A 57,671-nucleotide genomic window follows, 5' to 3' on the forward strand; every position below is an offset into this window, starting at 1 on the left:
TCTTCCAACCAATAAGTCGAAGAAAATTTTTTGCTACGCGTTCTCCAGCTTCCCCAGATTTTTTTTCTTTTTCACCCATGACTGCAACTCCTTATTTATGATTCTTTATTAAAGAAAATTTTATAGTAATGCATATTTTTTTCTTGATCAAAACCTTTTTCAATATTCTCGCTATTTGATTTTTTTGAATTTTTAACTTTGATTTTTATCTCAATGTGATCATCCAATTTAATGGTTTCATTTAATCTTTTTATTTCTCTTTTCAATGAGGCCGGTTCTATAGAAAATTCCTTTGTTAAAAGTTGATGATTATTAGAATAATTATTTTCAACTAAACTTTCAAATGAAGTAATAGACTTCTTATCTTCAAAAACTTTAGAGGTGAATTCTTCCAACTGAAATTTGGTGTTGTCTTCCAAATATTCTATAGCTTTATTAAGGAAATTTACTTTTTTTAATATTGGTTGATTTTCTTCTATCTCGGTGTAAGTTTTTGAATATTCCTTGCAAATATTCAAAAACTTCTGAGTGTAATAAGAATCGTTTGTGATGTCTGTAGCCCCTAAAAAATTTTCTTTCCAATATTTCGATTCATCAATTTTTTTATTTGATGTATCAACAAGGAACACTTGATAACCATTATCTTTTTCAATATTTAAAATTAGTGCACCTTTATCTAACTTTTTTGTATGTATTCCTTTTTCAAAATTCAAGATGATTTTTTTATCAGAAGGTTCAACTTGTAAAAATATATCTTTGTTTTCGGACTTAAAAATACCTATCGCATCAATTAATTTCCCATTGATTACACAAGAGGATAAGTATGCTATATAAAGTTCTCCAGATTTAATATTTGGATGGTCGGACTGATTGTAAAGATGCTTTAGAATGTTAATTGATTCATCTGTGAAATTATTATTCTTATCTGCAAAAATGTTGTTACAGTATGTGTATACTTCATTAAATTTCAGATCATTTGTATGAGAAAATTGAAACGTTTTATCATAATTGAATGATTTTAAAAAGTAATTCATTAAAGTTTCCTGCGCATTTATTCCTTCTTGTTCGTTTAATATGGGAGGTGAATTAGAAGCTAAATAACCTTCTTGTTTTAATTTATTTCCAACTTTATGTATAACCAAGAAATCAAGTGACGCGTTTGTAAAGTCAACCATATTAATCCCTCCTGAAAAACAAATTATAACATATGATGGGTTTAATTTGAATAAATGGTCAAACATAGGAGATTATTGTCGTTTTTATTGGATATATGTGGGGATATCCAGAAGGATCAAGTGCTTATTTGGGTTATAATAATTAATAAGTGTTTTTATAAACTATGAATATCGTTGTCCTTTTCTGTAACAAGTGCCATTCTACATGAACTAATCCTATATCATAAATGACTAACTCATTTGAAGGAATTTTCCTTAATTCTTCATCTACTTTAAATGTACATCGCTTCGTAAATGAGATTAAAGAAACGACTGATAAGATATCAATCAAATTTTTTGCGCAGTGCTTGATGGCTTGGATGTGCCCATAATTTTGAGCGAGTGGACTCATAAACGGAAATTTTCCGTTTACCAGCCAAGTCTTGCGCTTTTTACCACCGTAAATTGTACCTTGATAGTTCTTCGTTTCAATTATGAACAAGGCATGCGGCGAGATGACGATATGGTCAATTTGAGAGTAACCCGTTGAAGACGAATGATTTTCTATCATTACATCATTCAAAAAAGAAAATCTTTTGGCAATTGCGAGAGTTGAATATCTATTTTGTACACACCAAGTGCCCCTTTTCGTTCGGTTTTTTTTGTTGGACAGCTTGCTGTACAACGGGTTTAGTTGTTTTTTCCTTTTTAAATAAAAAGTCTAAGCAGATTGTTGACAAAGGGCTAAAATGATTTTTATTTTAGCTCTTTGTCTTCTTTTCAGCGTGATAGAAAACCTTTGCAGTCTAGGAAGGACGAGCACTGGCGCGGAGCGAATTTGACATTCGTGAGCACCGGCACGCAGGCCTGACACCGAATGCGAGGGTTTGTCTACACGCTGTAAGAACATTTGTCTCCTCGATTCTGCATTCATTTCTTCTGTATATATCTTATCGTCTCTTTGTCATACTTTTGAATGAAATTGACTCAATAGAATTGACGAAAGAACCATGAATAGGTGAAGATGAAATAAACTGTAAGATAAAGGGAGACGAATAATGATACATATCATATTTGGGGCGGCAGCTGCCGGTAGTTTAAAACAAGCAATACGTGAAATGAAGCAAGATCAAATAGATGATATCATCGCTTTTGATGATATTTATTCGATTGGACCACTTCTACATTTACACGAAGATGAAGGACAAGCGAACCGTATAGAATGGCTGCGTAACGTGATGTCAAACGAATTTGGCTATTTTGACGACATGGTTAACGATCAGCACAGAATGCTTCAGCAAATAAGAGAAATAAAAGCTGGCAGTCGTATTCTCATCTGGGCAGGCAGTAATGCCCATGAGCAAATTGGCTTGCGATATGCCGTCTATTTATTAAAAGAAAAAAGGGTTGAATTGTCTGTAATCAATATAACGACAGCATTTGATCAGCTGTTCAATACGAATACTAGAAGAATGATCCTTCGACATTCCGGCGAAATCATACCTGAAAAATTTAAAATTTTGTACGAGAGTAAAGAGCATATTCACCCAGTGACAAAAGAAGAGAGAGAAAGATTACAAAATGAATGGCTTTCACTTGCTAAAGAAAATCATACGCTGCGGATATGGAAAAAAGGACAAGTGATCAGCGTACCAGAAGATGAATTTGATGCTTATTTAGTGAAAATGGCTAAGCGGCTTCATCAGTCCGCGCCAGAAGAGGAGTACATCGTCACTCCACGTCTAATAGGAGAAGTCATTGGTCATTTAGATCAGTATATCGGCGATGATTTTATTGAATATCGACTGAAGACATTAATTGATCAAGGCATTTTTGACATGAAAGGAAAACGAACTTCCATGCGTTATTACTCAATTAAACTGACAGAGTTCGGTCAGAACTTCAAAAAATGGGTATGCTGTCGAGAGTTTGTAGATCATCCTTTTGTGAAAATTGAAGGAGATTACGGTGAACCTTTTCAGTGTGGGTATTGCGAATGTCATTTAGAAAGAGATGATGTACCAATGAGTGATACACTTTTCTCAAAGATCTGGAATTGGAACATACAGTATGGCCGCTGGTTTGACGAAGAGACCGATGATTTGCGGCCAAATGGCGTAGACATGGAAAAGAAGTTCAATCAAGAAGGAGAGCGTATCACGAAAGAAATGAAACGTGAATTATCTCCTGCGTATCAAATAGAGTATAGCCCAAGTGAATTGACGAGATATTTTATTTAAAACAGTAGAATTAATTAAGTATATGTAGGTTTTTCTAAGAATTAGACATTCGTTGAACTGATGGGAAGTGAATGTTTAATTCTTTTTTTATTTATGAAAGATTTTAAGATCCGCAGAAAAATGGAATCTGCAACGAAGGGGAAAATATTGAAACATTTCTTTGTTAAAACCGTAATAAAGATAGAGCGTTCAACACAAACATTTAAAACGGAGAGGAGTACTACATGGAACAAGCTGCACTGAAAAAGATGAGGTCAAAACAAATCATCGTCTCTAATTTAATAGTTGGCATCATGATCGTCACTTTTTTTATCTTGATTCAATTGTCTGACATTCGATTTACACATTTCTTTCTTTGTTTAGGAATTATCATGCTCTTTCTAAGTATTTATGGTTTTATTAAAAAAGGATCAACCAAGTCTTTCATTCCTATTTTCGAGCAGATAGCCATTTATGAAAGAGAAAAATTGGGGAAAGAGTGGGAGAAAGAAAAGAGATCAGAAAATATTTCGAGAGCGGTATTGAGTGGTCTGATGTTCCTTCAGTCATTTAGCTTCCAAGATGTAACGATTCCATTCTTAAGCATACAGCCTATACTTTTACTTTTCTTATTATTTGTAACTCTAGCCCTTATTAATATAAGCATGCTTTATCGCTTTAGAAAAATCGACCGGTCGACTGAAGGTGAATTAAAAGGCTTTACAAAAGAATCAAACATGATGTCAATGGTTTTAGGAGTATTATCAGCGATCATCATATTCAGCTTTATTGTCACCTTTGTTCTTCCATAAAACATCATCATTTTGAGGTGAAACAAATGAATGCAAACATTCAACAACTGATCGATCAAACAAAGGCGAAATTTGGTTTAGATTTTTACTATTTAAAAAGACACAGTTTTCATCGCTACGTCAATATGTTCAATGAAACGGTGTATACATTGAATATGGAATGGTTTCCTTCTCATGAAGCTGAACCCGAGGACGATGATCTAAACCCGGACGGCACAGCCGTCATTGAAGTGAATTTGAATACAGGCCAGATTGAAACGGTTATTTTTGTCATGGATAAAACCTTCGCAAAGAATGGTGTCACATTTAAGAGGCCTTATCCAGCTCATGTCATTCAATGGATCGAACAAGAAACAGGCTTGGTCTATGGCGAGCATTTTCATATGCATCAAAAGGAGAAAGGGGAACTTTTTTTCGAAGAAGCAATAGATGGTGTGAAAGTGACGCCTTCAGGCAGAATCGAAGTGAAATGGGATGAACATGGGCAGCTCATTCACTATATACATCGAGGGCCATTTATGGCAAAAAAACGACTAAAAACTGAAGAATATACGCTTTCTATTGATAGGATCGAGAATTTAGCCCAGCAGCAAGTGCAGCGGTTTGATTGGCCTGCCTTTGAGCAGAATCGAATCCGCCCTATATATGCGTTAGAAGAAATTTATGTCAAGAACGATGGAACAGGAACGATACCGTTTGAAATTGGGCGTGAAGAAAGACATTATTTACACGTGAATCAGGTCATGGAGTGGAATGAACCGTTAAACAAAGTCTTTGAAAAAAAGGAAATCAATATAAATGAGGACATTACTGCTGAACAAGCCTTCTCACTGGAGCCTTCACCGGATACATTCCCGATCTCAAAAGAAGAGCAGGCTGCGTGTATCAAAGCGGTTCGAACCTTTTTGGCGCAAAAATATTCAAAGGATACAGGGAAGTGGGTGCTAAAAACACTCCACCGCGATCATGGCTGCATCCATGCGATATTAAAAACAAATGAGCAAGAAGGCTGTGGATTTATGGATAAGATCATGGTTTTCATTGATGCCGAATCTTTTGAAGCCATTAATTACATAGATAAAAAAGAGATGTTTCAAGTGTGCGGGATACTCAATCCATCTCAAACAGCTAGTGAAATCACCATATCTCAGAAAGAAGCCTTTGAAACATTGAGAGAACGCCTCGAACTTACACCCATCTATGTCTATGACGATGTGCAAAAACAATATGTTTTATGCGGAAAGCTTGACTGTCATGATGGCGTTGATGCAGTGAGCGGTGAAGTGTTCTCTTTGACAGACCTTTCATAACTTCTAAAAGAACAGTGAGCAGCTGTTCTTTTTTGTCCCGTTTCCCTCTTTTTAGAATAAAAATGGAATTTTGTAGAAGGAAGTAGTCGTTTCATCACGAAAGAAACAGATAAGAATATGATCATAGGTCCATCGGTTGGAATTCGTATTTCATATAGTAAACGTCATACATATTAAAAACCATTGCAGTAAAGTTGATCGACAAAATGACATCGTGTCTCTAGTAGTAAGCGAAACTAGGCGGACTGAGATCATAGGATGAGTTGAACATGTTTGTTTTTAGGTAAGCTTAAAGACATAAATAGAAGAAAGTGAGGATATCTACCTTGAGTACATTGGAAGTGTTTCGTCAGTTTTTGGTTGACCATTATCCTGCGTTACAAGATGAGCTTTGGCTGAAAGATGTTGATACCCTTCGAATCTCTCCTATTCTTCATCCTTTTCTGAAAAGCAAGCTGCCAGAAGGAATCGAAAAATTTACTTGTGTTCTATTCACGCAGCAGACAGATCAAACCGCTGCACCGCTCAAAGTCTACCTTCTATTAGATGAACATGAGCAATCGCTTTACGCCATTGATTTGATGAATGAACAAATAGCGCTTCATTAATACAGAAGCAAAAAAGCTGCTTGAGAGCTCCTCAGCAGCTTTTCTTGTGAATATTAGTTTGTCATATCAACCAATCTTGAGTGCAAGTTGTCCAATTCTTTCTTTGTTGGAAAAGAGCTGATCAGCAGCGTAGACCGTCCTAATTGATTAGGAAGTTCAGTATCGGTCACAATCATATCAATCCCAAGTCGATCCATTGTCAGTTCATTTAATGTATTTTCTGGACTTGTGAAAATATGAATGAGAGGAGGCAATCTTAATTTAATTAAATCCGCAATCAACAAACTATGATTATAACCTAATGTTGAAATGACAAAAATGTTCAACACGTTTCTCCGATCCATTTCCAAATGAACAAGCCCCCTCCAGTTAGAAGTAATGATACGAATCAATTCTCGTTCATTTTTCACAAAAGAAGCAAGTATATCGTCTGTTTTTAACTCTTGGATGATATGAGTAATCCTCGAATAGAAGTGAGGAAGCTGTTTTTTTACCTCTGATAAATACCTCGATTTCTTTTTGAAAAGAAATCCATCTCTTACGGTAATTTCCCTAGAATACACATAATATTGGAGAAGAATCAGTGTCATCACCTTGCGATTAGCCACCTCTTGATGAAAAATCAACTCCAATTGATTGATAAAGGAATGAATGGCTTCGAAGAGGTGTGGTGTATGCGATTGAAAGAACATCAATTTTTCTTCGACAGTTTCAATTGATTTATAATGGCCAATAGCTGGTTCAATCAATAGTAAAAAGACAAATTCGTGACGATCCAACGTAACACCAAAAGTGTCCTTTGTCATTTGGCAAACGTGTTCTTCCAAGTTTTTGATTTGGTTATAGATACCTTTAGCTGTAGATGTTTGTTTTTCCTTATCCATTGAGTACGTATAATTGCGTCGTATGGTAAAATTTTTCCTCACTCGGTGTATGGAAACGGCGAGCCATAGGCAAAATTTATCTATAGCCACATCAGGTAAATTGACTTCGAGCATCTGAAATAGCTTTTGTAAAAAATCAACTGCATCTTGCTTTTGAATATCATCGAATGGCCAAAGCCTGCTTCCATACACTTCAAACAAAAATTCCACAAAAAATTGACGAATCTCCTTCTCATTTCCATGGAACTGCATACTATCTGGTCGTAACTCAATGTCATACGAGATAAGAAGCGAATTGATTTTATGAATGGTGTTATACAATGTGGATCTACTGATATTCAGCGTGTCCATCCATTCATAGAAAGACCTGTTTTGTTCAAAGAAAACGCCGTCAATCAATCGAATCTCAATCGTATCTTTTAGAATTTCTTTGATGTAGTAATCCACTCGAATCGTCTGTGTATAACAAATCGATATGCCTTGTCTTGGCTTTATGTGGATTAACGGCTCTCCGTTCTCTGTTTGGAACGACTTCATTTGTTCTAAATCGCTTTGAATCGCACGAACTGAGCCGATATTTTCATTTGATATCTCTTGAAGGCTCCACCACTTATTTTTTGAAACAAGCAGTTTTAAAATGTTTATCCATCTCTTTGATTTATTATCAATGAGCTCCATTAAACAACTAACTCCTTCCCTTGGCTTGCCTCGATAAGATGAAGTTCACTTAAAAAACATTTGATTTTCTAAATAGGCATAAAATGATTTTAATGTTTAGGCAAAATCGTTTTGTCTTCACTTTTCATGATAAAAGAGAAAAAAATTAGACGGAAACAAATGTTATGCCCTGATTCTCCATATATTTCTTTTAAAAGGTGATAAGTAAGCCATGAATCCTATAAAAATGGATCATTTTAGATATTTAAGTTTATTTTTTTGCTGTTGAAACGGTAAATGTAAGAATAAAATACAGCAGCTTTTTGATTACCATATGAAAGGGAGTAGAAAGGAATGCGGTCTATATGATGCTGAACTGTCTAACCATACATACCATGTGATACATGCTTGTTTCATATGAACAAACCATATGTGAGTACATGCTTATATATGCATGTATTTATAATTTATTCCAGTATAAATAGAAACATTCTTCATGATCTCTTTCACTATTCCCCACTTCTATAGACCCCTAACCAGTCATTATACCCAGTACTCATGAGTCCCTTCAAATTCATGATTGATCAACTCATTTTATTCATAGGGTCTTAAGGTGCAATTTTTTAGAAAATATTTGATCAGAAGCGGAGTGATTGATCAGACAGTATACAAATGATTTTTTTATCGGTGTTGAAATTCATTTTAGAAAAGGGTGGATGTATTGAAAAGAATATTGGCGCTGGCACTTATTACCGTGTTAGTCATTCAGTCTAGTATATTAGGAGTTTTGCCTTTGGCAGGGGCACAAGCAAAAGACATTCAAGAAAACATTTATGGGGATATTGAGTTTGCTGATAGCGAAGGCAACAAGTTATCAAACATGGAAGATCAGCAAGTAAGAAAGGCCACTGTGCATTGGTCTATAAAAGGAATTGATCTAAAAAAGCAATATCCGTATGTACTCTCTCTTCCTTCAGCCATCCAGGTAGAGAAGGAGCAGAAGGAACCCATTACTGTGGGTGACATAGTTGTTGGCGAGTATACCGTTTCAAAACAAAATGAAGTGACGGTGGAATTTAAAGAAGATGTTGAGATCGATCCAAATTTAGAAGGATCAATAGACATCGATGTCACCAGTATAGCTGAGCAAGAAGAGAAAACAAAGCAAAATGAGGGTGAAGAAAGCCATCCAAAAGATGACTCAACTTCATCTGAGAAAGACAAAGCTTCTAACAATCAAGAAGCTGCTCAAACGAAACAAAACGATGAGGATGAATTACTAAAAAACAAAGTGAGCGTGTCTAAGCGTGCAGGTCTGCAAAGTGTTTCAAAACAAATGCTGATACAAGAAAATCTCCTCACTGATGCGAAATTAATATTTGAAGATCAGGAAGGAAATCCAGTTGAAAAGCCTGACATCAACTCGCTTATTTCCATTAACTATGAGTGGGCCATCCCGAATGGACATAGTTATAATGGCGGGGATGAATTCCATTTCAAAGTTCCAGAGGAATTGGTGATTTACGAAAAAATCGATCGTCTCGAGATGAAATTTAATCAGGCAACCATTGGTTATTTTTCTGTAGATGAGAGCGGGAATGCCTCCATCAAGTTCACCGATTTTATCAAACAATATTCAAATATCCATGGAACACTTCAAGTGTGGACGCAATTAGATCAAAAAACAGTCATCACTGAAGAAAAAGAAGTGGTCATTACCCCGATTGAAGGAAAGGATAAAATATCAATCCCGATTCAATACATTCCAAATGGCCCAAACGTCTCTAAAAAGGGAGAACCAAATCGATCTTACAATGCTGAAACCATTCAATGGACAGTAGATTTTAATATGGATTTAGAAGATGTGAAACAAGCGAAACTGTTAGATCCGATTCAAGAAGGTCAGGCGTTGAAAAAAGATTCAATTAAGCTTTATCGTATTGATACAAAACTAAATGGTGAAACATCGATTGGTCAGCTGCTTGACGAAAACCACTACACAATTGGCCAAACAGCAGATGGTCAAGATTTCACGATTGAATTTAAAGATGACGTGCATCTAGCTTACCGTTTAATGTATGAAACGGATATTACGAATCAGGATCAATCTGCATTTCGTAATAAAGCGTCCCTTGTTTCTGGTGATAAAGTGATCAGTTCAGCAGAAGGCACAGTGAATGTGACAAGAGGCAGTCCTTTAAATAAAAAAGCCGCCCACTACGATCCAGTCACACAAACGATTACTTGGGAAATTCGGTATAACTATAACGAAAAAACGCTGGCTCAAAAAGACGCTTTGTTAGAAGACTTCTTTAACGGCACACAGGCGCTGATATCTGATTCCATTCAAGTCAAAGAAGTCACAATTGATCAAAATGGCAACGAAGCAGGAACAAAAGCGTTTGAAAATTATGTGGTTCAACCGCAAAAAAAGGATGAACAAAACGGGTTTACCTTGCAATTCAATCAAGATATTCAATCAGCTTATCTCATCACCTATCAAACGAAAGCAACCGAGCGGATTTTTGAAGCTGAAGAGATTATCAATACGGTAACAGCTGGCAAAGAGAGCAAACAAGGGAAGCAAAGAATTGACCAGCAAATCCTCACGAAAAATCATGGAACACCGAATTACAAGAACAAGACCATTCCATGGCGTATCACCTTCAACAAAGATCAACAAACGATGAACAATCTGATATTAAAAGATACGTTTACAAACGAAGGATTGACGCTGCAAAAAGATAGTTTAAAAGTGACGACAGGTAATACAGTGCTTGAAGAAGGCACAGAATATCAAATCGTTGAACATGCAAATGGATTTGATATTCAATTTACGAAAGAAATAAAGACAGAACATACCGTCACCTATACAACGTCTTTTGATTATGAAAAAAGAGCAGATAAAAATCAAAAGAACCTGCGTAATCATGTAAAGCTTGAATGGGTAAATGAAGATGGCAAGGATTTGACGAAGGAAAATCAGTCTGTCTTCACGCCTGACACATACACGCAGTCAAATGGTTTCAAGAACGGAACATATGATGCAAAGAAAAAAGAGATCACATGGAATATCGGTGTGAACTATAATTTGAAACATCTAGAAGAGGCGAGAATTGAAGATTTCATTCAAGGAAATCAGCGTTTGCTTAAAGATTCAATCACTATCTACTCGCTTGATTTACATGGCGGGGAAAATGGTACGGAAGAAAAAGACGTATTATCGAAAGAAAATTACGACATCAAATTCCTTGAAAATGAAAAGGGAGAACCAGGCTTCGAAGTGATTTTTAAAAAAGCCATTGATTCCCCATACAAAATCACGTATCAAACAAGTGTTGAAGGAATGGATTTAGTAGAAAAAACTTACGAGAACAAAGCGACTCTTTATGATGGACAGACAAAAGAATCTGATGTGAATGCTGTAGTATCCATTCCAAATGGGGGGAAATACACGAGCAAATCAGGAAATCAGCAAGGGAAAGTCATTGATTGGAAGCTGAATATCAACTTTGGTCAATCAACAGTCCAAGATGCGACGATTATAGACCATCCAAGCAGTAACCAAGCCATAATAGAAAACTCATTTCATCTCTATTCGACGACAATAGATGAAAAGGGGCAAGTGACAAAAGGAGAAGTGCTGGAAAAAGGGAAGGATTTTGAGCTAGACCTTGAATTTGATCCAGATTCTTTTCAAATTAAATTTAAAGAAGAAATCACGAGACCATATATTTTAGAATATCAATCTCTCATTTTAGATAAAGTGGGAAGTACACTTCAAAACGAAGTAACGTTTAGAGGTGAAAATGTAAAAGAAATCAAAAAGGAATCTGAAGCCTCAATTGTGGTGAAACGCACCGCTGGCATGGGAGATGGCACAGGATCGATTGGTGCTTTAACCGTTAAAAAGGTAGATGCGAGTAGTGGAAAAGCGCTAAAAGGAGCAAGCTTCTCTCTGACAGATGCTGCGAGTGGTATCGTCATTGGAACAAAGACAACAGATGAAGAAGGAGCTCTTCGATTTGATCGTCTTCTGTATGGTGACTATATCGTGACAGAAGAGAAAGCACCAGATGGTTATATTAAGACGAAGGAACCGATCCATGTCACAATTGATCAGCCTTACGAATCAGGAGATCAAGCGAAAACAGGAAATAGCATGACGGTGCAGAACCAAGAAATCCGCCAGCATGTTAAGCTCACGAAAAAAGACAAAGAGACAGGTGCGGCATTAGAGAATGCAGAATTTGAACTGAAAAATGAATCTGGAGAGACCGTCCAAACTCATTTGAAAACGGACGAAAAAGGAGAAATTCTTTTCAAACATCTTGAGCCAGGTTCCTATTATTTTGTGGAGACAAACGCACCGAAAGGCTATCAGTTAAATCAGCAAAAATGGCCGTTTACCATTAAAGAAAATCAAACAGAAACAACAATTTTAACTGCAGTAAATGACATCATCAAAGGCTCAGCAGAATTGAGCAAAATAGGTGAAGGCGGAGAGAGACTAGAAGGTGCACAATTCAAGCTTTTAGATCAAGATGGGCAAGAGCTGCAAAAGTCGCTTGTCACAGGAGAAAATGGCAAGATCACGATAAACGAACTAAGGCCGGGTACGTATCAGCTCATTGAAACAAAAGCACCTGATGGTTATGTATTAGATGAAACGCCAATCAAATTTGAAGTACCACTTGATCCAAAGGAACCAGTCGTCATTTCGCAAAAGAACCTATATGAAACAAGTGCATTAGAAGTGATGAAAGAAGGGGAAGATGGCAAGAAACTTCAAGGTGTTCGATTTGAAGTCTTGGATCAAAATGACGAAGTTGTGCGTAAAGATTTGACAACAGATGAAGATGGGAAGCTTTTGGTCGACAATCTCAAACCGGGCAAATATCAGCTCGTGGAGACAGAGAGTGTTGATGGTTACCAAAAGAATAATAAACCTTATCCTTTTACTATCGAAATCGCACAAAAAACACCGGCAGAAATCAAAGTGATCAATGATCTCAAAACTGGATCTGTCCAGCTCACGAAGCTCGGTGAAAAGGATGATGTGCTTGAAGGAGCAGAATTTAAGCTTGTAGATGCAAATGGAAAAGAGATAAAAACAGGTCTCGTCACTGATCAGAACGGGAAAATCATCGTCAACGATCTGAAGCCTGGAACCTATCAGTTTGTTGAAACGAAGGCTCCATTCGGTCATGAGCTCGACGAAACACCTGTCACTTTTGCTATTCCATTTAACCCTGAGAAGTTGGTCAGTGTGACAAAAGAAAATAGCCGCAAAACAGGCGGAGTGCTGCTGCACAAAAAAGGCGAAGATGGGAAATCATTAGAAGGGGTTGTCTTTGATCTATCTGATGATAAAGGAAAGATAGTGGCAGGAGGAGAAGGAATCACAACCAATCAGGATGGAAAGATCACCTTCACAGGGCTAAAACCTGGAACCTATCAATTTGTTGAAAGAAAGAGTCTTGAAGGCTATGAATTGAGTGCGAAACCACTTGTCTTTGAAGTTGAATTAGGTCAAAAAGAGTTGATTCAAGTGGAGGCAATCAATCAGCTTAAGAAAGGTTCTGTTGAACTCACAAAAATAGGAGAAGAAAAAGAAAGATTGAAAGGCGCAGAATTTACCCTTTTCAATGACGATGGTAAAGAATTGATGTCAGGTTTAACAACCAACGAGAAAGGCATCATCACTGTCAACGATTTGAAACCAGGCGCTTACCAATTGGTTGAAACGAAGGCTCCTTTTGGACATAAACTAGATGCAGAACCAGTAGACTTTAAGATTGATTTCAATCCAAAACAACTGGTGAAAGTGACAAAAGAAAATATTCGGACGACAAGTGCTGTGCAGCTTCAGAAAAAAGGAGAAGATGGTCAGTTACTCAATGGAGTGACCTTCGATCTGCTTGATGAGCACGATCAACGTATAAAGAAAGACTTAAAGACAGACAAAAATGGTCAACTAACAGTCGATCAACTGAAGCCAGGCACCTATCAATTTGTCGAAACAGCAAGCATTGCCGGCTATGAACTGGATCAGACACCTGTCTCATTTAGGATTCGTTTAGGTCAAGACAAACCAGCAAAAGTAGAAATGATTAACAAGCTGACGCCGGGAGCAGTGGAACTGACCAAAGTGGATGATGAGGGACATACGCTGGAAAATGCAGAGTTTGCTCTTCTGAGTAAAGAAGGGAAAACGTTGAAGAAATCACTTGTAACGGATCAAAAAGGAAAGCTTCTCATCAATGATTTAAAACCGGGACAATATCAATTCGTTGAAACGAAAGCACCTCATGGCTATCAATTGGATGATAAGCCGATCCTGTTCACAATTGAGAAAAATCAGCAGAAGCCGCTTCAATTAACAGCGAAGAATCACTTGATCTTAGGAAGTCTGCGTATCATAAAGGTAGACCAGCAGACAGATAGAACCTTAAAAGGGGCATCCTTTGACATTCGTACAAAAGCCGGGAAAACCATAAAATCTGTGACAACAGGAAAAGACGGAGAAGCCATTGTCAAAGGGCTTAAACCTGGAGAGTATCTACTCACAGAGACGAAAGCTCCAGATGGTTATGTAGCTTTAAAGAAGCCGCTCGCTTTTACAATTCAAATGGGCGAAGTGGAGATCAAGACAATGATTGTGAAAAATGCACCAGTGAAGAATGAAGAGGACCACACGAATCCTCCAGCCTCAGATAAAGGGGATCAGCATCCGCCTCATGACTCAAACGGTGAGCTGCCAAAGACTGGTGAAGAATGGCTGCGTTATTTGATGTATGCAGGGATTTTACTAGTAGCTTCTGGAACTGTTCTTCTTGTTGTCAGAAGAAGAACCATTCAGTAAAAGGAAGGAACGAGTGTATTGATGAAAAAAAGAACCTTATTAGGCAGCTTTTTGGTGGTCACGGGGCTGATGCTCATCTCCGTTCCTTTTCTATATGAGTGGCGAACTTCTCAAGAGACAGCAGCAATGGAACAGGCATTAAAGATGATTAAAGAAAATGACAGTGATGCCCTTTCTTCTATTCCACATTTAACTGTGTCAGAAGAAGACCTGCGAGATGTGATGGAGCTAGAGATCCCGTCAATTGATTTAAACGAAAAAGTGCTTCCTGTTACATCAAAAGAAAATTTAGGTATAGCACTGACTCAAATTAAATCTCATCAAATGCCAGGTGAAGGGAATTTCACGATTGCAGGGCATAGAGGGTATAGAGGCGATCGTCTTTTCCGTCAGCTGCCAGAGGTGCCTAAAGGAGAAAAAGTTGTCTTACATCATCAAGCTGAAACATACGAATATAAAATTGTCAGCTCAGCTACGATTGAACCGACGGATGTGGATGTACTAAAGGATCGTGGGAAAAATGAACTGACATTGATCACCTGTACACTTGATGGTCAGAAACGATTTGTCTTAAAAGGAATACGAATCAACGCTTCAAAGGGTGAGCAGCCATCGGATGTATAACACCAACATAATAAATGATGGATGCGATGGAAAAGCAGCGCTCACGACCGATATGTTACACCAATTGTTATCAGAGCATTATCCAACTTTAAAAAACGAACGTTGGGAAGTTGATGTAGATACAATTCGGGCTTCGCCTATTCTTCACCCTTTATTAAAAAGAAAGCTGCCAATGGGTATTGAAAAATTCACCTGTGTTTTGTTCACGCAGCAGACAGCAGCTTTTGGAGAGCCTTTGATTGTGTACTTTTTATTGGATGAGAAGGGCGAATCGATTTACGCAATGGATCTCTTGCTCGAGCAGCAAGACACCCATTAAACGAGAAATAAATTAGCGGGTTCGATTTTAAGGTGGAAAAATAAAATCAGTTATATCATGAGGACTCTAATTCGTATATGAATTAGAGTTCTTTTATTTGTATATATATAGACGTTTTACTAACTTTATTATCTACTAAGAAGTCCGCTGCCCAGCAGATAGTCTCCAATGTTTAGATGATAAAGATTTTATAAAATGGATTGAAAACAGAGGTCATAATCACGATTGGCGACCAAAGAAGATCATCTAGTTTTTATTCTTTCCTTGTTTCTTCAGAAGGAATATCAGAAAGTGCTAAAGATAATCATGTGTTGACTCCAAAATACTGATAAAATTTATTTAGATATTCCTTAATTATAGGTGTGGAGGTAAAAGCATGCGAAAAGAAGACCCCCAATATATTTTCCATCATGATAAACGACCAGAAGTTGTTCATGATTTAGGCGATGTAGATGAAAATTCCACTGAGTTGTTAATCACAGGAAAAACAAAAAGTATTGAAAGGTTGAAATCTTTTTCTAACCTGACGAAATTGTGGATTTACAAAGTGAACCAAAAGGAGTTCAATACGATCTTAAGCTTAGTTAATCCCAAAATGCTCTTTGTGCATGAACTGAGAGTAGAAGATTTATCAATCATCAGTTCTCTTAAAGATGTTGAGGTATTGGCACTTGAATGGAATACAAAGGCACAAAGTTTATGGGATTTATCAAAAAATACTTTTTTAAAATCTTTATCCATAACAGATTTTTCAAAGTTGAATGACATAGCCCCTTTGCAAAAAAACACTGGTTTAGAATTTCTACAATTGTCAGGCGGGATTTGGAATACATTAAATATAAATACTCTTCAACCTTTAAGATACCTCAAAAATTTAACATATCTGTGCTTATCAAATATAAAAGTGAAGGACGAGTCTTTGGAGCCGATATCGGAATTAGAGGGACTCAAAGAACTTGAAATTTCAAACCAATTCCCGACAGAAGAATATGCCAGGTTATCCGTAACTCTCCCAAATACGAAGTGTGATCGTTTTGCACCATACATCTTTTTATCAAGTCCTATTGTAGATAAAGATGTGATGGTGATTGGAAAGCGAAAACCGAAATTAAATTCAAAAGTTGATGGGGAAAAGTTGCAAAAATACGAAGAACAATTTAAAGCGTACCAAGAAAAGTTTATAAAATAACTTAAAAAGCAATGGAAAATCAATTCCATTGCTTTTTGTATGACTAATACCATCATAAACTTTTTCTTTCTTGTGATTCAATTACGCAAACAGCTTCAGCCCAACCACACCAATCACAATCAGCAGCAAGCTGAGTATACGAATCATGTTTTTCGGCTCTTTAAATAGAATCATATTAAACAAGACAGAGCCCGCAGTTCCAAGCCCGATCCAGACCGTATAGGCGACGGATACTTGAACGGATGAGAACGAGGCGTATAAAAACAAAAAGGATAAGGCAAACCCGCCGACAAATAAAATGCCTGTCGTGATTTGCTTTTTCTTACTAAACATATTGAGGCCAATGGTGCCGCCGATTTCGCAGACAGAGGCCAACAGTACAAAAAACCAGCCCATTTATACCGCTTCTCCTTTCTGCTCATGGGCATCTCCATCAGACACTTTCAGTCCAATAATCCCAAGAATTAAAATACCCATAAATATGAGCTTTTCTAATGAAAACGAACCGCCGAACAGCGCATAATCCATCAAAGATGTTCCAATCGTTCCAACTCCGGCAAACACGGCGTACACAGTCCCTGTCGGCAGCTTTTCGCAGGCCTTCATTAAAAAATAAAAATCAACTGGGATCAGGCAGATAATGATGGCCCACTCCCACAACGCATCTGCTCTATTTAAACCAAACACCCAAAGTAATTCGAATAAACAAGTGAGTGCAACATACATCCAACTTTTTTTCATTCTACTTCCTCCTAAAACTGACGATTCGTCATTTTCAAGCCGAAAAAGAGCGTACAGCAAGTGCTGTACTAAGTTAAGGTGTCTCTATGCCAAGTGCGTAAAGAAGAAATTGCTTCACCTCTCGCTTTTGAATCAGAACCTCTTCTGTATCTGTTTCCGTAAACAAGTACATTTGCTCAGCAGACGATTCGAGTAAACCGATAATGAATTTGGCTGCATATTGACAGTTCAAATTCGCGCGGACTCGTTTGTCCTGCTTTGCTTTTTCTAGAAAAGCAGCGACCCATTTGTAAATCGGCTCATAAATATCTTCCCATTCCTTTAAATGCTCGGTGGCGGCTAAGCCTGAGTAGGTCAGGGCAAGGACATCACGGTATTGCCTTGTAAAAGCGAAAATGAATTCAACAAGCGCATCTGCTTGATCGAGGACATCTGCATGCTGAGTTAATTCCTTTTCGATTGCAGGCACCATCTGTGCGATAAGATGTTCTGCGATTGCAGGCATGACGGAAAGCTTTGAAGGAAAATATAAATAAAACGTTCCTTGCGCTACTCCTGCTGCTTTCACAATATCCGAAATGGTCGTCTTTTCGATGCCTTTTTCTTTAAACGCATCAATCGCAGCAAGCATAATCTTTTCTCGTTTCGACATATCATCACCGACCTTAAATGACTGAATGTCATTCATTTTAGCGAGGAAATGACGATTTGTCAATATGGTTCTTTCTTCATTGAATGTGAGAATAAGTGATGAATAGATGCGGGCAAGCCTGAATAAGCTGTAAATATGGTCAAGCATCATCATGTGAGAAAGGGGCAGCTCTCTGTATGACTTCCAGTGCTATGTTTTCCATTGCTTATTTTCTCCTGCTCGTCCCGCTCTATTTACATATGAGATACAGACAGGCAAAAAAACACAATCGTTTTATCTATTTGCGGACAGAATTGGTCCTTGCCAGTCTTTTTATTTATACGAATGTTTTACTATATTTGACGGTCTTCCCTAATCGTTTTTCCGCCCCAAGAGATCAGGTGAGTGTCAACCTGATGCCTTTGCAGTCCATTTATCAAAATCTTCACGCCTACCATCATGGGTATCCAAATCTTGTCTTTTTAAATTTAGCAGGAAACATATTGTTATTTGTACCACTCGGTTTTTTTCTATATCAAGCCTTTCGAACTATGCGCTGGCAAAAGGCGGTTCTTGGTGGCTTTCTCCTGTCAACCATGATCGAAGTGCTCCAATGGATGTTCTCGCAATCTGGTATCATTACAAGAAGCAGTGATATTGATGATATTCTTTTAAATACACTTGGCACAGCGCTAGGATGTATCGTGTATCAAATCTATCGAAAAAGGAAGGAGAAAACCTGAGTGAAGCGAGTTTGTATCATACCATGTGGCGCGAAGAAAATTTGGGATGTCGATCCAGAAGCAGGGAGCCAGCCAGCGAACCTTGTGTATTTAAGTCCCCTGCATCAGCGTACGAAAAGCTATGCTCAAACGTTCTTTTCAGACTGGCTGATCTTATCAGCGAAGCACGGATTCTTAAAGGCAGATGATATCATACATGAAAATTATGATGTGGCTTTTGGTACACCGCATGCTAAGCAGATCACACGAGAAGAACTGAGACAGCAATTTCATCAAAAAAACCTTTTCGCATATGATGAACTGGTGGTATTAGGTGGAAAGAAATATCGAAAAGTGATCGGCCCTTTATTACAGCCTCATCAAAAAGCGAATTATCCGCTGGCTCCATATAAAGGAATTGGCTACATGTTTCAGGCGTTACATCAAGCAGTGAAATCAAAAATAGAACTTCCGCCGCATATTTAACACATTCACATTACCGGTAAGCAGGGTTTTAATCTTTAAAAAGAGAATAATTGAAATAGCGATGCTGATTGTTTCATATCTTTTCAGCAGCCACTGGGATGCCCGTATCGCTTGGGTGAAGTGACTCAATGAAAAAGGGAGGCGTATGAACATGACAACCATCTATTTAGCTGGTGATTCGACCGTTTCATCTTATCCAGATCGTCCTGTTCAAGGAGGATGGGGAGAGTTTTTACACCGCTATACAGCGCAAGGGGTGAACGTCGAGAATCGTGCCATTGGTGGAAGAAGCTCAAAAACATTCATTGAAGAAGGACGCCTTGATGACATATTGGCTGACATTCAGCCAGGAGACTGGCTTTTCACGCAAATGGGGCACAATGATGCTTCCAAGGAAAAGCCTGAGCGGCATACAGATCCTTTCACAACGTATAAAAGCTACCTGTCTCAATATATTCATGGAGCAAGAGCAAAAGGGGCAACACCACTTTTATTAACGCCAGTCGGCCGTTTTCATGAAAAAGACGGAGAATTTATCAATGATTTTCCTGATTACTGTGCCGCTATGAAAGAATTAGCCGACGAAGAAGAAGTTCTTCTCGTCGATTTAAATACCGCAAGTCTTCAGTTTTATCAAATTTCCGGCATAGAGAAAACGACCTCTTACTTTATGCTGTCAACAGGAATTGAGGATCGCACGCACTTTACAAAAGAAGGCGCAGATGCGATTGCAAGACTTGTTTCTCTTGAATTAAAAGACCTTGGTTTAACCATTGTGTGATGGATGACAGGACGAGTGAGCGCTCGTCCTGTTCTTTTTTGCAGAAAGCTATTGATTCCCTTCACTAGAGTAGACTACAATAGGTACATATGATAATGAGAATCAATATCACTGAAAAATAGATCATTCGATGGAAAACTGGAGGGACTCAAATGACAGATCAGCTTGAATTGTTTGACGTCACCATTATTGGCGGCGGGCCGGCAGGCATGTACACCGCCTTTTATAGTGGGATGCGGGACTTAAAGACGAAGGTACTTGAGTACAACGAAAGCCTTGGCGGGAAAATCCTTCTGTATCCTGAAAAGGTCATTTGGGATGTCGGCGGTTTGCCGCCAACAAGAGGAGAACAGCTGATACAGCAGCTGGAAACACAGGCGAAAACATTTGAACCAGAGATTGCACTGAATCAAAAAATCACGTCATTTGAGCGAGATGAACATAATCATATCCTGCTGACGGCTGAAAATGGTGATCGTCATTTGACAAAGACCCTCATATTAGCGATGGGTCACGGCATTCCAGTTCAGCGGAAACTTGAAATCGAGCATGCAGACCGCTATGAAGTGACAAACCTTTATTACACTGTCCAGGAGCTTAAGACATTTGCAGGGAAGCGGGTTGTGATTTCTGGAGGCGGCGACTCAGCGGTTGACTGGGCCAATGCACTTGCACCGATTGCTGAAAGTGTCACCGTCGTGCATCGCCGAGACATGTTTGGCGGACATGAGAAAAACGTCGCCAACATGAAGGCAACTTGCAAACGAATTTTAACCCCGCATGAACTAACAGAGCTGCATGGTCAAGGCGACAAAATTGCTGCGGTCACCATTCAAAACATAGAGACAGGTGAAAAAGAACGAATTGAAACAGATGCTGTGATTGTCAATCACGGGATGAAAGGCGATTTAAGCGTGCTATCAGAATGGGGCCTCAAGCAAGGTGAATGGGGACTGATCGAGGTTAATGAAAAAATGGAAACCAATTTACCGGGCGTCTATGCGGTAGGCGACTTGTGTACACATAAAAGCAAGGTCCGCTTAATTGCCGGCACGTTTGTTGATGGAGTCAATGCACTGAATAGCGCAAAGCTGTACATCGAACCAGAAGCTGAAAAAGTGGCATACGTTTCCTCTCATAACGAACGCTTTAAAGAGAAAAACAAAGAATTACAAACAGCTGGAGCTCGTTGAAACATTCAAATATGATAAAAGTGCTGCCTGCATGTGGGCAGCACTTTTTATATGCGTCCATTAATTGCGAGGCGCAAATAACATCACACTGATTCCAGCCAAACAGATCAAAGCACCCATCCAGTCATATAGATCAGGTGTTTTCCGATCGACCCACCAGCCCCAAAACACAGCAAGAATGACAAAAACACCGCCATAGGCAGCATAAACCCGTCCGAACGTCGGGAACTGCTGGAAGGTTGGAATGACGCCATATGCAACCAAGATGAGGCTGCCGGCGATCCCGAAGCTGACAGGTTTTGCTTCACGCAGCCAAAGCCACATCAAATAGCCGCCGCCAATTTCTGCCAAACCTGCTAATAAAAAAAGAACAATCGTCACCATCATATACGGACACTCCAATTTCTCCAATTTACACCCTATTATGACATGAGGAAAGAAGGCGTTCTACCTCAATTCAATTGAGAGGGAGACGAGAGTTTGTTTAAATCAACTGATCAGAGAGTGGTCACAACATGGATTCTTGACTTTTGTACGATTGGTGATCCAAACGGTCTGTATGTAAAGTAAGTACATTCTCATGAGGAGCACACTTCCTTTTCAGAAAAAGAACTTGTAGTGAGTGCAGACGGCTTAAAGGGTCAGCTTGATTCATCTGCTGTTTATCAAGTGTGGCATTAAAGGAGATCAGCCTGTTCCAGCAAGATCATAAAGGGGAAGGAACCGTCACTTATGCGTTATCTGAAAAAGAAGCAAGCGAATCCTGGGATACCGTGGCTGTTACCCTTGAACCGAAAAAGGATAACAAGCTCCCGCAAGGCCCTGTTGTTCTAAGCGCTGCTTTTTGTTAGCGAAGGGGAACATTTTGGCAATTGAAACGTAGTACATATGGAGGTGAAAGACATGAAAACATCCATAGAAAAAGATCTATTTCTCTTATCAGTCAGACACGCATTGATTGCCATTTATTTTCTTGTGATCCCATCTGTAGTCCCAATTTTTTATCATCCATCTCCTTTATCGATAGCGCTTATTGCACTATTTATAACTCATAACTTAGCAGAAAGTATCATTTGGTTCTACAAATCGAGAAAGATTAAAAAGCACCAGTCTGCTGATCTATCAAAAGGCGGGCATGTCTTTAGCCAGCTCGTGCAAAGAGTTGAACAGCTCCTCATCCTCAGTTTTGTCATTCTATTGATCAATGAATGGATACAAGGAAGGGTGGATCTATCTACTCTCTTATTCACTTTTTTCCTATTGATCGTTGTTTTTCTACAGCACATTCAGTTTTACTACGTTCAGCTGTTTTTTAAATCCAACAGCTGGTTCACTTATGTTCCTTCTTTGCAAAAAGCACGTCCTTCATACATGGCGAGGGAGCGAAAGGCCCTGAAAAGGTCATAAATGTGCCATCACTCGTTTGATCCAGCCATAAACATCAGAAAATTATGATAAAATGTGGAAAGAAAGAATAGAGAAAGGGAGTGCGAGCGAGTGAAAGCAGTTGGACTATTGGAGTATTTGCCGATTGAGCATGAGCAAAGCCTGATGGATCAGGAGGTTGAAAAGCCTAAGGCGTCTGGCAGAGATGTACTCGTGAAGATAGAGGCTGTGTCAGTGAATCCAGTTGATACAAAGGTGAGATCACCGAAGGATCAGAAGGAAGAAAAACTGAAAATTCTTGGCTATGATGCAAGCGGTACGGTTGTTGAAGTGGGCGAAGCGTGTACATTGTTTCAGCCAGGTGACCACGTATACTATGCGGGAGATATTACGCGTCAAGGGTCGAATAGTGAATATCAGCTTGTGGATGAACGTATTGTGGCGAAAAAGCCTGCCAATCTATCCTTTGCAGAAGCAGCCGCGATGCCCCTTACAACAATTACGGCTTATGAGGCTTTATTTGACCGGATGCATATGAAGCGGAATGCTGAAGGCTCAACCTTGCTGATTATTGGTGGTGCAGGCGGTGTTGGTTCTATCGCCATTCAACTAGCCAAATTAGCGAAGGCAACTGTGATCGCTACCGCATCAAGACCAGAAACAAAAGAGTGGTGTCTGTCATTAGGTGCCGATCATATCATTAATCATCATCAGCCGCTTTTAGCGCAGCTCGAGGAAAAAGGAATCGGCGAAGTGGATTTTATTTTATGCTTAAATGATACAGATGGACATTTCAAAGGCATGGCAGAAGCCATCAAACCGCAAGGCACGATCTGTACCATTGTCGAAAATGAGCACAACCTAGACATTCAATTACTCAAAAATAAAAGCGCCGCATTTGTATGGGAATTTATGTTCACACGTCCTATGTATGAAACAGCGGACATGATCAAGCAGCATGAGCTTTTGACAGAGGCGGGTGAGCTATTTGAGCAGGGAAAAATAACGCATACCTTAACAAAGGTTCTCAGTCCGATCAATGCTGCTAACTTGAAGCAGGCACATCAAACGCTTGAGCAAGGAAAGATGATTGGAAAATTTGTGCTTGAAGGATTTGAGAGAGGAGAGAACATATGACATCATTACAATATCCGATTGGCTTATATGAAACGGTAGAAACAAAAACGAAAGCACAGCTTGAAACATGGATTGATGAGCTGGCTGCAATCCCCGAAGAGTATGAAGCGGTGACCGCACCGCTTACAGATGCTCAGCTTGATACACCTTATCGGCCGGGAGGATGGACTGTTCGTCAGCTTATTCACCACGTAGCAGACAGCCATCTAAATGCATACTTACGATTCAAACTTGCTCTCACAGAAGATACACCGGACATACGTCCATATGATCAGGATGGATTTGCCTCACTTCCTGACAGCAAGGCGCCCATTAGTTTATCCCTGCTTTTGATCAGCAGTCTGCATCGCAGGTGGGTCACTTTACTAAGGGGAATGTCAGAGGAAGACTTCAATGCTTCGTATTATCACCCTGCCGATCAACAAACGGTGTCCTTATATGATGCAGCAGGAATGTATGTCTGGCATTCAAAGCATCACCTTGCCCATATCACGGAATTAATCAAAAGAAATCAGTGGAATTAAAGGAGTAAACGCATGTCTGGAAGAAGAATTGTCGGTGCCATGTTTATCTGTATGGCGGCATTGTTTTATATAGCGAAATATGTTCTTTTTGAGATACGCTATAGTAACAGCTTAGGCTCAGAAAGAACGATTGAGGAACTTGAACAGCTGATTCCTGGCGGTACGTGGATCAGCATCTTTTTTCTTCTCATTGGCTTAGCCTATCTTTTATGGGATGACAGAGAAGTGATTCGTAAAACCCCAGATCGACAAGTAGAAGAAACAAAAAAGACGGACCTCAGGTGACCGTCTTTTTCCCTTTTCATGTTTAGCCGCGTTCAGGACGCAGTGCTTTTTCTAGGATAGCAAGGCCTTCATTGACTTTTTCTTTTTCCTCGTCATTGAGCCGCTGCAGGGAATTTTTGATTTTTTCGTGTCCTTTTTGATAAATACTTCTGAAAATATTTTTCGCTTCCTCTGTCAGCTCTACGACAATGATTCTCCGGTCACGCTCAGAGTGCTTTCGCACGACAAAGTTAGACTGTTCTAACCGGTCAAGCAGACCTGTCATATTGGACAAAGAAGCGCCCATTTTTTCAGCGATTTCGGATACTTTGAGAGAGCCATGGTTATTGAGCAGCATGAGCACCTTCATTTGAGGCATACTCATATCTAGCTTCATCCATTCAGAAACATCTCCAAGACCTGCTGCTGTGAGCACTTTCATATAAAGAACCCATGTCTTTTTTTCTTCTGGAGATAGAATTTCTTCTTTTAATACGGTGGTGTCATGAATATTATATTCCATGCTTGTTCACTTCCTTTAAGCGGCTCTTTTTCTTTATATTACTGATTTTTACTTCTAATTGAAAGGTTCGTCAAGCTTTTGAGTGTTAAACTGCATGAATCAAGTGGTATTTGTTGTATAATAATGTTCAGTTGAAATAATGAAGCAACCTAGAAAGTTGGGAAAAACATGTGGAACAAAAAAACGGGTATGACGATCTTAAAAATGCTTTTTCCGATCGTTATTATCCTTGTCTTGATTTTTGTCGCGAAGCAGGAGCTGAGCGGACTTTCCATTAAAAAGACGTTTTATATTATTGACAGCTTGAACCGAATGGACTTGTTTATTCTTGTCTTTCTTGGACTTGTCGCGGTTTTATCGATGTCCTTATATGATTTTATTTTAAGAAAAAGCCTTGATATGCCCATCAGCGGCTGGAAAACGATACGCATTTCCTGGATTGCGAACTCCTTTAACAGTGTTCTTGGATTTGGCGGTCTATCAGGAGCAGGGCTTAGAACGCTTCTCTATAAGGAGTACATAACAGATACGAAAAAATTGCTGAAAGGCATTGCCCTTTTAACTTCCTCTGTCCTTTTGGGCTTATCTATTTTCAGTGATTTGATTTTGGTCAGGGTGCTTCCTGTTGAAAGTATTATCAGCCAGGAACCGTGGCTATGGGCATTTGTCATTATCTTTGCCTGTATTGTTCCGATATATATCGTCATGGCATCCATTCGAAAAAGCTCGATCGAGAGCGGTGAAAATGGACTGAAGCATCCAATTTATGCTTATATCGGTGCATCGTTTTTAGAATGGCTGGCAGCTGGACTTGTCATGTATATGGCTGTCGTCTCTATGGGGATGAATGTCGATGTCCGAATTGTCTTAGGTGTATTTGCGATTGCGTCAATCGGCGGTTTAATCAGTATGGTTCCGGGCGGATTTGGTTCGTTTGACCTCATCTTTTTACTAAGTATGCAGTACATTGGTTTTGATAAAGAGATGGTGCTGACGGCGCTCGTCTTGTACCGCTTCGTGTACTCGATTTTCCCGTTTATCTTAGGGCTTTGTCTAGCGGCTTACGATTTAACGGGAACGACGCTTAGACGTCTTGAAGGCAATCCCAAAATGGCCCCTGCCATTGAAACAACGAACGTTTTAATTGTTTTACACCGTGCTTTATTAATCCGGTTATTGTACGGGTCTTTATCGATTTTAACCTTTGGAAGCGGCTTGCTTATCGTGGCGTCTGTTGTGCTTCCAGTCGATCGATTAGGTGTGATTACCAGCATTCCGCGCTTTTTGTTATCGGGGTTTAATGGTCTTTCCTTAATGTTCGGAATCATTCTGATGATTTTATCCATTGAAGTGTATAAAAGAACGAAAAGATCATACGTGCTGACAATGATCTCTTTAGCAGGCGGTTTTGTGTTTACTTTGTTAAAGGGGTTTAACCTCAGTCTGATCTTTATTTTGCCAGTCATCATGGCTGTGTTTTTCTCTCTTCGAAATCAATTTGTGAAGCAGCAGGCACCTTATTCCTTGTATCAGTTTGTGACGGCTGCCGCTGGTTATTTATTCGTGCTCTTTAACTATAATGTCATTGGCAACTTTATTTGGACAAAAATCGGGCATTTCTTGAGTAAGGATTACTTGGTGCATAATGAACGGCATATCACGATGACAAGCATGATCGCTCTCATCGGTGTACCGCTTTTCTTCTTCATTAGTAAATTGATTTTTAATAAGAAAGCCTTTCCGATTGGAGAAAAAGCAGATGAGGAAAAACTAAAAACGTTTTTAGAAGAAAAGGGCGGAAATGCCCTCAGTCATCTTGGCTTTTTAGGCGACAAAAAACTATTTTTCTCAAGTGATGGAGAAGCAATGCTTCAGTTTGGGCGAATTGGCCGCTGCGTTATTGTGCTCGGAGATCCATCTGGACGTGAGGCGTCTTATCCGCTTGTACTTGAAGAGTTTTTACAGGAGACAGAAAAAGCCGGCTACCGCGTCGCTTTTTATCAAGTAGAACGAGAAGGGATGGCTCTTTATCATGACTTAGGCTTTCACTTCTTTAAGCTTGGAGAAGAAGCCATGGTCGATTTAGAAACGTTTACTCTGTCAGGTAAGAAAAAATCAAATTTACGAGCTGTGGCGAATAAATTTGAACGAGAAGGCTACACCTTTGAAATGCTGGAACCTCCCTTTTCAGATGAGTTGATCTCAACCTTAAAACAGATCTCTGACAGCTGGCTCGGAAAGAAAAAAGAAAAAGGATTTTCTCTCGGTTATTTTCAAGAAGACTATCTTCAAAAAGCACCGATTGCGATTCTAAAGGATGAACAAGGACAGATCATTTCCTTTGTATCATTGATGCCGATGTATCAAGAAGGGGAGATTTCTATCGATTTAATGCGTCATATACATGATGCACCGAACGGGATGATGGATGCGCTGTTTATCCACCTGTTTCAATGGGCGAAAGAAAGAGGCTACAAATCATTTAACATGGGAATGGCACCTTTATCGAATGTGGGGACGTTCCATCAGTCCTTTCTCACGGAGCGTTTGGCGAGTGTCATTTTCAACAATGTCAGATACATGTACAGCTTCAGCGGTTTACGGTCGTTTAAACAGAAATATAAGCCTGAATGGCGCGGGAAATATTTAGCGTATAAAAAGAATACGTCACTGCCTGTCACAATGGTACTTGTCACCAAGCTGATCGGGATGGACCCAAATCGAAAGCGGCGTCCATAAACCAAAAGACCTTCACCTTTCACTAGGTGAAGGTTTTTTTAGACAAAAGAATAGCAAAAGTGGTAAAGTTGAAGGGTAAGGGGGATGTTCATATGACATTAAATGAATGGTTTACAAAGGGATTATCTGAACGTACATATGTACACAATATGGAGAAAAACCGGGAAAATCTGCTCACGGTGTACAACCAGTATGCAATTCATCAAAAAGAAAAAGAGCTTCTTCAAAAGCTGCAAAAGAAAAAGCTCAGAGCGCTTGTCATCACAGCGGATTGGTGCGGAGATGCGATGGTCAATGTCCCGATTTTCATGCGTATTGCAAATGAAGCACTCATTGATGCGCGCTATTTCATTCGGGATGAGCATCTAGACCTGATGGATCAGTATTTAACGAATGGGACCGCAAGATCGATTCCGATTATCGTCATCATTGATCAGGACGGGAATGAAGTGGGCAAATGGGGACCTCGCTCAGCAGAAGCACAGCGCTTTGTCGACGAGAAAAAACCGGACAAAGATGCACCTGATTATGAAGAAGCTTTTCAAGTATTTGCGAAAGAAGCCGCACATCACTATACGACAGACCGTTACTTATGGAAAGATATTGAGAAAGAAATAGTAGAAGTTTTGGCAAAAATATAAACCAAAAGACTACTTCACCGCAATGGGAAGTAGTCTTTTTTTATCTTGTTTTTGCGTTTTACCTACAAAACCACCGCATAAAGATGTAGAAAACCGCAGAATTCTATCAAATACCGCAGAAAACCGCAAAGCACCACGATTTTCCCAACCACTTTTAGTTGAAAAACCTCATATATGCCATGAAATTAATGATTTTGCCCTTATCCAAAGGCTCATATAACGCACAACGGTTGGCTTTTTCCCAATACAAGAGGCCCAGCAACTATAGTAATCTAGTTGTAATCTCCTTTGAACGAACTAAAAAAATGACGGAAAAGGACAGGCGATCAACTTATGAAAAAAATCATTTATCTCGATCAAGAAAAAAAGAAACTCGCTGAATCGAAAAAAAGAGAACAGCGTTCCATTAAATCACTGAGGCTGCTTGTGTTTTATGACGGACAAAGCCCTGCATGTGCAAAAACGATTGATGTGTTAAGATCACTCGATTGGAAAAATCGGATTCACTTTGAATCCTTTAGACACTCGCAGCTGCTCAGGCTGAATAAAATCAGTGAAGAAAAGGCGGAAAAACGAATTGTGTCTATTTCCCTAGCCAAAAATCAAAAGAATTCAGGGATTTATACTTGGCTGCGTATGGCCTGCCATATCCCTGCATTATGGGGAACGGTCCCATTCATCGTGCTCAGCATCTGGCTTGGCTTTGGACAGCATGCGTACGATTTCTTTGCAAAAAGACGGTATATTCATTCTGTCAAACGGGTGAACCATCATGACACAGATCAACAAGAGACCATTTAATAAATAGAAAAAGCATGACCTTCGATCGGCAGAAGGTCATGCTTTTTTGTAATAGGGAAGATATACTGTTAAATGATCGAGCAGTTTCTTTGTGTAGGACTTATAGTCCTGCTCATCAAGCTCAGTACCTGCATAGGTAAGCAAGGTTCTAAGCGCAAACAAATATTCATTGTGCAGCTCATTGTGTTCAAAGTAAGGAAGGGCTGCTTCAACCAAATAGGTTTTCAAATCAAGAGGGTTTTCCTCAATCATCAATTTATAGATTTTGATCATATATAAACAGTTTGGCTGAATACGAGGCTGTTTTAACAGCTCATGTATGTAGGGAAGTGCTTTTTTGCGGTCATATTCAGCATATAGTGTCGCAATTTCATATAGCGTTTCACAGTAACGATCTTCTATCTGTTCTTGATTAAAGTAATTGAGTGAATCTAGTAAATAAGGCACAGCAGAAGAGAAATCGCCTTCACGTTTTAAGAGCACCCCGTAATAAAAATAAGCGGACATTTTAATATAGGCGTCTGGGTGAAGGGACGTGTGCAAAATCACTTCCTTTATATATTTCTTCGCAGTTTGATAGGCTTTTAGTTCAAGTGAGATCACGCCGTGAATAAGTGTACAGTGAATAATCCGCTTGAAATTGTTCTTTTGTCTATATAAATCCATCGCTTGATGTGTCGCTTCAAGCGCATCACCCAGCTGTCCCATGTTTCCAAGTGCTTTTGCATAGTGATAATACAAATCACTTTGTTCTACTGAAGCGTAGGAAAAGCAGCTTTCAAGCTTTTTCAGTCCATCTTCAAGCTGACCAATTTTAATTTGATGAATGCCGTCTAGATATTCAAAAATTTCTTTTTCCGTTTCAATAAAGGTTTTTTCGAATTTTTTGAGCACGCGGTGTGTTTTTAAGGCAAGCGGCTGTTTATCCGTTAATAAATAAAATTGAAATAAGGACAAATGATACTGAATGCCTAAATCGAGCGAAAAGAACTGCTCCTCATGCTGAATAATTATTTCTGCATTTTGTTCAGCCTGATCGAGAGCATAGAAATACATATTCATTTGAAACTCATCCAAAAGTGACAGCAGATGACGCGCCTTTTGTGACAGCTTTTCTTGGCTGATGCCAAGCCGTTCAAGCAGCAAATTGATCGTATCTTGATTGGCCTCCTTTGAGCCATTTTCAATTTTACTTAAATGAGAGACAGAACAAATTCCTTCTGCCAATTCAGATTGGGTCATATTTTGTTTATAACGGTAGAGTTTAATGATTTGTCCAATATTGATTTTCATTCCATCCAGAAGCCTCCCTTCCAATCATGGTTGAAAGCCTTTTGACAAAAAAACCAGATCAGACAAAATGGGAATACTTGAAAATCATTTCATCATCTTGGCTTTTTTCTCAAAATTTGTTTAAAACGTAATATGATTGTAACATTACTTGAAAAAGTCAAACAACTATTTAGCAGACGGGGAGGAGGGATACTTGATTTGCAACTGCACGCGATGACGTTTATAATGTGAATGAGAATCAATTTCAATTAAGTTGATTGAAAGGATGACAAATATGCCAGAAACGAAACAACAAACAGAAGCGTTAACGGTGCGAGACGCTGTCAGATATAGACGATCGATTCGAAAATTCAAAGACATACCGGTGACGATTGAGCAGCTTCAGCCGCTATTAGAGGATGCGGTTTATGCACCGAACCATAAAATCACGGAGCCGTGGCGCTTTTTATATGCGGTGACGGATGAAGCGAAAGCGACTTTTGTAGAGCGTTTTATTGCTTTCTTTCAGCGCAACAACCCAGATGCAAAAGAAGAAAAAATCAATCAATACAGAGAATATTTTTCTAAGGTTCCAGCGCTTTTACTTGTCGTGCTAAAAGAAGACGAGAACCCTGTCGTGAGAAATGATGATTTTGCCGCTGTCAGCGCACTTATTCAAAATCTTCAGCTGCTTGCGTGGGATCAAGGGATCGGTATGGTATGGAAGAGCGGACGTATTTTATACGACAAAGGCTTTCAACAAGACATGGGATTAAAGGAAAACGAGCGGTTCGCTGCGATTCTTCATATAGGTTATCCAGAAGAGGTGCCTGAGGAAAAATCACGCCAGAAAGCATCAAGTCTTCTTACTGAAATCAAATAAAAGAAAAGCAGACCGCTGAATGAGGTCTGCTTTTTTACTTATTGTTTTTTGGCGCGCTGATCGGCTGCTTTCATACGTGCCATTGCTTTTACGTCATTCGGATCTGCAAGTTCTTTGGAAAATTCAACATATTCGCCATCCGTCTCTTGTGCCGCGAGCTCGTGGTTGGATTTTTTGTGTTGGTCTTTTTTCAAAGCCTTTCCCTCCTTTACAAGATCACTTTAGTTATGTGCTTGTTGGGGGGGAATATCCGTCTTATTTGTTTCTTTTTTCTGCTGCTCTCTCCGCTTTTTTGAATTCCTGCTGATACAGGACTTCCTGGGTTTTCTTCAGCTTCGAAGTTGGCTGGTGTTCTTTTTTCTTCATCAAAATCGCCCCCTCATATCATTTCTAATAGGATGGGTGTTTTTGACAACATTTATTCCCCTGAATGCAAAATCGCTTCTTTTAGTTCAGGATGCAAAAAGTCATAAGAAGAGAGCAGTGCTTTTTTTGGCAGAGCACGCTGGCCTTCTAAAACAAGTAATGACATTTCACCAAGCGCCGTTTTGATCACAAAAGATGGCACCTTCAGCCAATGGGGACGGTGAAGGGCAGAAGCAATGGTTTGTCCAAGCTGTTTCATTTGAACAGGATTCGGTGATGTCACATTGAGCGGGCCTGACAGGTCGTCATTATGAATCGCATAAGCAATGAGATGTGCCACATCCTCAACATGAACCCATGAAACCCATTGCGAGCCAGCGCCGATTGTTCCGCCGGCAAACAGCTTGTAAGGAAGTGTCATCAGCGGCAGTGTGCCTTTTTCTCCTAACACGACGCCAAAGCGGGTGTAGACCGTACGAATGCCGAGGGCTTCAATTTTTTGCCCCTCAGCCTCCCAAAGCCTTGATGTATGACTTAAGAAATCAGTATTTGCAGGAGGTGATTCCTCCGTAAAATCTCCTGTTTGAGATGTGCCATAAATCCCGACAGCACTTGCTTGAATCAGCACAGATGGTTTTGATTCCTGCGCTTCTATAATGCGTCTTACCTCTTGTGTTGATTTGAGACGGCTGGAGAGGATGCCTTCTTTTGCCTTGTCTGTCCAGCGTGTAAAAATGGATTTTCCAGCAAGGTTAATCCATACATCGATGGCAGGCAATTCATGCTCAGGTGCAGCACCTTCAGTCAGCCACTGCACATAATGTAAATGATTTTGTTCGGATTCCTTTGGATTTCTTGTTAAAATATATAGATGATGTCCCTCAGCAGCGAGCACTTTTGTGACATGCCGGCCGATAAAACCGGTTCCTCCGGTAATGGCGATATTCAATTGACATCTCTCCTCTCATATACATACCTATATCTTTCTCGATTTTGAATCAGAAGAAACATCCTGACTGTTTTGGAAAAGGAGTGATCACAGGATGCCTTATATCACAAAAATTTCTGCTCAGAAAAACAATACCGAGCGGGTCAACATCTTTCTTGATGAAAAGTACGCCTTTAGCGTTGATTTAGATGTGCTCGTCCAGCACGATTTGAAAAAAGGAAAAGAGCTGGACGAAGCAGATATCATTGAGATTCAATTCGGTGATTCGGTGAAAAAAGGATTTCAGCAGGCCGTTGATTATTTATCTTACCGCATGAGGTCAGTGAAAGAAGTCACCGATTATTTAACGAAAAAAGAAATCCCTGCACCTGCTATTAGTGAAATTATACACAAATTAAAGCATTATAAGTATGTAAATGATTTTGAATTTGCAGAAGCCTATGTCAGCACCCACCGAAAAACGAACAGCAAAGGACCGTCCGTCCTAAAAAAAGAATTGAAGCTCAAAGGGATAGACGATGAAACGATTGAACAAGCGCTATCTCAATACCCTGATGACCTGCAGCTGGAGGAAGCTGTAAAGCAGGTTCTCAAGCTAGTCAAAAAAGAAAAAAATCGTTCTGCAAAAGAGATTGAGCAGCGTATCAAGCTGCAGCTGCAGCGAAAGGGATTTTCGTTTGAGATCATTGATAAAGCCCTTCAAGAAGCCTATGATGGACAAGAAGAGGAAAAGGAAGAAGAAGCCCTTCTTTATATGCTGGAAAAAGCAAAACGCAAGGTAGGATATGACGGATCATTTGAAAAGAAGATGAAAGTGAAGCAATTTTTATTCAGAAAAGGCTTTGATCTCGATACAATTGATCACGTTTTAGACAAAGGGGAATGACAGATGGAAAAACGCTATAGTGAGATGACAGAATACGAATTGAAGCAGGAGATTGCCGCCCTTTCTGAAAAAGCACGAAAGGCTGAGCAGCTTGGCATTGTGAATGAATACGCAGTTTTAGAACGGAAAATCGATATGGCGAAAGCCTATTTATTAGATCCAGCCTCGATTCAAACGAAAACAACTTATCAAATCAAAGACACAGACGAAGAGTTTTATGTGGAATATCTAAATGGCGTTTTTGCGTGGGGATACAGAGTATCGGCTCCAAATAAGGAAGACGCCCTGCCGATTTCAATGCTGACGCAAAAGGACTGATCACTTGGGATCAGTCCTTTTCTTTATTTCGAACGCTGTTTACGGACGTTGTTCTGAAGTACGATGTCGTGCTGCGTTTGCTGCGTTTCTCCGTTGACCTGAGAGGCAGAATGCTTTGCATTTGCCCATGGTTGAGGGTAAGCGGTTGTCCTTAATTGAACAAAGTCTGCCATATACGATTTCCCATTTGAACTCATATCTCAAGCACTCCCTTTGAGAAAATTAGCGTTTTCCTGATGCCCTCATACGTTCCTGTGGACGTGTATTCGTTTCACCATTCGGCCGTTTAGACGCATAAGCAACTGTAGCGCCTGGTTCGCCTTCAAACTTGTGATTTACCTGATTTGGAAAGCCTTTTGCTTTATTACGCATATCGATTCCCTCCAAACAATACAAATCATTTGCGTCTTTTGAAGACGTAAGGGTAGTATATGAAAAAAGAAGTTTTTTTAAAAAGGCACTTTCTGCTAGATGAAGGAGGAATCAATATGGAACAATACTTTGAGCGACTAACAGAACAACTTATGGAAAAAAACAATATGCTGACATATGACGAAGCACGTACATGGGTAGAGCTGCTTTGGAGTGATTTTGAAACGACTTATGCAAAGGCTGGCCGTAAGTATAAAGGACAGGAAACAACAGAACGAATTGTCCAAGAGTGGATCGAGAGCTACGGTGCGCAGCTTCATTTATTTCAAAATAAACAATCAAAGGCAAACGAGCATCTGCAACAAAACAATCGAGGGCTGCTTCACTAAAAGGTTGCCCTTTCACTTCCATTCATCTTTTTCAATCATTAGGAAAATATACAAATGATCTAATAATTTTATGAAACAATACCCAGTCTGTGATCGGAATTACAGGCTTTTTACAATGATTAAACTTAAAATTACATTAAATTCATCCTGCTGAAAATCACTGGAAATAAAACTCTGATATAATGAAACGATTAAAGAGATATGTAATTTATGGATAATAAAAAAGGGTTTCGTTTTCTGACAAAAAAGGAATAATGAACATATCAGACTATGTGAAAAAAGTGAAGAGAAGGTGCGATATGGAACGGGAACTGCTCTCTGTTATAATTCCTTCTTACAATGAAGGTGAAAACATCAGACGAATCTTTGAGGCACTCGAGGAAGAGTTTCGCGATTTTCATTATGACTTTGAAATCATCTTTGTAAATGATGGAAGCAAAGACAACACGCTTCAATACATGAGAGAGCTCTCTCGCAAAAGTGCAAAGGTCAAATATATATCCTTTTCGCGCAACTTTGGAAAGGAAGCCGCTATTTTGGCAGGGCTTGAACATGCAAAAGGAGCAGCTGCGATTATTATGGACGCCGATCTGCAGCACCCGACGTATTTAATTCAGGACTTTGTCAGAGGATATGAAGAAGGCTATCATCAAGTCATTGCCAAACGGAACCGGAAAGGTGACAGCAAGCTGCGCTCTTACCTGTCATCCATGTACTATAAGGTGATGAACAAGGTAGTAGAAGTGGACTTGCGTGATGGTGTCGGGGATTTCCGTTTAATTTCACGCCAAGCCATCGATGCCCTGCTTCAGCTGAAAGAGGGAAATCGTTTTTCGAAAGGGCTTTTTTGCTGGATTGGGTTTGAAGAAAAGGTCATCTATTATGAAAATGTAGAAAGACAGCATGGTGATACTAAATGGTCACTGAAGAAATTATTTAACTATGGCATAGATGGCGTCATTTCCTTTAACAACCGCCCGCTGCGAATTTGTTTTTATACTGGCATACTGATCTTATTTCTCTCATTGATTTACATCGTGGCCACCTTTATTCAAATCGTCAGAACGGGCATTATGGTGCCGGGTTATTTTACTTTAATATCGGCTGTGCTGTTCCTTGGAGGTGTCCAGCTTTTGAGTCTAGGTGTGATTGGAGAATATATTGGCCGTATTTATTATGAAACGAAAAAGAGGCCGCATTATTTAATCCAGGAATCAAATGTGATGGAACAAGAGTCAAGCTCAAAGGAACAAGACCGAGTGTTAACGCAGTTATTTAAATAACGTGGAGTCAAATAACCGGCAAGCACGAATCGCTTGCTGGGTTGTTTTGTTTCAAAGAACAGTGGATCTTTTTGTGGAAAGGATTTAGATGATGAAACGTAGATGGATAATGATAGGAATGTGCCTCATTCTCGCTTTATTAGGACACTCCTTTTTCTTATATGAATATACGCAAGGCCGGTATATGACAGGAGATGGAGACGGAATCTCACAAATGCTCCCATTTAAAAAGCTGCTGTACGATGAATACGTCAAAGGGAACTTCTTTTATTCCTATCAATTCGGTCTAGGCGGCGGTACATATACGCAATTAGGTTATTATTTCACAACGTCGACTGTCTTTATGGTCACAGTCGCTGTCGTCTGGCTGATGAATGCGCTTCATGTCATCCAGTCAACGGACATTCATTTCTGGGCAAATGCCGTCATTTGGCTGAGTGTGATCAAGCTGACGCTTATTCTTTTCATCGCTTACCGTGTGCTTCTTTCAATGGTTCAGCATAGGCTGAGCGCATTAACAGGAGCCGCAATTTACGGATTGTCTATTGTGTTTTTTCGGCATCAAACGTTTTGGGAGTTTTTCACCGACAGTATGATGTGGCTCCCGCTGCTTGTACTTGGGGTTGAACGGATTTTCAAAACGGGTAAGCCGGCTTGGTTTATTGCGGCGTGCAGCCTGATGCTTATCAACAATTTTTACTTTGCATATATTCATTTTATCTTTTTAGCGATCTATCTTGTCTTCAGATATATCATCAAGCTTCGAAGTGAGGAGAACGGGTGGAAGGTGTTCTGGACGCTGGCGGTCTCTACGCTGTTATCCTTTGGAATCAGTGCTGCCTTTTTTGTCCCGTCTGTCTATGGATTTCTTCATAATATCAGACCGCCATATGATCAATCTATACCTTGGTTTGATCTGCATGATCATCTGCTGTTTACAAGCAGGGTGTATTTATTACCTGTCATCTTTCTCATTTGTATGTTCCTCGTTCCGCTTTATCGGAACAGGTGGTTTTTCATGTTTACATCGATCAGCGTTCTGCTCATTGTTTTTCACTACAGTCCAAAGATGGCGAGCGTGTTTAATGGTTTTTCAGCACCGCAGTACAGGTTTGAATACATTCTTGCTTTTACAGTTGGAGCGGTCGCAGCCATCACCATCAAGCATTTCTCGCAAATCGAGTGGAAGTGGAAAAAGCGTGCGGTCTTAGGCGCTTGGATCGTGTTCCTTCTCGCAGTCGCCCTTTCAGAACGAGCAAAGGGAAATATGGATGTTGTTGTATTTACAGGCATAGGACTGCTTATAATCAGCTTGTTTTTCCTGTTGATTCATGCGGAAAAACGCCAGCACCTTCGTCTCTTTTCAGCTGTGCTCATCGTTATCAGCTTACTGACAGCAGGCGTGTACCAGCAGGGCTACTTATCTGAAAGAAGCAATATTAAGAGCGTATCAGATACGTATCTAAATAGTGAGGCGTATGCTGGACATGAGCAAATGAAGCTCATTCAGCAGATTCAAAGCCGCTCTTCAAAAGATCCGCTTGCCCGGATTGATTGGATGAACGGCGTGCGCAACAACACCCCGTTATTTGAAGGCTTTCAAGGCATGAGTGCGTATTCAAGTATATTGAATCAGCATTTGCTCAATTTCTACTGGAATGACCTGCAAATCGATATGGGACGAGAAAGTGTCAGCCGTTATGCAACAATGGGGGACAGGGCGAATTTATACAGCCTGACCTACGGAAAGTATTATATGAGAGACAATACGATGCCTTACTCACCGCCAGCTTATTTTAAGCCAATATTGGAAAGCGAGCATTATAAAGTGTATGAAAATACACGGCCGCTGCCATTTGCAAGAACAACAAGCACGATTTATTCAGAAGAATCTTTAAAAAATGCCTCAGCGCTTGATAGAGAGCATGCAATGCTGCAAGGTGTGATTTTAGACAAAAAAGGAAACGCTGAAATAGAGCACGCGCCAGATCGAGTCAAGGATACAAACATTCATACGGAACAAGCCATATACGAACATGGCGTGCTTGATGTATACGGAGAAACAGGCGGCCTGAATATCACGCTGCCAGATGATATGGCCCGCGATGGGGATGTGTATGTGAGCTTTTATGTGAAGCGGACCGACCGTAACGAAGGATTTCAGTTATCCGTTGACAACTATGTCACTTCACGAAAAAGCAATACATCCATCTATAAAACAGGCGTCAATGAAGTGACGATTCGAGTCCCTGCGGAAAAAATCCTTTCCATTCGAGTACCAAAAGGGACGTATGAACTCAATCAACTGAGGCTGTATCAAGAGCCTTACCGCATCCTAGAAAAGGCATATGAAAAAGAAAAACAGGATAGTGGCAGCCAGCAGGTAAAGCTCGAAAACAACCGCTTTACGATTTCATATGATAATAAACGCGGCGATGATTATATGGTTTTGCCAGTACCATATGAAAAAGGCTGGGAGCTCACAGTGAACGGACAGCAGACAGATATTGAACAAGCCAATTACGCCTTTATCGGTTTTCCAATAGAAAAAGGCAAAAACGAGATTGTGCTAACCTACTATCCGCCTTATATCAGAATTCTTGTATTGATTTCACTCGTCAGTTTGATCGGTGCGATCCTATATGCACGAAGAAAACACAAGAAACACCACTTTTTATCATAAGTGGTGTTTTTTTATCTTCCAAGGGCTGATCGAGCACGATATCCATCATATGAAGCAAATCATTAAGCTTCTTTCTCAAACGAAAACGTCGCATAATCAAACAAAAAATGAAACAACCAAATGCTTAGGGCAAAGAGGATTTCCTCAGAAGTAGACAGTAAAATGCCCCCAACCAATTCATCTGATAAATAAACAGCACCCCAAATAAACAAGAGATGAATTGAAATGGCATAGAAAACGATGGAGCGTTTTTTGGAACGGCATTTTCTCACAACCCTCATGAGCATATGCTCCACATGCTCAAAGGATATCCCAAGTACCACATAGATACCCATAAATAAAAGCATCGATAAAATCGATTGATAAAAAGCACCCGTTAAATGAAAAAACAGTACACAAAACAACAAAAATATGTAACAGACAGCCGACGCCGCCATGAGCCATTTCAGCCCTTGCCATAAAGCGTGAACAGATTGCTGCATAGGTGAACAAACACTCCTTTACATGAAGATACCTGCAAAAAGGACAGCCTTTTTGCAGGAAGTTATATGTTAATCCTCTTTTTTAGGTGCAGCGACCACAGGATGTTTTTCAGTATCAAGCAGTTTTAAGAAATCTTCGCCTTGATCTAAATGATCAAGAACAAGCTGTTTCGGTGTGACCGCAAGCCACTGATTGAGTGAGATGTCTGCATAATGATCGCTCTTAAAGATTTCTAAGAAATAAAGCGGTTCGTCGCCTGTATTTTCTACATAATGCCCCATCGCAAATGGGACATATCCAACGTCTCCGGCCTGATAGTTAAAGGTTCTCGCATGTCCATCAGAAGCAAATACCGTCATTCGTGCCTTTCCAGAAATGAAATATTGCCATTCATCCGTATTTGGATGCCAGTGCAGCTCGCGAATCGCACCTGGATCAACTTTCACAAGAGCAGATGCAATCGTCTTAGACGCTTTAAAATTGGTAGAGTCCGCAATCCACACTTGTCCGCCGCTTGACGTAATCGGCTCCTGTTTTAACAGCTCATATTTAAAGGAATTCGGGACCTCTCCTTGCTCTGTTTTCACCTTGTCACATTCAAGGGAACCAGGAATTCCTTTTTGGAAAATATACTTTTCTTTCTCTGGCAGCTTGTTAAACTGCTCTTTTGTCATACCGAAGTTCTTGAGCACGACTTCCTCCGGGGTGTGGGCAAGCCAATCGGTTACTTGGAACGTACTATTTTCTGAGAATGACCCATCATCAAACACAAGCAAGAATTCAGCTCCCGGTTCAAGTGCTTGGATAGAGTGCGGCAGGCCAGAAGGGAAGTACCACAAATCACCCTCTGTTACATCCTCGGTAAAATTGCGCCCCTCTGCATCAACCGATGTAATCCGGGCTTCCCCATAAATCATGTACGCCCATTCCGCTTCCTTGTGCCAGTGCAGCTCACGAATCGCACCAGGCTTTAGCCGCATATTCACAGATGCAAGACTTTTTGAGATCGGCAGTTCACGGACTGTTACCTCGCGGGCGTAGCCGCCTTTTTCTAAACGATTGTGTGTATCAGAGAATGAATATTTCATGTTGGAGACCGTTCCATGATCGGTTTCTGGCGGCGTGAGCATATCTGGATTTTGTCTGTCCCGCTCGAGATTACGTGGAATTTTGACCGTTGCTCCTTTTTCTCCTCGAATCGGCTGTGGTATTCCATTTTGCTTTTCACTCATGATAAAATCCCCTTTCAACATCGTATTGTGTGAGGTGACAAAAGGCCTTTCATTTCGCCCTCGTTTTCATAAGGTGAAACGAATCAAGCAGATGTCAATCTGATTCATCATTTTTTTGAGCAGCGACCAATCGTTGGATGAGCTTGCTTAATTCATCAAACTTTCGTTCAAAGCGTGTCAGCAAGTAAACCGTCAAAATGGCAGGGAAGCCAGCCTGACCGAGCTGCTTCAGCCATTCCTCTGAAAAAAAGGTCTCCATTTGTCTCACCTCCCAGCGGATACTCGTCTTCTATATAAGTGGTATGAAAGAAGAAAAAGGAAAGCAGAGGTGGAGAAAATGAATCATTAGACCCGTTTCACGAAGTTTACTTTTTTTAACTTTTGTCCACTTAATGCTAGTAGAGGGAACAAAGGGGAGGATGCACATGGATTATCGGCTGTTATTGAAAGCAAAATGGAAAGAAATCTTTGATCACCCGCTCATTCAGCAGTTTTTAAGCAATCCGAAAAACGAGCAGCTGCTCCGGCAAGTTATGGAAGAGCCAAACGAGGAAAATGCCAAAAAACTAGATTCCGAGTTCAAACAGTTCTATCAAAAAATCCGCATCATCAAGTATATCTCCACTATGATACGCATCTTTTCAGTCGACTTTGACAAACGAGTAAAAAAGAAACAGCAGCGTTTTCCGCTCATACTCGATCATCCTGATACACAAGAAGTGAAAGACCCTGTTCAAACAGATACGTATGAAGCCGTGCTCTTCAACCAGCAAGACTTAGGGGAGCATCTGCAAGACCAAACATTATACAAGGCCTACCAGCAGCTCACAGACAAACAAAAAATGATCTTAACCCAAATCTATGTCGAAGGTCAAACGATGAAGGAAATAGCCGATCAGTTAGGCGAAACAAGACAAAACATCTCAAACATTCACAAAAAAGCGCTCAACAAACTAAAAGAAGAAACAGGGGGAGATGTCCGTGCACGAAGACAAAATGACCAATGGAGAAATGGAAGAACTCATTGAAACCTTCACACCCATGATCAAAAAGAAACTACAAAACACGGCATATCAAGAAAGAGAAGACCTCGAACAAGAACTCTATATCAAACTCATCGAAAAAATAGACCGGCTGATTTACCAAGAAGGACCTGGATTTTGGGAGTTTATTGTGGAATATATGACGAAGTTGTAAGAGAGGCTCTTGGTGCGAATGTGAGGTGAACATAAAATCTCCGGTGCATTCGCACCTTTTTATTCGACAAAAATGAGAGAAAATGTATATTATGTAGAGGTGAAAACAAAATCCTATATTGAAATTTGTGAATTTTAACAATTATTCCCTAAAAAATGTTACAATTAGGGCGGAAATCGCAGTCGCACTCTATATGAGTGCGTGGATTGAAATACATAATGATATATATGCGTAAAGATCACACATAAAGTCGCACTCTATATGAGTGCGTGGATTGAAATTGTGCATAGAGCGTCAAAGTCCTCGATACTGTATACGTCGCACTCTATATGAGTGCGTGGATTGAAATTTTTTCAAGCCGTCGTTTCCCTTTTTTTGTCCTGGTCGCACTCTATATGGGTGCGTGGATTGAAATAGTGCACATAGCGTTGATCCAACGCAAATTTGAGCGTCGCACTCTACATGAGTGCGTGGATTGAAATATTATCTGTAATATGCGGAAGTTTAAGAGTGCTTAGCCATTCTTGATTTTAATAAGAGAAAACAAAAGCATTTATGTTTGGTCGAAAATTATTAGTGGAGTAAATATATTGATTAAAGTTTACTTTTCTTCAAAGTTTGGGAGAAGAGTAGTCATTTTAGTTAATAAAGAAAATTGAAGACAATAAAATTTATTAGAATAGCTCTCCTCGGATATGTTAGAAGAACATTAAATAAGATTAATGAATTAAAAACTTGGTGCGAATGTGAGGTGAACATAAAATCCCCAGGACATTCGCACCTTTTTATTCGACGAAATTAAGGAAAAATGTATATTTCACTAAGGAGAAAACAAAATTCTATATTGGAATTTGTGGATTTTTACAATCATTCCCTAAATAATATTACAATTAGGGCGGAAATCGCAGTCGCACTCTATATGGGTATGTGGATTGAAATTATCTAAAATTAGTTCAGCTTGCGTCTGATTTAGTCGCGCTCTATATGAGTGTGAGGAATAAAATTCTTGTCAGAAGGTAGCTTGAAAGATATATTGACATTGCGCTTGATATAGGTGTGAAAAACATAACTGAATTCAAAGCTGTTGATGAAACAGCGAAATAAGTATGATTACCATCAGTAATAGTTTTTAATTAAATAGGATTAAGAAAGATTCGGTGCGAATGTGAGGTGAACATAAAATCCCTGGGGCATTCGCACCTTTTCATTCGACAAAAATGAGAAAAAATGTATATTTTATGAAAGGGAAAACAAAATTCTTTATTGAAAGTTGTGGATTTTGCCTATCATTTCCTAAAAAATGTTACAATTAGAGCAGAAATCGCAGTCGCACTCTACATGAGTGCGTGGATTGAAATAGCACTATGCAAGAGACGTGCTAGGTGAGATGCCGTCGCACTCTACATGAGTGCGTGGATTGAAATATCACTGGAGAAAGCTAAAGCATTAGGGAATAAGTCGCACTCTACATGAGTGCGTGGATTGAAATAATTGAATCCACTTAGGAATATGGTTTGTGCTGGTCGCACTCTACATGAGTGCGTGGATTGAAATAATTGAATCCACTTAGGAATATGGTTTGTGCTGGTCGCACTCTACATGAGTGCGTAGATTGAAATTGTCATAGAACGCAATTTCTCATCAATACTTTCGGTCGCACTCTACATGAGTGTGTGGATTGAAATATGAGCTTTGTAGGGTTAGAAATGTAATCCCACACGTCGCACTCTATATGAGTGCGTGAATTTAAATAATGATTGTGTGACCATGCTCAGGTGCTTCTATGTGTCGCAATTTACATTAGTGTATGGATTAGGTAGCTTGAAAGAAATGTTGACAGTTGAGCTTGATTTAGGGGTGAAAAACATGACTCTGGCTCAGTAGACATGTTTTTAAATGAATTCAAACCTGTTGAGGAAACAGTGAAATAAGTATGTTTTCAAGAGCAATAGTTTTTATTTAAGTAGGATTAAGAAAAATTCGGTGCGAATGTGAGGTGAACATAAAACCCCCGGGACATTCGCACCTTTTTATTCGACAAAAATGAGAAAAAATGTATATTTTATGAAAGGGAAAACAAAATTCTTATTGAAATTTGAGGATTTTGCCTATCATTTCCTAAAAAATGTTACAATTAGGGCGAAAATCGCAGTCGCACTCTACATGAGTTCGTAATTTTAAATGATTATGTCTTAAACGGGTATGTCTCAGAGATCATGATCTTACAACACCCTCTTTCAGATACAAAAGCCATCAAAATAGACTGTTCATATGTATAGTGAAAACATGACTCCTTGCAGTCATGTTTTTTTCTTCTTCTTTTTCCTAAATAAACCTTAAAAAATCTCAAAATAAGTCGAAATGAAAAGTAGTCATTTAGATTCAAATTTTATCCATTCGTAATGAATGATGAAGGAGGAATTGGTTTGGGTGAAACGGAGCGAACCGGTAAAGTGGAGCAGCTGATCTTAGAGAATTATCAAAGATTAAACAGCATGATATCCGAAGAAGTCGACTTTGCTTCTAACCATGGCGGGCTGACAGGGGATTCTAGAGAAGTGATGTGGATGGAGTTTTTTCGGAAAATCATTCCTAAAAAATATTCGTTAGCACAAGGTGTCATCATGATTGACTCAGAAGGAAATCATTCTAACGAAGTCGATATTGCCGTATTTGATGAGCAGTATACGCCGTATGTGTTCCAACACAATTCTTTGAAGTTTATACCGATTGAGGCGGTTGCGGTTGCTATAGAATGTAAAAGTTCAAATTTGAAAGAAAAAGGTTTAGAAGAATGGTCTGAAAAAATAAAACGGCTAACACCAAAAACAACAGGAATTGCTAGAATGGCTACAGGTTACTTTACAAGTGAAAGTAACACACAAAAGAGGACGCGTCCTTTGCTCATTTTAGCAAGTAACTTTAAAAGAGAAGGAGACCAAACAATTTCAAGTAAAGCAGCTAAATTAGCGGCGTCCTTTGATTTTATGCTCATGAAAAAAAGCAATGAATTTCAACTAAAAGTACCTAATGAACATGAACATCTAAGATGGTGGTCAAACGAATTAAATTGTTTCAAACAAGAAAAACGATATAAGGAAGAAGAAAAATTTTTAGATGAAAACAAACTCAGCGATTTACGTATTGATGGATACGATCTGTTGACGCTAAACTTCCAATTAAATCAATTGCTGATGCTCATTAACAATCCCATGTTTTTCCCTCACTATGCATATGCCGAGCTATTTCAGAAACAGATAACGAAGTGAAGAAAGGAGAGCGACATGACAAGGGAATCTAGTAAACCCAAAACCAATTGGCATGATGTGAAACATGCGATTGACAAGAAAATTCATGAAGACCAAAAACTTTTTAAAGAGCCGCTCACTATTCATTTAGTTACGCCAATGTTTGGGGGAGGGCCCCAATCAAACTCAATTGATCAAGACAGACCGATTCGAGAAAGTGCGATTCGTGGACATCTTCGTTTCTGGTGGCGTGCAACTCGAGGAGCTGCTTGCAAGAATGCAAATGAATTATCTAAACGAGAAGCAGAGATATTTGGTCATACAGAAAAAAGCAGCTTAATTAAAGTAATCGTTGAAGAAATATTTAAAGAAAAAAAACAAATCAAATTCCCTCCAACATATATTTTTCAAAAAACACCAAATAAAATGTTTATGGGATATTTCAAAATGAATGTTTATTTGACCGAGAGTGCTTCAATGACTTCACTAGACAAAAAGAAGTTAGGCAATGAAATCGAAGCTGCACTATGGGCGTGGATCAATTTTGGGGGACTTGGTGCAAGAACGAGACGTGGTTGTGGGAGTTTATACTGTGAAACATTTTCTCCTAAAGAGCAAGAAGTCAGTAAGGAGCGATTTGATCAATGGTTTAAAGAGAAAGTATGTCAATATGCTATCTCTATTCCCGAAGTATCTCGTGAATGGCCAACACTCAGTTGGGAGTTTAGATTACAGAATAAAGCTTCTCAAACGCATTTATCCTGGACGAAAACAATGGATACATACATTGAATTTCGTAAAAAACATAATATCCAAAATGGGGAGGCTGGGAGAAGTTATTGGCCTGAGGCAGATTCCATACGTCATCTAGCGAATATGTCACATCCTGATCATCAATTACCGTATCCTTCAAATAAACCAAAGAGATATATCGCTTTTCCTAGGGCGCAATTTGGTATGCCGATTGTATTTAACTTTAAAAAGGAATCGAAAAAAGATAAGAAGCGAAGCAAAGAAGAAAAAGCAAAAAGAAAGTGGTTTCAAAAGGAGCCTAATACAAAGACGTTAGTCCCGCGAAATAAAAATCGTTTGGCTTCACCACTCATCTTAAAACCGTTAGCGATTAATCAAAATGAATCGGTGGGCATGGTGATGGTGTTGCAGCAACCAAAGATCGAAGCGTTATCGCTTTTAGGGAAAGGAAAGCCTTTGCCTGATGTGACAGATGAACAAAGTATCTACCCAACCGCCACCTACTCAAACAATCCATTACGAGACGAGAGTGGCCGGACGCACTCATCGGCGATTCAAGCCTTTTTACATAGCAAGGAGGTGCAAACATTTTGTCAGAAGAATCAAAAAAACAAACATTAATGCTATTTTCTATAGGGCCTGTTCAAGAATTTATTGCGCAAGTAAGGCGGACGCGTGATTTATGGTTTGGCTCTTTTCTACTTTCTGAATTAAGTAAAGCAGGTGCGAAGAAATTTCAACAACTGGGTGGAACGCTTATTTTCCCTGTGTTCAACGAATCCTCTGCAGAACCAAACAACGCAGAACCAAACAATGCACCAAATAAAATATTGGGGGAAATCTCACACGAACAGCCTTCATCCGTTGCAAGACAAGTGAAAAAAGCAATATATGACAAATGGAAGGAATACGCAGATTTTGTAAGAGAGATTGTGGATCCTTATATTCAAATAGGCACATGGAATCGACAAGTAGATGATTTATTGGAATTTTATGCTGTGTGGACTGAGGTGCAAAATCAAGACAGAGCGGCAAATGCGTCCGCAAGTCCATATCATTTGGCTCTTCAAGAAGTCGAAGGTTTAATGGCGGCACGGAAGACGTTAAGAGATTTTAAACAAAATGAACCAGGGGCGTTATTCGGTGAACCAAAATCATCACTTGACGGTGGACGAGAGTCTGTTTTCCAAAAGCAAAAAAAACCACAGCAAGTGGCGCAACTAGCAAAATGGGGAATTGGTGAACATGAATCATTAGATGCGATTTCAGTGATCAAACGATTGTCCTTACATAAGCATCCGAGTATGACATTTCCATCTGTATGTGATAAAGCTTTTGCTCCCTATCAAAATATGTTGGACCAAAATGAACAGATGAAGAAAGCAGCCACACAATATGTGAAAGATGTAGAAACATATCTTAAGAATATGAATCTGACAGTAGCCCCTATTGATTTGAGTGAGGCATCGCTTTTTTATGAAAGAAGAATAGAAGATTATCTTGAACAACGTGGACTTGTCGGGACCACACGAACAGAAGCGAAAAATGACATCACACAGCTGCTTGAAAAATATTTCAAAGGTGAATACAGCAAGCATCACGGCCAGCCGATTAAACCACCAGCACCTTCACCTTACTATGCCTTTCTCATGGCGGATGGAGATAAGATGGGCAGCCAACTACGAAATATACAGCATGTAGAAAGTCATATTGCATTTTCTAACACGCTCTCAACTTTTGCTTCAAAGGCAAGTGAGATTATTTCCGAATGTGAAGGTACATTGATTTATGGTGGTGGAGATGATGTCATGGCTTATGTACCGGTTCACAAATGCTTAGAAGCAGCTGGGAAATTGCAAAGTAAATTTGTTTCAACGATGAAGGCTCATCAACATAGTGAAATACCTCCTTCGATTTCAATTGGAATCGCCATCGTTCATATGCTTGAGCCTCTTGAAGAAGTAAGAAGCATGGCACGTCAGGCAGAACAATATGCAAAACAAGAGCGAAATTCATTAGCGATTCATTTCCAAAAGCGAGGCGGAGGAGACACAATGAATATCTCAGTCTCATTTCAAATAGATCCAGTGGCCTCTATCCAAGAGATGACGACGTGGTTAAAACAGTCTTATTTCACATCTGGCTTTGCATATGGCTTACGAGAGCTGTATCAAACATACGAACAGTCTTCTTTTAGAAAACAGCCGGAAATTTTAGATGAACTCATTCCACTAGAGATAAGCCGTCTTGCATTCAAAAAGAAAACGGAAGCAAAAACAGAGCAAGAAACGAAAGAGTGGATCGATCAATTGATTGCGAAGTATATACCGAAGAAGAATACATTAGAAGAATTACATACAATCGCTGAATGTATGATCATTGCTCTTCAACTAGAGGAGGTAAGTGGACATGCCTGAAAGATGGTTTCACATTCAACCGCTTGATCCGCTGCTTATTCGTGATGCACGCCCATTTCAAAGTGTACCAGGTATACGGGCGCGTTCACTAAACGATGTTCCGCCAAGTGTGGTCGCAGGAACACTTCGTACAGCTCTAGCAAAGAAACGACAATCAATCAAACACACGACGCCACTTTCTTATTATTCAAAATCTCTTGTGCGAGGTCCTTTATATCGCTGGCATGATCATTTATATGTGCCAATGCCTAATGACCTTGAGTTATTCGATGATGAGTATGGGATGAATCAATTGAGACCAAAGCCAATGATGTCGGAAGGACAGGGCTTTTTTGGTACAGGAAAAACAGGCCGTTTTAGTGAGGCATTATGGCCGCCAATTGGAGCTGGTGCTCGTAAAAAAATGAAATCGCCGCCTGCTTTTGTATCACTAAAGTGGATGGTGAACTGGCTGACAGACGCAGTAGATGAGAGTCAGGTGAAGGAAGCCTTGACTGAATACCAACACATGCAGAAGGAAAATCATTTTTTCAAAAAGGAAACACCACCGGCATTTATTCCAGCATTACAGCGTCAGGAACGGACACAAATTGAGGTGGAAATTGGCAGTAAAAAGGCAAAAGATCAGCATCTATTTTCAACAGAATCGCTCTTATTCCCAGATGACTTTAAACTGGAGGCAGGAATAGAGTTATCTACTGAAGAGTCAGAAGAATTAAAGCCTTTCTCAGGTATTCACCCAATCGGTGGTGAAAGGCGGCTGGCTCATATAGAAGACCGGCCACATGTATACCAACAAGATTGGACATGTCCAGATATGATTAAAGAATCGCTTAAGAACAAGCCGTATGTTCGCATGATATTGGCGACACCTGCTTATTTCAGTAAAGGATGGCAGCCCGGCTGGCTGGATGAACAGCTCATGTCAAAACCACTATTTGATACAAATGTACGACTGAAATTGGTTTGGGCATCTGTTCCACATTGGCAGCCTATCTCTGGATGGAGTTTAGCAAATAAAGACAAAGGGCGTGAAAAAGCAATCCGCCGCTTAGTCCCCGCGGGTAGCGTTTACTTCTTTACAGTAGAAGAAGGAGATCCGGCAGAACTGGCCGAAAAAATGTGGCTTCAATCAGTATCTGATCGTAACCGGCGCAAAGAAGCGTTTGATCGTGAAGATGGCTGCGGGTTAGCACTTTGGGGAACATGGAAACCGAATGAATAAGAGGAGTGAGATGATGGAAGCAAGCCGTTGGTTTTGGATACATTGTTTATCCCCCCTTCATATTGGAGCGGGTGAAGGAGTTGGCGTGATTGATATGCCCATTCAACGAGAAAAAGTAACAGAATGGCCGATTATACCTGGAAGCAGTATCAAAGGCGTGCAGCGTGAACATTATCGCGCGAAAGGACAAGACACATTCGTACAAAAAGTATTTGGTACACAAGGAGATCAAGATGGAAGCGCAGGAGCAGTCGTCATGACAGATGGCCGGTTATTTTCATTCCCGGTGGCGAGTAGATACGGTACATTTGGATATGTGGCAAGTCCACTCATATTGAAAAGATTAGCCCGCGATGCAAAAGCATTAGGCGTAACGCTGGATATCCCTGATCTCATAGAAGAATCAAGCACGCTAGTCACCATGAATTCTAAAATAGTAGAGAATGACGAATTATATCTAGGTGAATTTCAAGGGGCTGCAAAAAAATCTCCACAACTAACCGATTTTGCTGAACAGATGGCCAAACTTTTATTCGACGATAAACAATCACAAACTCTTTGGATAGAACGATTTGTGATTGTAAGTGATGACGTTTTTCAATACATTGTCACCATGAATTCTGAAGTGACACCTCGTATTAGAATTGATCATGAAACCCAAACAGTTAGTAAAGGTGCTCTCTGGTATGAAGAGTATGTACCAGCAGAAGCCATATTTTATGGGCTCATGTGGTGTGATCGTGTCGATGGAAGCAATGATTTATCCGTTAGACATCAACTTTTAAATCAACTAGAAAAACAGATGTATCTTCAATTAGGTGGAAACACAAACGTAGGTAAAGGAAGAGTATCCTGGCGCATGACAGGAGGGGAAGGATCATGAAACTCATTCAACATCAATATGCTGAGAAAGCGTATCAACATGTGATGAATGCCAAAACGAATGAGGAGAATTTCTCAAATCAATATGGACAACTCTGTCACAGATTCGCCTCAATGATCTTAACAAATGGATTAAGGCTCACCATTACATTTTTTGAGGCAAAATCAAAAAAAGGAAATGCTTATCAACAATTCGTTCAGGATGTAAAAGAAACACTAGATATACAAGGGGATTGGTCAGCTTCCAATCGAGATTACTTAATCAAATCAAGACAAGCTTTAAGTGCATCTGTTTGGTTAAAAAGATATGCGGAATCTATTTTAAAGGTGGAACAAGGGGCGGAAAATGTGGAGGACATCCAATGAATCTGTCATTAACCTTAAACAAAAGCAAATGGGAGATTGGTGGTTCTACATTGTCGGACATCATAAAGGACAGTTCGAAGAAGCAGTCATTTTATGAAAATGTGATTAGTTTACATCAAGAACAGTGGGGGGAAAATCGCTTTTTGTATGAAAGATTTGTGGAGCAATATTATACCGATACGAACCCCACATGCCTAGTCAAGTCCATATCGCCGTTAGTCATTGGACATGGAGGAGAGGGTGTACTTGAAACGGGATTGTTATTACACCCGATATACGGCATTCCTTATTTACCAGGAACAGCTTTAAAAGGCGTAGCCTCTCATTATGCCCATTCTGTATTAGGTGAAAACTTTGAAGAACTAAAACAAGGTGGTAGTGATTACAACACATTGTTTGGAACAAACGAACGTGCTGGCATGATCGAATTTCATGATGCGCTCATGATGCCTGAGACAGTAAAGGAAGCATTCAAAGTAGATGTGATGACACCACATCATTCAGACTACAACAGCGTCAAGCTAGATAAGGTGAATCAAGGGGGAAGTGTTCCAGCCCCTCGAGACGATGACTCACCAACACCGATTCATTTCTTAACGGTGGTCAACGGCCGCTTTCAACTTCTATTGAAAACAAAAAAGAATCTACCAGAAGATGCGGAATGGCTCGAACTCGCCAAAACCATCTTACTAGGAGCTTTAGAACACGAAGGAATCGGCGCTAAAACAAATGCAGGCTATGGAAGACTTAAAATGGACGACGTCATTTCATAAGACTAAGTGCGAATGTGAGGTGAACATAAAATCCCTGGAACATTCGCACCGTTTCATTCGACAAAAATGAGAAAAAATGTATATTTTTGAGTGTGAAAACAAAATTCTATATAGAAACTTGAGGATTTTAACGATCATTTCCTAAAAAATGTTATAATTAAGGCGGAAATCGCAGTCGCACTCTATATGAGTGCGTGGATTGAAATTTTGTTGATCCAAATTGATTTAAATCAATTAAAGGTCGCACTCTATATGAGTGCGTGGATTGAAATTCGAGCATGATGACGCGTGGTTTTACCGCTATCGCGTCGCACTCTATATGAGTGCGTGGATTGAAATTTTAGCCGGTTCCTGCTTCTCTACAGCCTGTGCTGCGTCGCACTCTATATGAGTGCGTGGATTGAAATATATCACGCTCAAATGCGTATCTAGTCGCATCAATGTCGCACTCTATATGAGTGCGTGGATTGAAATCATCGTTTGGTGTGAGCCTATATAACTGCCCGTGTCGCACTCTATATGAGTGCGTGGATTGAAATCACCAACTAAAACGCCCGCCAACCCTAGACTAATGTCGCACTCTACATGAGTGGGTGGATTAATAATTGCGAAAACATAACTCTGCCTCCTGCCTCAGTAGTCATGAATCTAAGTGAATTCAATTGTTGCTGAAATATAAAGAAGTATGATTAACAAGTTTCAATAGATTTCATACTAAGAAAAAGTCGGTGCGAATGTGAGGTGAACATAAAATCCCTGGAACATTCGCACCGTTTCATTCGACAAAAATGAGAAAAAATGTATATTTTTAGGGACGAAAACTTAATTCCTATATAGAAAATTAAGGGTTTTGACGATCATTCCCTAAAAAATGTTATAATTAGGGCGGAAATCGCAGTCGCACTCTACATGAGTGCGTGGATTGAAATGCCTTTTTAGCTAAGTATTCAAACGGCGCTTCGGTCGCACTCTACATGAGTGCGTGGATTGAAATTTTGGTTGTTTGGTATGATTTGTTCTAGTGTTTTGTCGCACTCTACATGAGTGCGTGGATTGAAATACTTTCGTTAATTACAAGGTGTTTACCATCTTTGTCGCACTCTACATGAGTGCGTGGATTGAAATTTATCCATTTTTTATTCAAATCAAAACCTCCCCCGTCGCACTCAACATGAGTGCGTGGATTGAAATAAATATCATTATTTGAAAGACACAGATGGGAAAAGTCGCACTCTACATGAGTGCGTGGATTGAAATTCAAGGTAATATCTCGCATGATAATGCCGGATGCGGTCGCACTCTACATGAGTGCGTGGATTGAAATTCGTTTGGATGGACGAAAAGGACAGGTTCAAATAGTCGCACTCAACATGAGTGCATGGATTGAAATGGTGAATGGTGGGAAAAGACAGGAAAGCCTGGTATCGCACTCAACATAAATGCATAGTTCACAGTTTCTGCGAATTACATAAATTCAAATATCTATCCACCTAAATCCAAGCTCTACACAACAAAAAAAGACTCGCTCACACAGAGCCGAGTCTTAATTTTTTTTGCAGTTTTTCTTCACTGAAAATCCAGCCGGTATAGGAATTTTTGATTTGGTGGTCCATGTCGATATGGCAGATTGCGACAAAAGGGTAGTGACCTTTGCTGCGGTAGCGCAAATCAATGAACCGCACTTCATAATGATCCTTGTATTTATCTACTTCCCACCGATAGACAGGGGAGAAGGAGAGAAATGCTGAAATGTTTTCATCTTGTTTGGCAATTTTCATAATCTCTGTGTCAGGGACCGGCACCCGGTTAAACGTGTCTAAAATGACGACTTCTCCATTCATGCTGCGCCCAACATGGAAAGAGGATTTACATTTCACGGCAATGCGCCATTGTCTGAACTTCATTGTAGGCGAAATGATAATCTCTTCAATTTCATCAAATCGTGCACGCAGCTGACGTTTAATCTGAAGCTGCATGATGACCCTGACGATATAGTAACAGAAAATCACGGCATACAGCGTAATAAACGTATAGCCGGGATGTCCGCCAATCGCCCAAACGACTATGGCGACAAGGTGTGTAAAAAAGATAAACGGATCAAACGTATTAATGATCCCAAGCGCTACCCATTTCTTCGAAAATGGACGAATGGCCTGCGTGCCGTATGCATTGAAAATATCGACAAACACATGAAGGACAACGGCTAATAGTGTCCATAACCAAAGGTGAAGTAAATTCGCCCCGGGCACAAATGGGAAAATCACAGCCGGAATCAGCAATGACCAAAACAGTACAGCCGGAATGGAATGTGTAAATCCTCGGTGATTTCTTATATAAACCGCATTATTTTTTAGTTTTAGCACAGTATCAATGTCTGGTGCTTGGGAGCCGGCGATGGTCGCGATCATCACGGCGTGTGCCATGTGTGGATCTGCGCTGACGGCTGGATCTAAAAGTGCAAGTCCCCCAAGAGAAATGCCCATTACTACATGAGTACCAGTGTCCAATTGATTACCTCCTAGTTGTCATGCTTAGGAACAATCATACAAAGTATACGTCTCCAATCAAGACTATGTGCAAAATCACTTTTGCTTTATCCCGATTTAATGTAACATGTTAACGTATCTACAAACAGTATACAACAAATAAGGTTCTATTCAGAACGTTAGCCCTCGGTCCAATGAGAAGGAGTATAGATATGAAAGACATTCAAGAAAAGCTAGACCGCAAAGATATTGCGGGATTTCAGCATGATTTAATTGATTGGTATGAAAAAGAACAACGAACATTGCCATGGCGTGAAAATCAAGATCCATACCGCGTCTGGGTATCAGAAGTGATGCTTCAGCAAACGAGAGTAGATACGGTCATTCCGTATTTCAACCGGTTTATGGAGCAGTTTCCGACGGTGAAGGATCTCGCTTTAGCTGATGAAGAAAAGGTCATGAAAGCATGGGAAGGTCTTGGCTACTACTCAAGAGTGCGTAATTTACAGGCAGCTGTGAAAGAAGTATATGAATCCTACGGGGGTGTTGTCCCTAATACGAAAGAGCAATTTTCAAAGCTCAAAGGTGTAGGCCCATATACGAGCGGCGCAGTACTGAGTATCGCCTATAACAAGCCGTATCCTGCGGTAGACGGCAACGTGATGAGGGTCATTTCTCGTATTTTATCCGTATGGGATGATATTGCAAAACCAAAAACGAGAAATATCTTCGAGTTTGCGGTCGAGCAGCTCATTTCCCGGGAAAAGCCGTCAGAATTTAATCAAGGGCTGATGGAGCTTGGTGCGCTCATTTGCACTCCAACATCCCCTGCATGTCTCATTTGCCCTGTGAACATGCATTGTTCGGCACTCGAGGAAGGCGTTCAGCATGAGCTCCCAGTGAAAAGCAAAAAGAAAAAGCCGACTGCAAAATCAATGGCAGCAGCGGTGTTATTTGATGACGCAGGCAACCTATATATTCATAAGCGGCCAAGTACAGGCCTCCTTGCGAATTTATGGGAATTCCCTAACATGGAAACCATGAAGGGAAGAAAAACGGAAAAAGAGCAGCTGATTGATTTCTTAAAAGAGGAGGCGGGTGTACAAGCGGAGCTTGGTGATTTAGAAGGCACCATTCAGCATGTATTTACCCACCTCATCTGGAATATTTCTGTTTTCTTTGGACGAGTTACCTCTGTATCTGATGACACGATGCTGAAAAAAGTCACAACAGAAGAATTTGAGGCGTATGCTTTGCCAGTCTCACACCAAAAAATTTGGAAGCTGGCACTTGAGCAGCCTAGTCGTATTTAACCGTTGTACCGTGGGTATAATCAGCTTCATTTCGGTGCAGACCCCCGCGGTCTTCAATTTCAGAAATGATTTCTCGATACTTCGATTGCCCTTCTTCATTCAAATAAGGTAAAATTTGTTGGAAAGCATGATGAAAGTAAGCAAGCTCAGTATCTTTCCATTGATCCTTGGACATCATGCCAAGCTGGCTTAAATCGCGTCCGACATACATGAATGTAACCTCCTAATAGGAACTTTCCTATTAGTGTGAAGCGAATGAACGAAAACTATTCAAATCAGGAGATGAACCATAATGAGTCAACGTAAATGTGCATTAATTACAGGAAGCAGCAGAGGAGTAGGGAAAGAAGTAGCCCTTCGTCTCGCTGAAAAAGGATATGACATTGTCATTAACTATGCGAGAAGCAAAAAAGCCGCACTTGAAACAGCGGAAGAAATTGAAGCGATGGGTGTTAAAACATTGGTTGTCAAAGCCAATGTTGGCCAGCCTGAGAAAATCAAAGACATGTTTCAGCAAATTGACGAAACCTTTGGCCGTTTAGATGTATTCGTAAACAATGCGGCATCAGGTGTTCAGCGTCCAATTATGGACCTTGAAGAAAATCATTGGGACTGGACAATGAATATCAATGCGAAAGCTTTGTTATTCTGCGGACAAGAAGCGGCGAAACTAATGGAGAAAAACGGCGGTGGACATATCGTCAGCATTAGCTCACTAGGCTCCATCCGCTACCTTGAAAATTACACAGTAGTCGGCGTATCAAAAGCAGCACTAGAAGCTTTGACACGTTACCTTTCTGTAGAGCTTTCACAAAAAAATATCGTCGTCAACGCTGTATCAGGCGGCGCGATCGATACAGATGCACTTAAGCACTTCCCGAACCGTGAAGAGCTTTTAGAAGATGCGAAGAAAAACACACCTGCCGGCCGAATGGTGGAAATTAAAGACATGGTCGACAGCGTGGAATTCCTTGTATCAGGCAAAGCAGACATGATTAGAGGCCAGACGATTATTGTAGATGGCGGACGTTCTTTGCTTGTTTAAAAAAATCATGAATAGGATGTACACCTTCTGCACAAATTAATGTGCGTGGAGGTGATAATGATGGATCAACAACAAAACAAAACAAACGCACAACAAGTGAAGAAACAAAACCAAGCTTCTGCACAAGGCGGTCAATTTGGTACTGAATTTGCTAGTGAGACTGACGCACAGCAAGTAAAAAAATACAACCAAAAAGCTGAGCAAAACAAACAACAAAACAGCTAATCACTGAAACAAAGGAAAGCACTTCATATACGAATGAAGTGCTTTTCTTTTGCCTCTCACCAACATCCGACAAAACGTGTAAAACCTCTACATAAACAGTCAAAGGATTTCTTCCTTCTTTCAAGAAATGGTATACAGACAAAAAGTGGATTCGATGAAAAGGGAGGAGTTAGATGTCTGATTTCGATCAGCTTGTAAAAGAACAAATGCAGCTCATGGATCAGCTGCTCGATGTGCAGGGAGAACTCGATCTATGCTTAGAAACAGAAAAACAATTGCTGCAGGATGAAAAAAAAGAAGAGTGGCATAGGCTTTGTGATCAGATCAAACAGAAACGTGAGGAACTGCAAAAAGTGCAAACCTTATTTACAAAACAGACAGAAGAGGTCATCAATTCATATAAACAGATGGAAAAGGGTTCTAGCGTGATGTAAGTCAGTGTGCCGTTCAATTGGGTTGAATGGCTTTTTCATTTCATTTTTTAATGATGTAACGGTATAATATAATAGAGACATGTTTAGTTGGGAAATTAGGTCTTTGGACTGTTAGGTTTGTTTGTTATAGAAAGTAGGGGAGAAAATATGGGCTATCCCAAGGAAGGAGAAACCATCCAAATTCAAAGCTATAAACATAATGGCTTGATCCACAGGATTTGGAATGAAACCACCATTCTGAAAGCAACGGAATTGTGTATCATTGGTGCAAACGACCGTACAATGGTGACTGAATCCGACGGCCGTACTTGGATGACGAGAGAACCGGCTATTTGCTATTTCCATGCAAAACAATGGTTTAATGTAATTGGGATGCTTAGAGATGATGGGGTATATTATTACTGCAACATCAGCTCTCCTTTTGCGACAGATGATGAGGCAATTAAGTATATTGATTACGATTTAGACGTCAAAGTCTTTCCAGACATGACGTACAATATTTTGGATGAGGACGAATATGCAGATCATAAGAGGCAGATGAATTATCCAAAAGAAATCGATAGTATCTTAAGAGAGCATCTGAATACATTACTGCATTGGATTCACCAGCGGAAAGGTCCGTTTGCTCCTGAATTTGTGGATATGTGGTATGAACGTTTTTTACATTATACAAAATAAGCAAGAGCATCAAAAAACCTGTTTGGCTTTTTAGGCTAACAGGTTTTTGACTGCGTACGGATAAGAGGCACTGATCGATTGGGAAGGAGATTTACATGGGGGTCATTAAACGCTACATGGCTTTTGTAACACCGTATAAAAAACAGATTGCATTGACAATGGTCATCGGGATGATTAAGTTCTCGATTCCCTTAACCTTGCCTCTGCTTTTAAAGTATGTCGTTGATGATGTTATTCAAGGCTCGGGGTCGCCTGAAGAAAAGACATCATCTCTACTGATCATAATGGGAATCATGCTCGTAT

General features: G+C 39.9%; 60 protein-coding genes, 1 pseudogene and 4 CRISPR repeat arrays (2 of these 65 running past the window's edge). Of the genes and pseudogenes, 41 read left to right on the forward strand and 20 right to left on the reverse strand.

Annotated features, from left to right (window positions below; genetic code table 11):
- The 3 genes from gapS4a to M1D81_RS03980 all read right to left on the reverse strand — a co-directional run.
- Positions 1-79, reverse strand: the start of a protein-coding gene (gene gapS4a, locus M1D81_RS03970; RefSeq protein WP_456265569.1) for a GapS4a family protein. 866 nt of this gene lie to the left of the window's left edge; only the first 79 of its 945 coding nucleotides appear in the window; the start codon lies at positions 77-79; its stop codon lies off the left edge, out of view.
- A 16-nt stretch (positions 80-95) separates the two neighbouring features.
- Positions 96-1,175, reverse strand: coding sequence for a nucleoid-associated protein (locus tag M1D81_RS03975; RefSeq protein ID WP_456265568.1), 1,080 nt, complete (start codon positions 1,173-1,175; stop codon positions 96-98).
- A 142-nt stretch (positions 1,176-1,317) separates the two neighbouring features.
- Positions 1,318-1,725, reverse strand: coding sequence for a nuclease-related domain-containing protein (locus M1D81_RS03980; RefSeq protein ID WP_456267163.1), 408 nt, complete (start codon positions 1,723-1,725; stop codon positions 1,318-1,320).
- A gap of 487 nt (positions 1,726-2,212) precedes the next feature.
- Here M1D81_RS03980 and M1D81_RS03985 point away from each other — a divergent pair, with 487 nt between their 5' ends.
- The 4 genes from M1D81_RS03985 to M1D81_RS04000 all read left to right on the forward strand — a co-directional run bounded on the left by M1D81_RS03985 (position 2,213) and on the right by M1D81_RS04000 (position 6,103).
- Positions 2,213-3,394 carry a DUF1835 domain-containing protein gene (locus tag M1D81_RS03985; protein WP_456265567.1) on the forward strand — a complete coding sequence of 394 codons (1,182 nt, stop codon included), beginning with the start codon at positions 2,213-2,215 and terminating at the stop codon, positions 3,392-3,394.
- Positions 3,395-3,618: 224 nt separating this feature from the next.
- Positions 3,619-4,185: a hypothetical protein gene (locus tag M1D81_RS03990; protein WP_456265566.1), complete on the forward strand. Its 567-nt coding sequence runs from the start codon at positions 3,619-3,621 to the stop codon at positions 4,183-4,185.
- Between the two features lie 26 nt (positions 4,186-4,211).
- Positions 4,212-5,495, forward strand: coding sequence for a hypothetical protein (locus tag M1D81_RS03995; RefSeq protein ID WP_456270890.1), 1,284 nt, complete (start codon positions 4,212-4,214; stop codon positions 5,493-5,495).
- 326 nt (positions 5,496-5,821) lie between these two features.
- A complete protein-coding gene (locus M1D81_RS04000; protein WP_212048789.1) occupies positions 5,822-6,103 on the forward strand; it encodes a hypothetical protein in 282 nt (93 codons plus the stop codon).
- A 53-nt stretch (positions 6,104-6,156) separates the two neighbouring features.
- On the opposite strand, the gene M1D81_RS04005 is transcribed toward M1D81_RS04000, so the two are convergent.
- Positions 6,157-7,665, reverse strand: a complete 1,509-nt coding sequence (locus M1D81_RS04005; RefSeq protein ID WP_456265563.1) for a helix-turn-helix domain-containing protein — start codon at positions 7,663-7,665, stop codon at positions 6,157-6,159.
- A gap of 691 nt (positions 7,666-8,356) precedes the next feature.
- Here M1D81_RS04005 and M1D81_RS04010 point away from each other — a divergent pair.
- The 4 genes from M1D81_RS04010 (at position 8,357) to M1D81_RS04025 (ending at position 16,641) form a co-directional block, all read left to right on the forward strand.
- On the forward strand, positions 8,357-14,509 hold the full coding sequence (locus tag M1D81_RS04010) for a SpaA isopeptide-forming pilin-related protein (protein WP_456270891.1): 6,153 nt from the start codon (positions 8,357-8,359) through the stop codon (positions 14,507-14,509).
- Between the two features lie 21 nt (positions 14,510-14,530).
- On the forward strand, positions 14,531-15,133 hold the full coding sequence (locus M1D81_RS04015) for a class D sortase (protein ID WP_034623213.1): 603 nt from the start codon (positions 14,531-14,533) through the stop codon (positions 15,131-15,133).
- Entirely contained in the window at positions 15,126-15,452 is a 327-nt protein-coding gene (locus tag M1D81_RS04020) for a hypothetical protein (protein WP_456265561.1), read from the forward strand. Before M1D81_RS04015 ends, M1D81_RS04020 begins: the two co-directional genes overlap by 8 nt.
- Positions 15,453-15,828: 376 nt before the next feature.
- Positions 15,829-16,641 (forward strand): leucine-rich repeat domain-containing protein, encoded by an 813-nt coding sequence (locus M1D81_RS04025; protein WP_456265560.1) that lies wholly within the window; start codon positions 15,829-15,831, stop codon positions 16,639-16,641.
- 81 nt (positions 16,642-16,722) lie between these two features.
- On the opposite strand, the gene M1D81_RS04030 is transcribed toward M1D81_RS04025, so the two are convergent.
- The 3 genes from M1D81_RS04030 to M1D81_RS04040 form a co-directional block, all read right to left on the reverse strand.
- The gene (locus M1D81_RS04030; protein ID WP_456265559.1) at positions 16,723-17,037 is read right to left on the reverse strand and encodes a DMT family transporter; all 315 of its coding nucleotides are present in this window, start codon (positions 17,035-17,037) and stop codon (positions 16,723-16,725) included.
- A complete protein-coding gene (locus M1D81_RS04035) occupies positions 17,038-17,382 on the reverse strand; it encodes a DMT family transporter (RefSeq protein WP_456265558.1) in 345 nt (114 codons plus the stop codon).
- Positions 17,383-17,455: 73 nt separating this feature from the next.
- On the reverse strand, positions 17,456-18,034 hold the full coding sequence (locus M1D81_RS04040; protein ID WP_024425822.1) for a TetR family transcriptional regulator: 579 nt from the start codon (positions 18,032-18,034) through the stop codon (positions 17,456-17,458).
- 176 nt (positions 18,035-18,210) lie between these two features.
- Between M1D81_RS04040 and M1D81_RS04045 the strand changes: the two genes are divergently transcribed.
- The 4 genes from M1D81_RS04045 (at position 18,211) to M1D81_RS04060 (ending at position 21,195) form a co-directional block, all read left to right on the forward strand.
- On the forward strand, positions 18,211-18,756 hold the full coding sequence (locus M1D81_RS04045; RefSeq protein WP_456265557.1) for a VanZ family protein: 546 nt from the start codon (positions 18,211-18,213) through the stop codon (positions 18,754-18,756).
- Positions 18,757-19,221: a DUF6884 domain-containing protein gene (locus M1D81_RS04050; RefSeq protein ID WP_456265556.1), complete on the forward strand. Its 465-nt coding sequence runs from the start codon at positions 18,757-18,759 to the stop codon at positions 19,219-19,221.
- Between the two features lie 151 nt (positions 19,222-19,372).
- Positions 19,373-20,002, forward strand: coding sequence for a rhamnogalacturonan acetylesterase (locus M1D81_RS04055; protein ID WP_025093483.1), 630 nt, complete (start codon positions 19,373-19,375; stop codon positions 20,000-20,002).
- Between the two features lie 152 nt (positions 20,003-20,154).
- Positions 20,155-21,195 (forward strand): NAD(P)/FAD-dependent oxidoreductase, encoded by a 1,041-nt coding sequence (locus M1D81_RS04060; RefSeq protein WP_212052912.1) that lies wholly within the window; start codon positions 20,155-20,157, stop codon positions 21,193-21,195.
- A gap of 60 nt (positions 21,196-21,255) precedes the next feature.
- Here M1D81_RS04060 and M1D81_RS04065 read toward each other — a convergent pair whose 3' ends face one another.
- The gene (locus M1D81_RS04065; protein WP_456265555.1) at positions 21,256-21,582 is read right to left on the reverse strand and encodes a YnfA family protein; all 327 of its coding nucleotides are present in this window, start codon (positions 21,580-21,582) and stop codon (positions 21,256-21,258) included.
- Between the two features lie 284 nt (positions 21,583-21,866).
- On the opposite strand from M1D81_RS04065, the gene M1D81_RS04070 reads away from it, so the two are divergent.
- The 5 genes from M1D81_RS04070 (at position 21,867) to M1D81_RS04090 (ending at position 24,527) form a co-directional block, all read left to right on the forward strand.
- A complete protein-coding gene (locus M1D81_RS04070; protein WP_456265554.1) occupies positions 21,867-22,046 on the forward strand; it encodes an anti-sigma factor in 180 nt (59 codons plus the stop codon).
- 52 nt (positions 22,047-22,098) lie between these two features.
- Positions 22,099-22,602, forward strand: coding sequence for a hypothetical protein (locus M1D81_RS04075; RefSeq protein WP_456265553.1), 504 nt, complete (start codon positions 22,099-22,101; stop codon positions 22,600-22,602).
- A 90-nt stretch (positions 22,603-22,692) separates the two neighbouring features.
- Positions 22,693-23,718 carry a zinc-binding alcohol dehydrogenase family protein gene (locus M1D81_RS04080; RefSeq protein ID WP_456265552.1) on the forward strand — a complete coding sequence of 342 codons (1,026 nt, stop codon included), beginning with the start codon at positions 22,693-22,695 and terminating at the stop codon, positions 23,716-23,718.
- Positions 23,715-24,242 carry a YfiT family bacillithiol transferase gene (locus tag M1D81_RS04085; RefSeq protein ID WP_456265551.1) on the forward strand — a complete coding sequence of 176 codons (528 nt, stop codon included), beginning with the start codon at positions 23,715-23,717 and terminating at the stop codon, positions 24,240-24,242. The genes M1D81_RS04080 and M1D81_RS04085 overlap by 4 nt, the downstream gene beginning before the upstream one ends.
- A 12-nt stretch (positions 24,243-24,254) precedes the next feature.
- Positions 24,255-24,527, forward strand: coding sequence for a hypothetical protein (locus M1D81_RS04090; protein ID WP_456265550.1), 273 nt, complete (start codon positions 24,255-24,257; stop codon positions 24,525-24,527).
- A gap of 22 nt (positions 24,528-24,549) precedes the next feature.
- Here the strand turns inward: M1D81_RS04090 and M1D81_RS04095 are convergent, their stop codons facing one another.
- Entirely contained in the window at positions 24,550-25,029 is a 480-nt protein-coding gene (locus tag M1D81_RS04095) for a MarR family transcriptional regulator (protein WP_024425228.1), read from the reverse strand.
- Between the two features lie 168 nt (positions 25,030-25,197).
- On the opposite strand from M1D81_RS04095, the gene mprF reads away from it, so the two are divergent.
- The 3 genes from mprF (at position 25,198) to M1D81_RS04110 (ending at position 29,210) form a co-directional block, all read left to right on the forward strand.
- Positions 25,198-27,768, forward strand: coding sequence for a bifunctional lysylphosphatidylglycerol flippase/synthetase MprF (gene mprF, locus M1D81_RS04100; RefSeq protein WP_456265549.1), 2,571 nt, complete (start codon positions 25,198-25,200; stop codon positions 27,766-27,768).
- Positions 27,769-27,860: 92 nt separating this feature from the next.
- Positions 27,861-28,409 carry a thioredoxin family protein gene (locus M1D81_RS04105; RefSeq protein WP_456265548.1) on the forward strand — a complete coding sequence of 183 codons (549 nt, stop codon included), beginning with the start codon at positions 27,861-27,863 and terminating at the stop codon, positions 28,407-28,409.
- Positions 28,410-28,742: 333 nt separating this feature from the next.
- Entirely contained in the window at positions 28,743-29,210 is a 468-nt protein-coding gene (locus M1D81_RS04110; RefSeq protein WP_024425226.1) for a thiol-disulfide oxidoreductase DCC family protein, read from the forward strand.
- Between the two features lie 36 nt (positions 29,211-29,246).
- Here M1D81_RS04110 and M1D81_RS04115 read toward each other — a convergent pair whose 3' ends face one another.
- Entirely contained in the window at positions 29,247-30,503 is a 1,257-nt protein-coding gene (locus M1D81_RS04115; protein WP_456265547.1) for a helix-turn-helix domain-containing protein, read from the reverse strand.
- A gap of 274 nt (positions 30,504-30,777) precedes the next feature.
- Between M1D81_RS04115 and M1D81_RS04120 the strand changes: the two genes are divergently transcribed.
- Positions 30,778-31,365, forward strand: a complete 588-nt coding sequence (locus M1D81_RS04120) for a nitroreductase family protein (protein ID WP_044334458.1) — start codon at positions 30,778-30,780, stop codon at positions 31,363-31,365.
- A gap of 38 nt (positions 31,366-31,403) precedes the next feature.
- Here the strand turns inward: M1D81_RS04120 and M1D81_RS04125 are convergent, their stop codons facing one another.
- The 3 genes from M1D81_RS04125 to M1D81_RS04135 form a co-directional block, all read right to left on the reverse strand.
- Positions 31,404-31,559, reverse strand: a complete 156-nt coding sequence (locus tag M1D81_RS04125) for a YfhD family protein (protein ID WP_024425223.1) — start codon at positions 31,557-31,559, stop codon at positions 31,404-31,406.
- A gap of 61 nt (positions 31,560-31,620) precedes the next feature.
- Positions 31,621-31,731 (reverse strand): YfhE family protein, encoded by a 111-nt coding sequence (locus M1D81_RS04130; protein WP_017358836.1) that lies wholly within the window; start codon positions 31,729-31,731, stop codon positions 31,621-31,623.
- Between the two features lie 52 nt (positions 31,732-31,783).
- Positions 31,784-32,680, reverse strand: a complete 897-nt coding sequence (locus tag M1D81_RS04135; protein ID WP_456265546.1) for a TIGR01777 family oxidoreductase — start codon at positions 32,678-32,680, stop codon at positions 31,784-31,786.
- 94 nt (positions 32,681-32,774) lie between these two features.
- Here M1D81_RS04135 and recX point away from each other — a divergent pair, with 94 nt between their 5' ends.
- Together recX and M1D81_RS04145 are read left to right on the forward strand one after the other, a co-directional pair.
- Positions 32,775-33,566: a recombination regulator RecX gene (gene recX, locus M1D81_RS04140; protein WP_456265545.1), complete on the forward strand. Its 792-nt coding sequence runs from the start codon at positions 32,775-32,777 to the stop codon at positions 33,564-33,566.
- A 3-nt stretch (positions 33,567-33,569) separates the two neighbouring features.
- Positions 33,570-33,884 (forward strand): YfhH family protein, encoded by a 315-nt coding sequence (locus tag M1D81_RS04145; RefSeq protein ID WP_024425807.1) that lies wholly within the window; start codon positions 33,570-33,572, stop codon positions 33,882-33,884.
- Positions 33,885-33,907: 23 nt separating this feature from the next.
- Here the strand turns inward: M1D81_RS04145 and M1D81_RS04150 are convergent, their stop codons facing one another.
- Complete coding sequence (locus M1D81_RS04150; RefSeq protein ID WP_008360604.1) at positions 33,908-34,081, reverse strand: YpzG family protein; 174 nt, start codon at positions 34,079-34,081, stop codon at positions 33,908-33,910.
- 25 nt (positions 34,082-34,106) lie between these two features.
- Complete coding sequence (locus M1D81_RS04155; RefSeq protein WP_456265544.1) at positions 34,107-34,256, reverse strand: small, acid-soluble spore protein K; 150 nt, start codon at positions 34,254-34,256, stop codon at positions 34,107-34,109.
- Between the two features lie 116 nt (positions 34,257-34,372).
- Here M1D81_RS04155 and M1D81_RS04160 point away from each other — a divergent pair, with 116 nt between their 5' ends.
- The 3 genes from M1D81_RS04160 to M1D81_RS04170 all read left to right on the forward strand — a co-directional run bounded on the left by M1D81_RS04160 (position 34,373) and on the right by M1D81_RS04170 (position 38,611).
- Positions 34,373-34,645 (forward strand): YfhJ family protein, encoded by a 273-nt coding sequence (locus M1D81_RS04160; protein WP_024425219.1) that lies wholly within the window; start codon positions 34,373-34,375, stop codon positions 34,643-34,645.
- Between the two features lie 299 nt (positions 34,646-34,944).
- The gene (locus tag M1D81_RS04165; RefSeq protein WP_456265543.1) at positions 34,945-35,928 is read left to right on the forward strand and encodes a glycosyltransferase family 2 protein; all 984 of its coding nucleotides are present in this window, start codon (positions 34,945-34,947) and stop codon (positions 35,926-35,928) included.
- An 88-nt stretch (positions 35,929-36,016) separates the two neighbouring features.
- Positions 36,017-38,611, forward strand: coding sequence for a YfhO family protein (locus M1D81_RS04170; protein ID WP_456265542.1), 2,595 nt, complete (start codon positions 36,017-36,019; stop codon positions 38,609-38,611).
- Positions 38,612-38,673: 62 nt separating this feature from the next.
- On the opposite strand, the gene M1D81_RS04175 is transcribed toward M1D81_RS04170, so the two are convergent.
- From M1D81_RS04175 to M1D81_RS04185, 3 genes are all read right to left on the reverse strand, one after another.
- Positions 38,674-39,093: a regulatory YrvL family protein gene (locus M1D81_RS04175; protein ID WP_456265541.1), complete on the reverse strand. Its 420-nt coding sequence runs from the start codon at positions 39,091-39,093 to the stop codon at positions 38,674-38,676.
- Between the two features lie 69 nt (positions 39,094-39,162).
- Positions 39,163-40,326 (reverse strand): oxalate decarboxylase family bicupin, encoded by a 1,164-nt coding sequence (locus M1D81_RS04180; protein WP_456265540.1) that lies wholly within the window; start codon positions 40,324-40,326, stop codon positions 39,163-39,165.
- 94 nt (positions 40,327-40,420) lie between these two features.
- Positions 40,421-40,585: a YvrJ family protein gene (locus tag M1D81_RS04185; protein WP_073204399.1), complete on the reverse strand. Its 165-nt coding sequence runs from the start codon at positions 40,583-40,585 to the stop codon at positions 40,421-40,423.
- Between the two features lie 166 nt (positions 40,586-40,751).
- On the opposite strand from M1D81_RS04185, the gene M1D81_RS04190 reads away from it, so the two are divergent.
- The 9 genes from M1D81_RS04190 to cmr6 all read left to right on the forward strand — a co-directional run bounded on the left by M1D81_RS04190 (position 40,752) and on the right by cmr6 (position 51,187).
- Complete coding sequence (locus M1D81_RS04190; RefSeq protein WP_456265539.1) at positions 40,752-41,354, forward strand: sigma-70 family RNA polymerase sigma factor; 603 nt, start codon at positions 40,752-40,754, stop codon at positions 41,352-41,354.
- Positions 41,302-41,523 (forward strand): sigma-O factor regulator RsoA, encoded by a 222-nt coding sequence (gene rsoA / locus M1D81_RS04195; protein WP_029707333.1) that lies wholly within the window; start codon positions 41,302-41,304, stop codon positions 41,521-41,523. The genes M1D81_RS04190 and rsoA overlap by 53 nt, the downstream gene beginning before the upstream one ends.
- Positions 41,524-41,704: 181 nt before the next feature.
- A CRISPR array of direct repeats spans positions 41,705-42,007; the repeat unit is 33 nt; unit sequence GTCGCACTCTATATGAGTGCGTGGATTGAAATT.
- A gap of 842 nt (positions 42,008-42,849) precedes the next feature.
- Positions 42,850-43,276: direct repeats of the CRISPR family, unit length 33 nt.
- A 673-nt stretch (positions 43,277-43,949) separates the two neighbouring features.
- Entirely contained in the window at positions 43,950-44,792 is an 843-nt protein-coding gene (locus tag M1D81_RS04200; protein WP_163115494.1) for a DUF6602 domain-containing protein, read from the forward strand.
- Positions 44,793-44,807: 15 nt separating this feature from the next.
- Positions 44,808-46,145, forward strand: coding sequence for a type III-B CRISPR module RAMP protein Cmr1 (gene cmr1 / locus M1D81_RS04205; RefSeq protein WP_456265538.1), 1,338 nt, complete (start codon positions 44,808-44,810; stop codon positions 46,143-46,145).
- Positions 46,115-47,941 carry a type III-B CRISPR-associated protein Cas10/Cmr2 gene (gene cas10, locus M1D81_RS04210; RefSeq protein WP_456265537.1) on the forward strand — a complete coding sequence of 609 codons (1,827 nt, stop codon included), beginning with the start codon at positions 46,115-46,117 and terminating at the stop codon, positions 47,939-47,941. Before cmr1 ends, cas10 begins: the two co-directional genes overlap by 31 nt.
- A complete protein-coding gene (gene cmr3, locus M1D81_RS04215; protein ID WP_456265536.1) occupies positions 47,934-49,166 on the forward strand; it encodes a type III-B CRISPR module-associated protein Cmr3 in 1,233 nt (410 codons plus the stop codon). Before cas10 ends, cmr3 begins: the two co-directional genes overlap by 8 nt.
- A 13-nt stretch (positions 49,167-49,179) precedes the next feature.
- On the forward strand, positions 49,180-50,049 hold the full coding sequence (cmr4, locus tag M1D81_RS04220) for a type III-B CRISPR module RAMP protein Cmr4 (protein ID WP_456265535.1): 870 nt from the start codon (positions 49,180-49,182) through the stop codon (positions 50,047-50,049).
- The gene (gene cmr5 / locus M1D81_RS04225; RefSeq protein ID WP_456265534.1) at positions 50,046-50,414 is read left to right on the forward strand and encodes a type III-B CRISPR module-associated protein Cmr5; all 369 of its coding nucleotides are present in this window, start codon (positions 50,046-50,048) and stop codon (positions 50,412-50,414) included. Before cmr4 ends, cmr5 begins: the two co-directional genes overlap by 4 nt.
- Positions 50,411-51,187 (forward strand): type III-B CRISPR module RAMP protein Cmr6, encoded by a 777-nt coding sequence (gene cmr6 / locus M1D81_RS04230; protein ID WP_456265533.1) that lies wholly within the window; start codon positions 50,411-50,413, stop codon positions 51,185-51,187. The genes cmr5 and cmr6 overlap by 4 nt, the downstream gene beginning before the upstream one ends.
- Positions 51,188-51,361: 174 nt before the next feature.
- Positions 51,362-51,794: a CRISPR direct-repeat array (repeat unit 33 nt; unit sequence GTCGCACTCTATATGAGTGCGTGGATTGAAATT).
- Positions 51,795-52,084: 290 nt separating this feature from the next.
- Positions 52,085-52,578: a CRISPR direct-repeat array (repeat unit 33 nt).
- Between the two features lie 135 nt (positions 52,579-52,713).
- Here the strand turns inward: cmr6 and M1D81_RS04235 are convergent.
- Entirely contained in the window at positions 52,714-53,694 is a 981-nt protein-coding gene (locus M1D81_RS04235) for a metal-dependent hydrolase (protein WP_034623275.1), read from the reverse strand.
- Positions 53,695-53,885: 191 nt separating this feature from the next.
- Between M1D81_RS04235 and mutY the strand changes: the two genes are divergently transcribed.
- A complete protein-coding gene (gene mutY, locus M1D81_RS04240) occupies positions 53,886-54,986 on the forward strand; it encodes an A/G-specific adenine glycosylase (protein ID WP_456265532.1) in 1,101 nt (366 codons plus the stop codon).
- Here the strand turns inward: mutY and M1D81_RS04245 are convergent.
- Positions 54,973-55,197 carry a hypothetical protein gene (locus M1D81_RS04245; protein ID WP_003217808.1) on the reverse strand — a complete coding sequence of 75 codons (225 nt, stop codon included), beginning with the start codon at positions 55,195-55,197 and terminating at the stop codon, positions 54,973-54,975. The genes mutY and M1D81_RS04245 overlap by 14 nt on opposite strands.
- Before the next feature lie 81 nt (positions 55,198-55,278).
- Here M1D81_RS04245 and fabL point away from each other — a divergent pair, with 81 nt between their 5' ends.
- From fabL to M1D81_RS04270, 5 genes and pseudogenes are all read left to right on the forward strand, one after another.
- Positions 55,279-56,031 (forward strand): enoyl-[acyl-carrier-protein] reductase FabL, encoded by a 753-nt coding sequence (gene fabL, locus M1D81_RS04250; RefSeq protein WP_024425211.1) that lies wholly within the window; start codon positions 55,279-55,281, stop codon positions 56,029-56,031.
- 75 nt (positions 56,032-56,106) lie between these two features.
- Positions 56,107-56,256, forward strand: a pseudogene (locus M1D81_RS04255) (gamma-type small acid-soluble spore protein); the annotation flags it as partial.
- Positions 56,257-56,429: 173 nt separating this feature from the next.
- A complete protein-coding gene (locus tag M1D81_RS04260) occupies positions 56,430-56,690 on the forward strand; it encodes a YgaB family protein (protein WP_456265531.1) in 261 nt (86 codons plus the stop codon).
- A 147-nt stretch (positions 56,691-56,837) separates the two neighbouring features.
- Entirely contained in the window at positions 56,838-57,368 is a 531-nt protein-coding gene (gene ntdP, locus M1D81_RS04265; RefSeq protein ID WP_024425209.1) for a nucleoside tri-diphosphate phosphatase, read from the forward strand.
- A 95-nt stretch (positions 57,369-57,463) separates the two neighbouring features.
- Positions 57,464-57,671: the beginning of an ABC transporter ATP-binding protein gene (locus tag M1D81_RS04270; protein WP_456265530.1), read on the forward strand. It continues 1,535 nt past the right edge of the window; 208 of the gene's 1,743 nt are visible here — the first part of the coding sequence; the start codon lies at positions 57,464-57,466; the stop codon falls past the right edge of the window.

This window comes from Bacillus sp. JZ105 (genome assembly GCF_053903125.1).

Bases quoted from the DNA above. Each gene is read 5' to 3' on its own strand.
- M1D81_RS03975 (WP_456265568.1), bottom strand. From the start codon at position 1,175: ATGGTTGACTTTACAAACGCGTCACTTGATTTCTTGGTTATACATAAA.
- M1D81_RS03980 (WP_456267163.1), bottom strand. From the start codon at position 1,725: ATGATAGAAAATCATTCGTCTTCAACGGGTTACTCTCAAATTGACCAT.
- M1D81_RS03985 (WP_456265567.1), top strand. From the start codon at position 2,213: ATGATACATATCATATTTGGGGCGGCAGCTGCCGGTAGTTTAAAACAA.
- M1D81_RS03990 (WP_456265566.1), top strand. From the start codon at position 3,619: ATGGAACAAGCTGCACTGAAAAAGATGAGGTCAAAACAAATCATCGTC.
- M1D81_RS03995 (WP_456270890.1), top strand. From the start codon at position 4,212: ATGAATGCAAACATTCAACAACTGATCGATCAAACAAAGGCGAAATTT.
- M1D81_RS04005 (WP_456265563.1), bottom strand. From the start codon at position 7,665: ATGGAGCTCATTGATAATAAATCAAAGAGATGGATAAACATTTTAAAA.
- M1D81_RS04015 (WP_034623213.1), top strand. From the start codon at position 14,531: ATGAAAAAAAGAACCTTATTAGGCAGCTTTTTGGTGGTCACGGGGCTG.
- M1D81_RS04020 (WP_456265561.1), top strand. From the start codon at position 15,126: ATGTATAACACCAACATAATAAATGATGGATGCGATGGAAAAGCAGCG.
- M1D81_RS04025 (WP_456265560.1), top strand. From the start codon at position 15,829: ATGCGAAAAGAAGACCCCCAATATATTTTCCATCATGATAAACGACCA.
- M1D81_RS04030 (WP_456265559.1), bottom strand. From the start codon at position 17,037: ATGGGCTGGTTTTTTGTACTGTTGGCCTCTGTCTGCGAAATCGGCGGC.
- M1D81_RS04035 (WP_456265558.1), bottom strand. From the start codon at position 17,382: ATGAAAAAAAGTTGGATGTATGTTGCACTCACTTGTTTATTCGAATTA.
- M1D81_RS04040 (WP_024425822.1), bottom strand. From the start codon at position 18,034: ATGTCGAAACGAGAAAAGATTATGCTTGCTGCGATTGATGCGTTTAAA.
- M1D81_RS04045 (WP_456265557.1), top strand. From the start codon at position 18,211: ATGACTTCCAGTGCTATGTTTTCCATTGCTTATTTTCTCCTGCTCGTC.
- M1D81_RS04055 (WP_025093483.1), top strand. From the start codon at position 19,373: ATGACAACCATCTATTTAGCTGGTGATTCGACCGTTTCATCTTATCCA.
- M1D81_RS04060 (WP_212052912.1), top strand. From the start codon at position 20,155: ATGACAGATCAGCTTGAATTGTTTGACGTCACCATTATTGGCGGCGGG.
- M1D81_RS04065 (WP_456265555.1), bottom strand. From the start codon at position 21,582: ATGATGGTGACGATTGTTCTTTTTTTATTAGCAGGTTTGGCAGAAATT.
- M1D81_RS04075 (WP_456265553.1), top strand. From the start codon at position 22,099: ATGAAAACATCCATAGAAAAAGATCTATTTCTCTTATCAGTCAGACAC.
- M1D81_RS04085 (WP_456265551.1), top strand. From the start codon at position 23,715: ATGACATCATTACAATATCCGATTGGCTTATATGAAACGGTAGAAACA.
- M1D81_RS04090 (WP_456265550.1), top strand. From the start codon at position 24,255: ATGTCTGGAAGAAGAATTGTCGGTGCCATGTTTATCTGTATGGCGGCA.
- M1D81_RS04095 (WP_024425228.1), bottom strand. From the start codon at position 25,029: ATGGAATATAATATTCATGACACCACCGTATTAAAAGAAGAAATTCTA.
- mprF (WP_456265549.1), top strand. From the start codon at position 25,198: ATGTGGAACAAAAAAACGGGTATGACGATCTTAAAAATGCTTTTTCCG.
- M1D81_RS04105 (WP_456265548.1), top strand. From the start codon at position 27,861: ATGACATTAAATGAATGGTTTACAAAGGGATTATCTGAACGTACATAT.
- M1D81_RS04110 (WP_024425226.1), top strand. From the start codon at position 28,743: ATGAAAAAAATCATTTATCTCGATCAAGAAAAAAAGAAACTCGCTGAA.
- M1D81_RS04115 (WP_456265547.1), bottom strand. From the start codon at position 30,503: ATGAAAATCAATATTGGACAAATCATTAAACTCTACCGTTATAAACAA.
- M1D81_RS04120 (WP_044334458.1), top strand. From the start codon at position 30,778: ATGCCAGAAACGAAACAACAAACAGAAGCGTTAACGGTGCGAGACGCT.
- M1D81_RS04130 (WP_017358836.1), bottom strand. From the start codon at position 31,731: ATGAAGAAAAAAGAACACCAGCCAACTTCGAAGCTGAAGAAAACCCAG.
- recX (WP_456265545.1), top strand. From the start codon at position 32,775: ATGCCTTATATCACAAAAATTTCTGCTCAGAAAAACAATACCGAGCGG.
- M1D81_RS04145 (WP_024425807.1), top strand. From the start codon at position 33,570: ATGGAAAAACGCTATAGTGAGATGACAGAATACGAATTGAAGCAGGAG.
- M1D81_RS04150 (WP_008360604.1), bottom strand. From the start codon at position 34,081: ATGAGTTCAAATGGGAAATCGTATATGGCAGACTTTGTTCAATTAAGG.
- M1D81_RS04155 (WP_456265544.1), bottom strand. From the start codon at position 34,256: ATGCGTAATAAAGCAAAAGGCTTTCCAAATCAGGTAAATCACAAGTTT.
- M1D81_RS04160 (WP_024425219.1), top strand. From the start codon at position 34,373: ATGGAACAATACTTTGAGCGACTAACAGAACAACTTATGGAAAAAAAC.
- M1D81_RS04165 (WP_456265543.1), top strand. From the start codon at position 34,945: ATGGAACGGGAACTGCTCTCTGTTATAATTCCTTCTTACAATGAAGGT.
- M1D81_RS04170 (WP_456265542.1), top strand. From the start codon at position 36,017: ATGATGAAACGTAGATGGATAATGATAGGAATGTGCCTCATTCTCGCT.
- M1D81_RS04175 (WP_456265541.1), bottom strand. From the start codon at position 39,093: ATGCAGCAATCTGTTCACGCTTTATGGCAAGGGCTGAAATGGCTCATG.
- M1D81_RS04180 (WP_456265540.1), bottom strand. From the start codon at position 40,326: ATGAGTGAAAAGCAAAATGGAATACCACAGCCGATTCGAGGAGAAAAA.
- M1D81_RS04185 (WP_073204399.1), bottom strand. From the start codon at position 40,585: ATGGAGACCTTTTTTTCAGAGGAATGGCTGAAGCAGCTCGGTCAGGCT.
- M1D81_RS04190 (WP_456265539.1), top strand. From the start codon at position 40,752: ATGGATTATCGGCTGTTATTGAAAGCAAAATGGAAAGAAATCTTTGAT.
- rsoA (WP_029707333.1), top strand. From the start codon at position 41,302: ATGTCCGTGCACGAAGACAAAATGACCAATGGAGAAATGGAAGAACTC.
- cmr1 (WP_456265538.1), top strand. From the start codon at position 44,808: ATGACAAGGGAATCTAGTAAACCCAAAACCAATTGGCATGATGTGAAA.
- cmr3 (WP_456265536.1), top strand. From the start codon at position 47,934: ATGCCTGAAAGATGGTTTCACATTCAACCGCTTGATCCGCTGCTTATT.
- cmr4 (WP_456265535.1), top strand. From the start codon at position 49,180: ATGGAAGCAAGCCGTTGGTTTTGGATACATTGTTTATCCCCCCTTCAT.
- cmr5 (WP_456265534.1), top strand. From the start codon at position 50,046: ATGAAACTCATTCAACATCAATATGCTGAGAAAGCGTATCAACATGTG.
- cmr6 (WP_456265533.1), top strand. From the start codon at position 50,411: ATGAATCTGTCATTAACCTTAAACAAAAGCAAATGGGAGATTGGTGGT.
- mutY (WP_456265532.1), top strand. From the start codon at position 53,886: ATGAAAGACATTCAAGAAAAGCTAGACCGCAAAGATATTGCGGGATTT.
- M1D81_RS04245 (WP_003217808.1), bottom strand. From the start codon at position 55,197: ATGTATGTCGGACGCGATTTAAGCCAGCTTGGCATGATGTCCAAGGAT.
- fabL (WP_024425211.1), top strand. From the start codon at position 55,279: ATGAGTCAACGTAAATGTGCATTAATTACAGGAAGCAGCAGAGGAGTA.
- M1D81_RS04260 (WP_456265531.1), top strand. From the start codon at position 56,430: ATGTCTGATTTCGATCAGCTTGTAAAAGAACAAATGCAGCTCATGGAT.
- ntdP (WP_024425209.1), top strand. From the start codon at position 56,838: ATGGGCTATCCCAAGGAAGGAGAAACCATCCAAATTCAAAGCTATAAA.